Source organism: Mesorhizobium sp. M0848, assembly GCF_040319805.1.
Classification (GTDB): Bacteria; Pseudomonadota; Alphaproteobacteria; order Rhizobiales; family Rhizobiaceae; genus Mesorhizobium.
In genome coordinates this window covers 1-57,671 of sequence record NZ_JAMYOM010000020.1, presented here as the reverse complement: position 1 = coordinate 57,671, position 57,671 = coordinate 1, and the positions used below count along the sequence as shown (strand labels likewise).

47 protein-coding genes and 1 pseudogene (1 of these 48 running past the window's edge) are annotated in these 57,671 nt (G+C 60.3%); 14 read left to right on the top strand and 34 right to left on the bottom strand.

All coding sequences use genetic code 11. From position 1 onward, the window contains the following. The 13 genes from trbG to NKH95_RS22270 all read right to left on the bottom strand — a co-directional run. Positions 1–206 carry the beginning of a P-type conjugative transfer protein TrbG gene (trbG, locus tag NKH95_RS22330; RefSeq protein ID WP_352893202.1) on the bottom strand. The gene continues 823 nt to the left of window position 1, outside the view, so only the first 206 of its 1,029 coding nucleotides appear in the window; its start codon is at positions 204–206; its stop codon lies beyond the left edge, outside the window. After that, entirely contained in the window at positions 196–927 is a 732-nt protein-coding gene (gene trbF / locus NKH95_RS22325) for a conjugal transfer protein TrbF (protein WP_023724108.1), read from the bottom strand. The genes trbG and trbF overlap by 11 nt, the downstream gene beginning before the upstream one ends. Beyond that, the gene (trbL, locus tag NKH95_RS22320; protein ID WP_352893200.1) at positions 928–2,250 is read right to left on the bottom strand and encodes a P-type conjugative transfer protein TrbL; all 1,323 of its coding nucleotides are present in this window, start codon (positions 2,248–2,250) and stop codon (positions 928–930) included. Between the two features lie 36 nt (positions 2,251–2,286). Then, on the bottom strand, positions 2,287–3,012 hold the full coding sequence (gene trbJ, locus NKH95_RS22315) for a P-type conjugative transfer protein TrbJ (protein ID WP_023669263.1): 726 nt from the start codon (positions 3,010–3,012) through the stop codon (positions 2,287–2,289). Continuing rightward, entirely contained in the window at positions 3,009–5,459 is a 2,451-nt protein-coding gene (trbE, locus tag NKH95_RS22310; RefSeq protein WP_352893197.1) for a conjugal transfer protein TrbE, read from the bottom strand. Before trbE ends, trbJ begins: the two co-directional genes overlap by 4 nt. Next, on the bottom strand, positions 5,453–5,725 hold the full coding sequence (locus NKH95_RS22305) for a VirB3 family type IV secretion system protein (protein WP_352688643.1): 273 nt from the start codon (positions 5,723–5,725) through the stop codon (positions 5,453–5,455). The genes trbE and NKH95_RS22305 overlap by 7 nt, the downstream gene beginning before the upstream one ends. Continuing rightward, entirely contained in the window at positions 5,725–6,033 is a 309-nt protein-coding gene (locus NKH95_RS22300) for a TrbC/VirB2 family type IV secretion system protein (protein WP_023711818.1), read from the bottom strand. Before NKH95_RS22300 ends, NKH95_RS22305 begins: the two co-directional genes overlap by 1 nt. Positions 6,034–6,044: 11 nt before the next feature. After that, a complete protein-coding gene (gene trbB, locus NKH95_RS22295; RefSeq protein ID WP_023809283.1) occupies positions 6,045–7,013 on the bottom strand; it encodes a P-type conjugative transfer ATPase TrbB in 969 nt (322 codons plus the stop codon). Continuing rightward, on the bottom strand, positions 7,010–7,423 hold the full coding sequence (locus tag NKH95_RS22290) for a hypothetical protein (RefSeq protein WP_023711820.1): 414 nt from the start codon (positions 7,421–7,423) through the stop codon (positions 7,010–7,012). The genes trbB and NKH95_RS22290 overlap by 4 nt, the downstream gene beginning before the upstream one ends. Before the next feature lie 119 nt (positions 7,424–7,542). Further along, positions 7,543–9,573 carry a conjugal transfer protein TraG gene (locus NKH95_RS22285; RefSeq protein WP_352893192.1) on the bottom strand — a complete coding sequence of 677 codons (2,031 nt, stop codon included), beginning with the start codon at positions 9,571–9,573 and terminating at the stop codon, positions 7,543–7,545. A gap of 438 nt (positions 9,574–10,011) precedes the next feature. Beyond that, positions 10,012–11,034, bottom strand: coding sequence for an IS110 family RNA-guided transposase (locus NKH95_RS22280; RefSeq protein WP_352893281.1), 1,023 nt, complete (start codon positions 11,032–11,034; stop codon positions 10,012–10,014). Positions 11,035–11,371: 337 nt separating this feature from the next. Next, positions 11,372–12,373, bottom strand: coding sequence for a ParA family protein (locus NKH95_RS22275; protein WP_023711822.1), 1,002 nt, complete (start codon positions 12,371–12,373; stop codon positions 11,372–11,374). A gap of 257 nt (positions 12,374–12,630) precedes the next feature. Further along, positions 12,631–12,900: a site-specific integrase gene (locus NKH95_RS22270; protein WP_023806689.1), complete on the bottom strand. Its 270-nt coding sequence runs from the start codon at positions 12,898–12,900 to the stop codon at positions 12,631–12,633. 245 nt (positions 12,901–13,145) lie between these two features. On the opposite strand from NKH95_RS22270, the gene NKH95_RS22265 reads away from it, so the two are divergent. Genes NKH95_RS22265 through NKH95_RS22255 form a run of 3 tightly spaced genes read left to right on the top strand, consistent with a single transcriptional unit; the run spans position 13,146 to position 15,198 of the window. Next, positions 13,146–13,667: a KwaA family protein gene (locus NKH95_RS22265; protein ID WP_023711823.1), complete on the top strand. Its 522-nt coding sequence runs from the start codon at positions 13,146–13,148 to the stop codon at positions 13,665–13,667. Continuing rightward, a complete protein-coding gene (locus NKH95_RS22260; protein ID WP_023711824.1) occupies positions 13,668–14,537 on the top strand; it encodes a hypothetical protein in 870 nt (289 codons plus the stop codon). It abuts the gene before it with no gap. Positions 14,538–14,541: 4 nt separating this feature from the next. Further along, on the top strand, positions 14,542–15,198 hold the full coding sequence (locus NKH95_RS22255; protein WP_023711825.1) for a hypothetical protein: 657 nt from the start codon (positions 14,542–14,544) through the stop codon (positions 15,196–15,198). Between the two features lie 103 nt (positions 15,199–15,301). Here NKH95_RS22255 and NKH95_RS22250 read toward each other — a convergent pair whose 3' ends face one another. From NKH95_RS22250 to NKH95_RS22235, 4 genes are all read right to left on the bottom strand, one after another. Further along, positions 15,302–17,191 carry a hypothetical protein gene (locus NKH95_RS22250; protein WP_352893184.1) on the bottom strand — a complete coding sequence of 630 codons (1,890 nt, stop codon included), beginning with the start codon at positions 17,189–17,191 and terminating at the stop codon, positions 15,302–15,304. 10 nt (positions 17,192–17,201) lie between these two features. Continuing rightward, on the bottom strand, positions 17,202–19,193 hold the full coding sequence (locus tag NKH95_RS22245) for a hypothetical protein (RefSeq protein WP_023711827.1): 1,992 nt from the start codon (positions 19,191–19,193) through the stop codon (positions 17,202–17,204). Then, positions 19,190–19,702, bottom strand: a complete 513-nt coding sequence (locus NKH95_RS22240) for a hypothetical protein (RefSeq protein ID WP_245260670.1) — start codon at positions 19,700–19,702, stop codon at positions 19,190–19,192. The genes NKH95_RS22245 and NKH95_RS22240 overlap by 4 nt, the downstream gene beginning before the upstream one ends. 313 nt (positions 19,703–20,015) lie before the next feature. Continuing rightward, positions 20,016–20,498, bottom strand: coding sequence for a hypothetical protein (locus tag NKH95_RS22235; RefSeq protein ID WP_352893180.1), 483 nt, complete (start codon positions 20,496–20,498; stop codon positions 20,016–20,018). A gap of 372 nt (positions 20,499–20,870) precedes the next feature. On the opposite strand from NKH95_RS22235, the gene NKH95_RS22230 reads away from it, so the two are divergent. After that, the gene (locus NKH95_RS22230; RefSeq protein WP_352893176.1) at positions 20,871–21,587 is read left to right on the top strand and encodes a hypothetical protein; all 717 of its coding nucleotides are present in this window, start codon (positions 20,871–20,873) and stop codon (positions 21,585–21,587) included. A gap of 201 nt (positions 21,588–21,788) precedes the next feature. On the opposite strand, the gene NKH95_RS22225 is transcribed toward NKH95_RS22230, so the two are convergent. Together NKH95_RS22225 and NKH95_RS22220 are read right to left on the bottom strand one after the other, a co-directional pair. After that, the gene (locus NKH95_RS22225) at positions 21,789–23,204 is read right to left on the bottom strand and encodes a mannose-1-phosphate guanylyltransferase/mannose-6-phosphate isomerase (protein ID WP_352893279.1); all 1,416 of its coding nucleotides are present in this window, start codon (positions 23,202–23,204) and stop codon (positions 21,789–21,791) included. A gap of 240 nt (positions 23,205–23,444) precedes the next feature. Next, positions 23,445–24,431, bottom strand: a complete 987-nt coding sequence (locus tag NKH95_RS22220; RefSeq protein WP_023711832.1) for a nodulation protein NodZ — start codon at positions 24,429–24,431, stop codon at positions 23,445–23,447. A gap of 976 nt (positions 24,432–25,407) precedes the next feature. On the opposite strand from NKH95_RS22220, the gene gmd reads away from it, so the two are divergent. The 3 genes from gmd to NKH95_RS22205 all read left to right on the top strand — a co-directional run bounded on the left by gmd (position 25,408) and on the right by NKH95_RS22205 (position 29,194). After that, positions 25,408–26,478: a GDP-mannose 4,6-dehydratase gene (gmd, locus tag NKH95_RS22215; protein WP_023692482.1), complete on the top strand. Its 1,071-nt coding sequence runs from the start codon at positions 25,408–25,410 to the stop codon at positions 26,476–26,478. After that, positions 26,478–27,422 (top strand): GDP-L-fucose synthase, encoded by a 945-nt coding sequence (gene fcl / locus NKH95_RS22210; RefSeq protein WP_023689384.1) that lies wholly within the window; start codon positions 26,478–26,480, stop codon positions 27,420–27,422. The genes gmd and fcl overlap by 1 nt, the downstream gene beginning before the upstream one ends. Before the next feature lie 350 nt (positions 27,423–27,772). Continuing rightward, positions 27,773–29,194, top strand: a complete 1,422-nt coding sequence (locus tag NKH95_RS22205) for a phosphomannomutase (RefSeq protein WP_352893172.1) — start codon at positions 27,773–27,775, stop codon at positions 29,192–29,194. Between the two features lie 169 nt (positions 29,195–29,363). On the opposite strand, the gene NKH95_RS22200 is transcribed toward NKH95_RS22205, so the two are convergent. The 4 genes from NKH95_RS22200 to pdxR form a co-directional block, all read right to left on the bottom strand. Next, positions 29,364–31,760 (bottom strand): transketolase, encoded by a 2,397-nt coding sequence (locus tag NKH95_RS22200; RefSeq protein ID WP_352893168.1) that lies wholly within the window; start codon positions 31,758–31,760, stop codon positions 29,364–29,366. Positions 31,761–31,811: 51 nt separating this feature from the next. Next, positions 31,812–32,762, bottom strand: a complete 951-nt coding sequence (locus NKH95_RS22195) for a PDR/VanB family oxidoreductase (protein WP_352893165.1) — start codon at positions 32,760–32,762, stop codon at positions 31,812–31,814. A 6-nt stretch (positions 32,763–32,768) separates the two neighbouring features. Further along, a complete protein-coding gene (locus NKH95_RS22190; RefSeq protein WP_023704114.1) occupies positions 32,769–33,260 on the bottom strand; it encodes an MOSC domain-containing protein in 492 nt (163 codons plus the stop codon). Between the two features lie 159 nt (positions 33,261–33,419). Beyond that, entirely contained in the window at positions 33,420–34,916 is a 1,497-nt protein-coding gene (pdxR, locus tag NKH95_RS22185; RefSeq protein ID WP_502895306.1) for a MocR-like pyridoxine biosynthesis transcription factor PdxR, read from the bottom strand. An 83-nt stretch (positions 34,917–34,999) separates the two neighbouring features. Here pdxR and NKH95_RS22180 point away from each other — a divergent pair, with 83 nt between their 5' ends. After that, positions 35,000–36,232 (top strand): trans-sulfuration enzyme family protein, encoded by a 1,233-nt coding sequence (locus NKH95_RS22180; protein WP_352893159.1) that lies wholly within the window; start codon positions 35,000–35,002, stop codon positions 36,230–36,232. Positions 36,233–36,284: 52 nt separating this feature from the next. Next, positions 36,285–37,187: a dihydrodipicolinate synthase family protein gene (locus NKH95_RS22175; protein WP_352893155.1), complete on the top strand. Its 903-nt coding sequence runs from the start codon at positions 36,285–36,287 to the stop codon at positions 37,185–37,187. A 527-nt stretch (positions 37,188–37,714) separates the two neighbouring features. On the opposite strand, the gene NKH95_RS22170 is transcribed toward NKH95_RS22175, so the two are convergent. Next, entirely contained in the window at positions 37,715–37,957 is a 243-nt protein-coding gene (locus NKH95_RS22170; RefSeq protein WP_023796262.1) for an ATP-dependent DNA ligase, read from the bottom strand. Between the two features lie 392 nt (positions 37,958–38,349). On the opposite strand from NKH95_RS22170, the gene NKH95_RS22165 reads away from it, so the two are divergent. The 3 genes from NKH95_RS22165 to NKH95_RS22155 all read left to right on the top strand — a co-directional run bounded on the left by NKH95_RS22165 (position 38,350) and on the right by NKH95_RS22155 (position 44,225). After that, complete coding sequence (locus tag NKH95_RS22165) at positions 38,350–38,808, top strand: (2Fe-2S)-binding protein (protein WP_023689394.1); 459 nt, start codon at positions 38,350–38,352, stop codon at positions 38,806–38,808. A 3-nt stretch (positions 38,809–38,811) separates the two neighbouring features. Next, a complete protein-coding gene (locus NKH95_RS22160; protein WP_352553823.1) occupies positions 38,812–41,022 on the top strand; it encodes a xanthine dehydrogenase family protein molybdopterin-binding subunit in 2,211 nt (736 codons plus the stop codon). 1,139 nt (positions 41,023–42,161) lie between these two features. Beyond that, positions 42,162–44,225 (top strand): carbamoyltransferase family protein, encoded by a 2,064-nt coding sequence (locus tag NKH95_RS22155; protein ID WP_352893277.1) that lies wholly within the window; start codon positions 42,162–42,164, stop codon positions 44,223–44,225. Positions 44,226–44,340: 115 nt separating this feature from the next. Here NKH95_RS22155 and NKH95_RS22150 read toward each other — a convergent pair. The 3 genes and pseudogenes from NKH95_RS22150 to NKH95_RS22140 all read right to left on the bottom strand — a co-directional run. Then, positions 44,341–45,002: pseudogene (locus tag NKH95_RS22150) on the bottom strand (transposase); the annotation flags it as partial. Between the two features lie 818 nt (positions 45,003–45,820). Continuing rightward, on the bottom strand, positions 45,821–46,459 hold the full coding sequence (locus NKH95_RS22145) for an FMN-binding negative transcriptional regulator (protein WP_352893149.1): 639 nt from the start codon (positions 46,457–46,459) through the stop codon (positions 45,821–45,823). Between the two features lie 49 nt (positions 46,460–46,508). Beyond that, a complete protein-coding gene (locus tag NKH95_RS22140) occupies positions 46,509–47,153 on the bottom strand; it encodes a helix-turn-helix domain-containing protein (protein WP_352893148.1) in 645 nt (214 codons plus the stop codon). 89 nt (positions 47,154–47,242) lie between these two features. Here NKH95_RS22140 and NKH95_RS22135 point away from each other — a divergent pair, with 89 nt between their 5' ends. Continuing rightward, positions 47,243–48,388 (top strand): trans-sulfuration enzyme family protein, encoded by a 1,146-nt coding sequence (locus NKH95_RS22135; RefSeq protein ID WP_023740430.1) that lies wholly within the window; start codon positions 47,243–47,245, stop codon positions 48,386–48,388. Between the two features lie 545 nt (positions 48,389–48,933). Continuing rightward, positions 48,934–50,580 carry an MFS transporter gene (locus tag NKH95_RS22130; RefSeq protein WP_031203413.1) on the top strand — a complete coding sequence of 549 codons (1,647 nt, stop codon included), beginning with the start codon at positions 48,934–48,936 and terminating at the stop codon, positions 50,578–50,580. Between the two features lie 751 nt (positions 50,581–51,331). Here NKH95_RS22130 and rlxS read toward each other — a convergent pair. The 7 genes from rlxS to NKH95_RS22095 all read right to left on the bottom strand — a co-directional run bounded on the left by rlxS (position 51,332) and on the right by NKH95_RS22095 (position 57,597). Then, positions 51,332–53,302, bottom strand: a complete 1,971-nt coding sequence (gene rlxS, locus NKH95_RS22125; RefSeq protein WP_352893144.1) for a relaxase/mobilization nuclease RlxS — start codon at positions 53,300–53,302, stop codon at positions 51,332–51,334. A 185-nt stretch (positions 53,303–53,487) separates the two neighbouring features. Continuing rightward, a complete protein-coding gene (locus tag NKH95_RS22120; RefSeq protein WP_502895304.1) occupies positions 53,488–54,144 on the bottom strand; it encodes a lytic transglycosylase domain-containing protein in 657 nt (218 codons plus the stop codon). A 17-nt stretch (positions 54,145–54,161) separates the two neighbouring features. Next, the gene (locus NKH95_RS22115) at positions 54,162–54,710 is read right to left on the bottom strand and encodes a S26 family signal peptidase (RefSeq protein WP_352609710.1); all 549 of its coding nucleotides are present in this window, start codon (positions 54,708–54,710) and stop codon (positions 54,162–54,164) included. Further along, the gene (locus tag NKH95_RS22110; protein ID WP_352441132.1) at positions 54,707–54,976 is read right to left on the bottom strand and encodes a helix-turn-helix transcriptional regulator; all 270 of its coding nucleotides are present in this window, start codon (positions 54,974–54,976) and stop codon (positions 54,707–54,709) included. Before NKH95_RS22110 ends, NKH95_RS22115 begins: the two co-directional genes overlap by 4 nt. A gap of 170 nt (positions 54,977–55,146) precedes the next feature. Continuing rightward, positions 55,147–55,470: a DUF736 domain-containing protein gene (locus NKH95_RS22105; RefSeq protein ID WP_023762782.1), complete on the bottom strand. Its 324-nt coding sequence runs from the start codon at positions 55,468–55,470 to the stop codon at positions 55,147–55,149. A 656-nt stretch (positions 55,471–56,126) separates the two neighbouring features. After that, a complete protein-coding gene (locus tag NKH95_RS22100; RefSeq protein ID WP_155923851.1) occupies positions 56,127–56,351 on the bottom strand; it encodes a hypothetical protein in 225 nt (74 codons plus the stop codon). A gap of 283 nt (positions 56,352–56,634) precedes the next feature. Further along, complete coding sequence (locus tag NKH95_RS22095) at positions 56,635–57,597, bottom strand: ArdC family protein (RefSeq protein WP_352893141.1); 963 nt, start codon at positions 57,595–57,597, stop codon at positions 56,635–56,637. Between the last annotated feature and the right edge of the window lie 74 nt (positions 57,598–57,671).

The window sequence follows — 57,671 nt, the reverse complement described above, 5'->3', positions numbered from 1 at the left end:
AACTGACCAGGCAACGGTAACGGTTTCGGCACTTCCACGACCTTGACCGGCTTCTCCGGCGCCTTCTCGATCGCGGCTGGTTTGAAGTCCTCGTGGTCATAGGAAATCTGAGGCGGCGGCACTGGCTTCGAGGCACAGGCCGAAAGAACCGCAGCAGACGCCGACAGGATCAAGGCAGCACGAAGCAATTGGGCTCTATTTGTCATTGGCGGGCTCCTTAGGGGAAACGGGGGTTGGCGCGGCGCTGTCGAGCTCGCGCGACCAGTCGATGGCGTTGATGAAGACGCCGAGCGGGTTCTTGCGCAGCTGCTCGGTTGTCCTAGGCGGGCGGATGAGGATGGTGAGGATCCCGATCCAGCGCGTCGTGCTGGCGAGGCTGCCGCGCTCGAACACCTGCTCGGTCCATTTGACCTGGAACGAGCTGTCGGAAGCCCTGACCACGCTGGTCACCTGCACTGACACGCTGCGCGTGCCGATTTGGCCGAAAGGGTCGTTCGCCTTGGCATATTCGTTGAGGAAGAGCGCCGCTCGGTCGGTGGCAAAGTCGTAGGCCGACAGCCAATTCTGCCGCACCAGAACCGCATCGGTGGAAACCGAACGAACATTCTGGATGAAGCGGCTGAGATGCCAGGCGATCTGGGCATCGTCGGGCTGGTAGTTTTGGACTGCCGGCGCGACCGCGTGCGCCTCGCCAAAGCGGTCGACCTCGACGACATAAGGCACGACGCGGCCCTGCATCGACTGCCACAGAAGCCCACCGGAAAGCCCCGTCGTCAGAGCCAGGCAGCCAAAGGCCATGAAGCGCCAGTTCTTGGCCTGGACGCGCGCCGTGCCGATGCGCTCATCCCAGAGTTGGCTGGCCTTCTGGTAGGGTGTTACGGGTTCGGGCGTCTTTCCATAACGCTGAACGGGTCGCTTGAAGAGCATCTAGTCTTCCTTGTCATTGAGGGAGGGATTGGCGCCGCTTCCGCCCCGATCTCCATCGCGCAACGCCTGCGTGGCAGCATTGCGATGGGCGCGTGCGGTCTGTTCGGAACGCAGACGCCTTGCCCAGACCGGCGCGGGGTCAGAGGCTGCAGCGGGCGAGGTTCCTGTCTTTGACGCGGTCGGCATGCCGCCGGTCGCGGTCCAGCCGGCATCGCGACCGGCGTCGGCACTACGGCGGAATGGTTCTGCTGCGGATCGCATTCCCCGCATCGCGGCGCCGCTAGCGGCACTCGCAACCCCCTGCAGCCCAGCAGCTACCCCGGACAGCCCGGACTCGGGCGATGTCGCGCGCCCCGTCTGCCAAGCGACGGTGGCAGCGGACCCCATGGCGGTGCCGGCACGGACTGCGGCGAGGCCGCCGCCTGTTGCCATGCGCGCGCCGGCAAACGCAGCGCCTCCGGCAACGAGCGTTGATCCAGCTGCGGCCGCCGTTGTTCCAAGTGCCGCGCCGGCGCCAAGCTGCGGCGCGCCGGAAACAAGACCCGAGGCAATCCCGGGGCCGAAAATGCCGAGCCCAAGCAGCGCCAGCGCACCCAGCACCTGAGACATGGCCGCCGCCAGGTCCGGCTCCTGGCCCTGCAGGGCGGAAGCGAACTCGCCAAAGAGCGTGGAGCCGATGCCGACGATGACGGCAAGCACCATCACCTTGATGCCCGACGAAATCACATTGCCGAGCACGCGCTCGGCCAGAAACGCCGAGCGGTTCCAGAGCGCGAAGGGCACCAGGACGAAGCCGGCCAGCGTGGTGAGCTTGAACTCGAGGATGGTGATGAAGAGCTGGATGGAAAGAATGAAGAATGCGATGAGGACCAGGAACCAGGCCAGAAGCAGCACGAAGATGGTGAGCGCGTTACCGAAGATCTCGGGGAAGCCTACTAGCTGGCTCGCTTGATTGAGGAGCGGCCAGGCGCCCTCGAAGCCGGCCGCGGCAATGCGGCCTGGCCGTAGGAGACTGTCGGCGGGCAGGTTGCCGGCCGATGCGTTTATGCCGAGACCGGCAAAGGAGCGGTAAATTATGTCGGCGAGGTTCTTGAAATTGTTCAGGACGAAGGCGAAGGCGCCGACATAGAGCACTTTGCGAACAAGCCGGCCAAGTATGTTGGGCTCGCCGCCGAACGCCCAGACCAAGCCCGCGAGCGTGATGTCAATGCCCATCAGAATGGTGGTGAGAAAGGCGACGTCGCCCGAAAGCAGACCGAACCCACTGTCAATGTAGCGGGTAAAGGTCTCCATGAAGCGATCGATGACTCCGAGGTCGTTCATGTCGCCGCCTTCATCGTTGTCTTGAAGAACTGCCGCTCAGTTGCCGGGATAAGCCGTGCCGGTGCCCAGGAAACGCTTCGTCGTCTCGCGAGCGGCTTCCTCAGACTGCGCCTTGCGCGCCGCATCCTCGGCCTCGGCCCGGAACTGGGTCGCAAGCAGCGTCTGGATCTGCATCTGCTGCTTGGTCGAAAGCGCGATCAGCTGATTGGTGGCCTGGCTTGCCTCGAGGGCACCTGCCGCGCCCTGACTGCGATTGACGAGATCGGTAAGCAGGTCGCCATCGGCCTGCACGTTCTCGACGATCTGCGACTGCGCGCTCATGGTCTGGCGGAACGCCTGCATGGCGCTCTGCCAGCGCTCGCGCGCGGCGCTCGCCACATCGCTGACCTTGATGGTGGCGTCGTAGCTTTCCGGATATTGCTGGCGCCACTGGTCCTGCAGCTTGTCGAGATCGAAGCTCAGGCCGCTCGCCTGGGTCATCAGACCGTCAATCCGTTGGAGCGAGCCGGTAAGCTGGCCCACGGAAGAGAAATCCAGGCGCTGAAGGTTGCGCGCCATGTTCTGCAGCATGGTCGCCTGGTTCTGAAGCGACTGGATTTGGTTGTTGATCTGCTCCAATGCGCGTGCTGCCGACAGCACATTCTGCGTATAGTTGGACGGGTCAAACACGATGAGCGCATAGGCCGGCTGGACGTAGTCAGCCATCGGTTTGGCGATCAGGGAAACGGTGACCAGGCTAGTAAAAAGGCGGCGTCCGATCATGACGATTGCTCCTTGTTAGGTTGAGGAAATTGCTGGAGAAGCTCGGCAGCCCAATCCAGGCCGCGCGCGCTGAAGAAACGGGCGGCAAAGCTGCCCTGCCCTTCTTCGGAAAGAATATTGTCGATCAGGTTCTGGGCGGCCGGGTCGGAGGCGCCGCAAAGCGCAAGAGCGATCGGGCCTAGCCCGAGCTCGAAGAGGCGATTGCCGCGGCGCGACTGCAGATAGTAGTGGCGCTTCGGCGTGGCGCGGGCGACCAATTCGATCTGTCGCTCATTAAGACCGAAGCGCTCATAGGCTGCCCGTGCCTGCGGCTCCACCGCACGATCATTGGGGAGAAAAATGCGCTGCGGGCAACTCTCGATGATTGCCGGTGCGATAGAAGAGCCGGCGATGTCGGCAAGCGACTGCGTCGCGAAGATGACGGAGACGTTTTTCTTACGCAGTACCTTAAGCCATTCGCGGATGCGGGCGGCAAAGAGCGGGTTGTCGAGATAGACCCAGGCCTCGTCGAGCATGAGCAGCGTCGGCCGCCCGTCAAACCGGTCCTCAAGACGATGGAACAGATAGGTGAGCACAGGCAGCACAGCGCCTTGGCTGTGCATCAGCTCCTGGGTCTCGAAACACTGCACATCCGAGATGGCCAGCCGGTCGTCATCGGCATCGAGCAGCCGGCCGAATGGACCGTCGAGCGTGTAGGGCATCAACGCCGATTTGAGCGCATTGGACTGAAGCAGGACCGACAGGCCAGTCAGCGTGCGTTCCTGCGCCGGCGCGGTGGCGAGGCTGGTGAGCGCCGACCAGATTGCCTCCTTCACCTCCGGGGTGACGGTGACATTCTCGTGGGCAATGAGGCCGGCGATCCATTCGGCCGCCCAGCTCTGTGTGGCCGGGTCGTCGATGTGGCGCAGCGGCTGGAAAGCAAGCGCACCATTCGCACCCAACGCATGGTGGTCGCCGCCCATGGCAAGCGCGGCGGCGCGGGCCGAATTGCCTTTGTCGAAGACATAGATTTGCGCGCCAGCGTAGCGCCGGAACTGCAAAGCGATCAGGGCAAGCAGAACCGACTTGCCGGCACCGGTCGGCCCGACAATCAGCATGTGGCCGACATCGCCGATATGGGTCGAAAGCCGAAACGGCGTCGAGCCGCTGGTTTCGGCGAAAAGAAGCGGCGGAGCGTAATCGCCGGTGACCTCGGCAAGATGCTCGTTCTCCGCTGGACCTGCCCACACGGACGACAGCGGCATGAGATGGGCAAGGTTAAGCGTGTGAACGAGCGGCTGGCGAACGTTGGCGTAGACATGACCCGGCAATGAACCAAGCCACGCTTCGACGGCATTGATGCTTTCGCGAATGGTGGTGAAGCCGAGCCCGTTGACGATCCGCTCGACGGCGCGAAGCTTTTCCGCGGCGGCTTTACGGTTCTGATCCCACACCGTCACCGTTGTGGTGAGATAGCCGAAGCCGACATGATCGCCGCCCAATGCCTGCAGTGCTGCATCGGCATCGAGCGCCTTGTTGTCGGCGTCGCTGTCGACGAGAGGCACCGGTTCGTTGGTCACCACCTCGCGCAGAATAGCCGCGATCGATTTGCGCTTGGCAAACCACTGCCGGCGGAGCCGAGTCAGCGTCTTCGTGGCTTCCGCCTTGTCGAGTGGAATGAAGCGCGTCACCCAGCGATAGGCGAAATCCTGGTTATTGAGCGCATCAAGGATTCCTGGCCGGGTGACGTTCGGAAAGCCGAGAACTGTGAGCGTGCGCAGATGCTGCTCGCCCAGCATCGGCTCTAGGCCGCCGGTCAGCGGCGCGTCAACCAGGACGCCGTCGAGATACATTGGCGTTTCCGGCACGGCGACCGGATGACGGCGTGTCGAGATCGTGCCGTGCAGGTACGTCAGGGTCTCGGCATCGTCGAGCGCGCGCACCTCGGGCACGAAGCCCGAAAGAAGATCGAGAACGCGGTCAGTCTCGTCTCGGAACCGGGCAAGCTCCTGGCGCCAGTCTCTTTCCCCTCCCAAGTCATGCGAGTCGACGAGAGCACTTTCCGCGCGCGCTTGGCCATCGGGCCCAGGCATGAAGACCAAGGTCAGATGATAGATGCTCTCGAAATGCGCGACCTTGCCCTCGAAGGCCGCGCGCCGTTCCTCATCGATCAGCCATGAGGCAGCATCGGGAAGCGCCGAGCTCGGATAGCCCAGCGCTTCGCTGCGCTCGGCCTCGAAGAATAATGCCCAACCGGAGCCGAGCCTTTTCAGCGCATTGTTTGCCCGCGCGCATATGCCGATAAGTTCGGCCTCCGTCGCGCTTTCAAGGTCGGGGCCACGAAACCGCAATGTCCGCTGGGAGCTGCCATCCTTGTTGAGCACGATGCCGGGCGCGACGAGTGCTGCCCACGGCAGATGGTCGGCAAGCCGGTCGGCTTTGCCGCGGTATTCGGAAAGCTTCAGCATGCAAGCCAGCCCTTTTGACGAAGATGACGGACAAGCACGTTGGCAAAATCCGGATCACGCCGTGCGGCAAAGACCGCGAGCGTGTGGCCGGCGATCCAGAGGATCAGACCGGCAATCCACTGCTGCAGGCCTAGGCCGATGGCGGCGGCCACCGTGCCATTGAGGATCGCCACCGCCCGCGGCGCGCCGCCGAGCAGGATCGGCTCGGTGAGCGCCCGATGGACCAGAACCTCGAAGCCTTCGATATGCTGCTCTCCGGTGCTCATCAGACGACTGCCCCGCCGCCAAAGGAGAAGAAGGAAAGAAAGAAGCTCGAGGCCGCGAAGGCGATCGACAGGCCGAAGACGATCTGGATCAGCCGGCGGAAACCGCCCGCCGTGTCGCCGAACGCAAGGGTAAGGCCAGTGGTTATGATGATGATCACGGCAACGATCTTGGCCACCGGCCCCTGCACCGATTCCAGGATCTGCTGAAGCGGCTGTTCCCAGGGCATGCCGGAGCCGGCAGCGTGAGCCTGGGCCGTGAGAAGAAGCGCGACGGCGGCGGACGAAAGAAAGCAAATTTTCTTGCGCATGAGATGACCTTTCAAAGCTGCTGGAGTTGCGGAAGAGTGAGCTGGCCAACGGCGTAGTCGCCACTGCCGTCGAGGCCTGTGACCTCGGCAATCGCGTCTATGCGGCGCGACGACCCGCGTCCGGCGATGAAGACAATCAGGTGGACAGCATCGGCGATCAGCCGGCGGGGAACGGTGACGACCGCTTCCTGGGCGAGCTGCTCGATCCGGTAGAGGGCCGAGCGCGCCGAACTGGCGTGGACCGTGGTGATGCCGCCGGGGTGACCGGTGTTCCACGCCTTCAGCATGTCGAGCGCTTCCGCGCCTCTGACTTCGCCGACGATGATGCGGTCGGGCCTCAGCCGTAGGGTCGAGCGTACGAGATCGGCAAGTGTGACGGAGCCCCGCCTCGTCCTCAGCGCAACACAGTCCTTGGCCGCGCATTGCAGCTCGCGGGTGTCCTCAATGAGGATCACCCGCTCATCGCATTCGGCGACTTCTGCCAGAAGAGCATTGGCAAGGGTCGTTTTGCCCGATGATGTGCCGCCGGCGACCAGGATGTTGCGCCGCTCGCGTACCGCCTTCCTCAGGGCATCAGCCTGCAGCGGGAGCATGATGCGATCGGCGACATAGTTGGCCAGCGTGTAGAGTTTTGCTGCCGGCTTGCGGATGGCAAAGCATGGCGCCAAGACGATTGGCGGTAACAGGCCCTCGAAACGCTCGCCTGAGGGTAGTTCGGCACTGACGATTGGGTTGTCCGCATGCGCCTCGGCGCGCACGTGAGAGGCAACGAGGCGGACGATGCGTTCGGCCTCGGAAGGATGCATATGCACGCCGGTATCGACCCGGCCTTCTCCCAACCGGTCGAGCCGCAGCGCGCCGTCGGGGTTGACCATCACCTCGATGACGGTCGGATCGGCAAGGGCCTCGGTGATCGCGTGGCCCATGGCTGTGCGCAGCATGGCGCGGCGGCGGTGGTCGGCTGCGGGATGAGAGCTCATCCTTCGCCTCCATTGCCATTGCCGTTGCCAAGCGAGCGCTTCCCGGAGGCGATCTGGCGACCGACCTGCTCGACGAATTTGTCAAAGCGCTCTTGGGCAATCGCCTGTGTCGCCCGATCCGGGACCGGCGTGTGGGAATGAAGCGTAATCGAAAAGCGTATGAAGAGTGCGAGGCTCTCCAGGATCACCTCGACATCGGTTCGGATATGGTCGAGGTCGCGAGAAAGACGGTCGAGACGCCTGCCATAACGATTGTCGAGTTCGTTCTCGCCACGCCGCTCGATGAAGGCCTCGACCGCTTTCGCAACGATCGCCGATTTTGTGGTCGACGGGTTGCGGCTCAGCGTTTCCAGCTTCTCGCTTAACGCGGGTTCGAGCAGAAACTGGTGGCGAATGCGATGGGGCTTCATGGGGCTCGTTCCGACTGGCCGGCGCTGATGCGCCGGCGGCGGGAACGAACATCGCCGATATCTGAAAAATCGCTTATGGGCGTTATCTACGCTGAGATACGCCTGAGCTGCGAAAGCGCTTAGAAGCCGGGGATGATGTCCTTGTCGTCGCCCCTTCCCTCGTTGATACCGTAGGCGCTGGCTGCGGTGGAAACCCGGTCCATGACGCGCTTGTCTGCGAGTGCCTCGGCGTCATCGTCCGCCAGATTGAAGAGGTCGTCTTGATCAGGCTCCTGAGAGACGACGACGTGGTCTTCAGGCAGGCCGGGATGACGCTGCTGTTGCACGCCGCCGTCTTCTTCGATTGCCGCGCCGGCGTTTTCGTCATCTGCAGCGAGACGGCGGTCAACACTGCGGACTAGTCCGCTCCAATCGTCGGGGCGCGACGCAGGACAGTCCGCGTACAGACCGTCGCGCAACACCGGCGCCGGCAGCACCCGTTCGGTGAAATTCTGGTCCTCGTAGTAGCGGAGCTTGTTCGCACGGATCGGCGGCAATCCTGATATCAGCACCAGCTCGTCCGAAGGCGGCAATTGCATCACCTCGCCTGGTGTCAACAGCGGTCGCGCAGTTTCCTGGCGGCTCACCATGACGTGCGAAAGCCAGGGTGCCAGCCGATGGCCGGCATAGTTGCGCATGGATCTGAGTTCCGTCGCTGTACCGAGCGCGTCCGAGATGCGTTTGGCCGTGCGCTCGTCATTGGAAGAAAAGGAAATCCGCACATGGCAATTGTCAAGAATGGCGTTGTTCTCGCCATAGGCCTTGGAGATCTGGTTCAAGGATTGAGCGATCAGATAGGCGCGGATGCCGTAGCCTGCCATGAAGGCAAGCGCGGTCTCGAAGAAATCGAGGCGTCCGAGCGCCGGGAATTCGTCGAGCATCATGAGGAGTTGATGCCTGCGGCTCTTCTTCGGGTCACCCTCCAGGCGCTCAGTCAGCCTGCGGCCGATTTGATTGAGCACCAGTCTCACCAGCGGCTTGGTGCGCGAGATGTCCGACGGCGGCACGACCAGATAGAGCGACATCGGCCGCTCGGCATCCATCAGGTCCGCAATGCGCCAGTCGCAGGTCGATGTTGCCGCGGCCACTGTCGGATCACGATAGAGCCCGAGAAACGACATCGCGGTCGAGAGCACGCCAGAACGCTCATTTTCCGACTTGTTCAGCACCTCGCGCGCTGCGGAGGCCACGACCGGATGGACCTGGGGCTTGTCCGCCGTGCCGAGGTGATTGGTCGTCATCATCCGCTGCAGCGTCGCGACAAAGGAGCGTTGCGGATCCGACAGGAAGGTGGCGACGCGGGCGAGCGTCTTTTCCTCTTCGGCATAGAGCACGTGCAAGATGGCGCCGACCAAGAGTGAGTGACTGGTCTTCTCCCAATGATTGCGCCGCTCGAGCGCACCTTCCGGATCCACCAAGACATCAGCGATGTTCTGGACATCGCGGACCTCGTTCACTTCTTTGCGCACCTCAAGTAGCGGATTGTAGCGTGCTGACCTCGGATCGGTCGGATTGAACAAAAAACAGTACGAGAACTTCGACCGCCAGCCGGCGGTCAGCTGCCAGTTCTCGCCTTTGATGTCGTGAATGACGGCCGAGCCGGTCCAGGAAAGAAGCGTCGGAACAACCAGTCCAACACCCTTGCCCGAGCGCGTGGGAGCAAAGGCCATTACGTGCTCCGGCCCGTCATGGCGAAGATAGCGGTCCTTCAGCTTGCCAAGGAAAACACCGGCTGGTCGAAACAGCCCTGCCTTCTCGATCTCCCAAGAAACGGCCCATCGCGACGAGCCATAAGTGGTGACTAGGCCGCGCTGCCGCGCACGCCAGAGGGAGCCAGCGATGGCGGCCGCGCAGCCCATGAAGCCTGTGGTGGCCGCAAGCATCCCGGCCGTGTCGAAGACCTCGGGCGCGTATGCGTCGAAATGGAACCACCACTCGAACAGTTGCCACGGCTTGTAGATCGGCCATCCGGCTGCGACAAACCATGGGGATCCGAGTTGCGGCTGATAATCTAAAGTTTGGGCGCACCATTGAGTCGCTGTCCATACGCCGAGAATGACGATGGCGAACACAATGACTATCTGACCGACAAGGAGCTTCGTCGGTGTCATGGGCGCAGCCTCCGAGTTTTGTTAAACGGAAGCAGGATGGCGTGACGTTTCAGAATATTGAAGATACCCAATATACGCGCCCGTGCGATGCAGTGAACGTTGCAGGCTTGGAAGATTGGGGGCGCCAAGAAATGTCATCGCGAAGGCACGAGCGAATGACTTGTATGGGGCCGTGTATGGACGGCTCTCCGTTGGCAAGGGATTCTTTGAGCGTTGCCGTTGCTGGTTGGTGCGGCCATGTATCCGACCTGTAGGTGCGGCCTATCATGTGCCGCTGGCCATAATGCCATTCGCGCGTCTCAGGTCCCGATCGTAAGCTCGCACTCGAGGTGCACGGCCCCAGTGGGTTTTCCTGATCCGGCGGTATCAACCGGCTTTGTGCATTAGCTCCTGTCCGCCCTTTCCAACCTCGTCAGCGATCGCTCGCCTTATCTTGTTCTATGCGATGACCGGCTCCCTGTAGCGCTCGCCGTTCGTCATCAGTGCCCAGACCATCCGGGCGGTCTTGTTGGCCAACGCAACCGCCGCAACCTTGGCTGTTCGCCGCGCCATCAACTGCACGAGCCATGGCCTCCTGGTACCGTTGCGCTCGGCATAGCGGATGACCGCCATCGCACCCACCACGAGCAACTGCCGCAAGTAGCGATTGCCGGTCTTGGAGATACTGCCGAGCCTCTCCTTCCCCCCGCTCGAGTTCTGCTTCGGCACGAGTCCGATCCATGCCGATAGACAGCGCCCCGACTTGAACGCATGCGCATCGGCGACCGTAGCCACGAATGCACTTGCCAGCAGCGGGCCGACGCCTGGGATTTCCATCAACCTGCGACCAAGCTCGGTCTCACGCGCATTCGCCCGAACCCTACGATCGTTTTCGAGGATCTGTTTCTTCACGACCCTGAGCTGCGCCTCAAGCATGCGAAGGCATAGCCGCGCGTCAGCTGGTATCCTGGTCTCGTTCTCGTCGTTGACGACCACGAGCAGTTGCTCAATCCCATTCCGCCCGATCGGCGCTACGATCCCGAACTCGGATAGGTGTGCCCGCAACGCGTTCGATATCTGCGTGCGCTGGCGGTTGAGCATCAACCGGACCCGGTGCAGCATCATCACACTTTGCTGCTCGGGTGATTTCACAGGCACGAAGCGCATGGTCGGCCGAGTGACCGCCTCGCAGATCGCCTCTGCATCTGCGGCATCATTCTTCTGCCGCTTCAGATAAGGCTTCACATATTGTGCCGGCAGTAACCTCACATCGTGACCACGTGCGATTAGCTCGCGAGCCCAATAATGCGACGAGCTGCAGGCTTCGATACCGACCAGGCAACGTGGCAGGCTCTCGAAGAATGCCATCACGCGCCCACGCGTCAGCTTCCTGCGAACGACAACCTCACTCGCCGCATCCACCCCGTGGATTTGAAACACTGACTTCGCAATATCCAGACCAATCGTCGTAACGTTGCCCATCATAGATCTCCTCCAGCTTCTGGCCCCACGATCATACCGCAGGGCGGGAGGAGAGCCGTCCACCGCATCATCTGCCGACTGTCCGGTTATGTCCGAAGACCTGAGAAAGCCGACCTTCAGCACACGACCCCAAGTCAGCCCTTCGGTTTGATCATGTCGTCGCCCGAAACTTGCCGTTCGTTCGATTCCAATAGTGGACTGAGTTAGGAGCACTTCGAGACCGATCTCGGCCGAGAATCGTATCGGCTGTTGGGAGTATATTTCGACTCTTGCAGCGGCCCAAAGCAATACCCATCCCCCAATTCAATGCAGAAGTATGAGGTCAATCAAGCAATCTCTAAGGCCAAGCGGAAACTGAGTTGAGGGTGTCAACTATCTCTGCAAAATGATCGGCCGAATCCCTAGCCTTCGCAAGATGAGCACCGCGAACGCCATCGCTAGAATTACAGTAGAAGATCGGCTTCTTGGCGTCCATAGAATATGGAACAAGGCTGTGAAGATTTGGGATCAAACCCAGTTTATAATCATCATCGTGCCAAACCTGTACTTGATTCAGAGGAGTAAGCTTTTCGATAATGTTTGCGCGAATCGCAGGCTCGAGTTCGTTCCCGTAAATTTGCCAACCTTCCGTCATCCCAACAGCATTTGAACGTACGTTATGCTGTTGAACGACGTAGCCAAGGTAGCTCGGTCTCCCCTTGGGGATAGAGAGAGTGGGGTCCTTCCATGCGGTATTAGTTTGATCCCACTCTTTCCGCCATCCGACCAGCTTGTTGCCGAGGTTTTCCGTTCCTTGAATGGAAAACAGGTCGGGAGCCAGAGGCGTGATGAAGTAGTCCGCCGAGGCTAGAACAGCTCGGTTCAGCGCGCCCAGGTTGGGACCGAGATCCAACAGCACCAAGTCTGCGCGGACTTTCTCGCTAGCCCATTGAATGTAGCGATGGATTGCAGATTGAGCTCGCACCGCAGGCTCGTTGCCACCTCGTGCAGCACTCCAGGTGTCGCCCAATGTGTCTTCAAAATCGCTGAGTCGAAGATCCCCCGGCACGAGATACAGCTTGCCCTGAGCGTGTGGAACCGGACTAGGCTGTCTCTGGCGAATGTCGCCGATGCCTCGTGCGACACGCTCAATGGCTCGGTAGATACTGTTTCCCTCCGTGCCCCACGATTGTCGAATAGCAGTGTCGCTCAAGCAATATGCACTCAGGTTACATTGACTGTCGCAATCGACCATCAGGACGGTGAGCCCGCGCGCGGCGAGAAGATGCCCAACATGATACATGTAGGTCGTTTTTCCGACACCGCCTTTGTTATTGAAAATCGCAATGCTCTTGGTCATTTGAAATTCCTTTTGTTCGTGATGACCATAAGCGGCCCACGGTCGGTTCGCCACAGATATGAAATTGATCTTCCTCGAATTGCGGTACAAATGTGGAATGTCTTCAGGCCTCCGCATAAGAGCAGTCAAGGTCGTGCATTGGGAATGCCAGCAATTCGTTGAATTTTACGGTTCTCCTCGATGTGCTTAAACGGCTGAAACGTCGCATGCCCAGCTCAAGAGCTGTCCGTCCGCTTCCCACCCCACAATTGTCGAAGCTACCCGGTATTCCACGTGTCGGCGCGAGTCCCTATCTCCGGTCGGGCGACCACATCGCGAATCCTGATCTTGACCAGGTCACAACCGCGAAGCTTGCTGTCGATTGCTAGATCGAATAGCGCACGGTCCCGAACGCGTCTCTTGCGATCGAGGAAAAAGCGAATTGCCCAGATCTGCTTCTGGTTGAACGGACGCTTGGTGACGACCCTCTTTCCGGCATTCCAAGCTGCGCGCTCGCGACTGGCATCATCGAATTGAGAATGGCCCATGTGAGTTCTCCTCGGCCTTGATTGGCCGAGAGAGAACGTCGCACGACACTACCGCTCAGGGGGCCGTAACCTGAATGGCAGCTTCGAGAGCAGATGCCGATAAAAGCTGCCATGGGACCTAAGATCGGAACAGGGCGGGCCCGATAGAGGGCCTTATCAGGACGAAGCGATCTCTTCGCCTAAAAACGCTGTGGACTTCTGTAGTCGTATCGCCGCCGAATGCTGCAACGTGATAGAAGAGCCAAATGTTCAATGTTTTTGCCAGACTAGTCTTCACAAGCACGGCCCTCGCCCCGGTCGGATTGACCTATGCTTGGGTTGCGTGGGTTGAATGTGCGCCCCAGACGGCAAAATTCATCCTGACAGGCTGCCTAATCCTTTGTGTCCTATGCGTCGGGATTCTCTGGAGCGCTAAACGCTCACTGCCCGCGTCTAAATTCAAAGCAGCGTCAATCGAGGCTGCGGACCATGAGAACACCGCGTTTCTCCTCCTCTATGTAATGCCGCTATTCACGTCGCAATTCAACACACTAGATTGGAAATTCTGGGTGCCAACTGTTGCAATCTTTGGCGTGATAACCGCCACTGGGTACAACTACCATTTCAACCCCTTGCTTGGCTTGCTTGGGTGGCACTTCTACAAAGTCCAATCTGCTGAAGGGGTGACTTTCGTGCTGATAACGAAGAAACATCTTCGCACTGCCGCCACGGAATTGCAGGTAGGCCAGCTCACAGAATACATTCTGCTCGATCTGGGGGGAAAATAAATGACTCAACTCTACGCCGTATGCCGTCCGGCCGAGATAGCCGAAGTCAGACACATTCAATTGGCCAATCCGCTGCAGGCCCAACTAAACGGGGTGTTCGAAAACCAAGAAGCTCAATTCATGGCCGGCATCGCCAACGAAATTGCATTCACGGGCGATTGGATTCCAGACAGCGAGGATGTGCTCTTCATCCAAAGCCTGCCAGAGGCACAAGCGCTGCTAGCTGCAGCGGACCAGAACGCGGTCGCACTTCCCGTACTCGATGTCGCCAATTTTCAAGATCAATCCGTCAAGGGCCTATTCGCCGTCCTCGGCAATGGCCCAAATCGGCGCCTCTTGATCCAGAACTTTGGCCCGCAACAGGTGCTATCTAATCGTTTCGCGTTTTTATATGAGGGCGATGTTTTTCGACGGCTCGTCGAACCGGCATTCTCACTGGATAACAAATTGGTAGCAACCGTCGACGCGATAGGACTGGTCCGGTTCAAGAGTTACTCCATGTTACGGCGCGTCCTCGATATGTCCCCTGTCTTCCGAGACGCAACCGATCCTGAGCTAGCTGCATTTTGCGGCCACGCTAGCCTCGCCATCGGGGATGCTGCGGCGTTCGTAGCCGGAGCTGATGAAGGTATCCGAAAGCACGTTCTTGCAATCACGAAGACCAACGTTCTTGGAAATCACCCGGTCGCAAATATTCAGGCGCAGGCAGTGGCTATAGGATTTCCAATCGCCGTAAATGCAGGCCGTATCGAGATACCAGCCGATCGAAAAGGCGCAAAGGCTCTATTCAGTTTCCTACTGAATAAGGTCTATCTCGGGCCTATCGACCAACAGCTCTTCATAACCAATTCAAACCGACCTCTGGCCTAGCCCAATGAGTTGGGAAACGAGGGCTGCGAATAACCTGCTCCCGCTCAGTTGGGACAAGGGCAGCCTTTCGCAAGCTCTTCGCGAGTGGCGCTACACTGGTGACTATCATGACCTCGAAGCGCCCTCCGCTAACTGTGAACTCTGTGATCATCCCGACATCCGCTACCAATTCGAAATCCGCAATTTGCATACGGCCGCAAGGCTGCTGATCGGATCTGAATGCATTCATCGCTTTGGTATAGCTGCGACCGACGAAGAAGGCCGCACCTTAGACGCGCTCGCCACTCGTAAGAAGGTCGATCGAGATCGGCGACAACTTGTCGAGGACGCGCGCCGCAGGCGATTAGTAAGCGCGCTTGTGGCGCTGGCGAACGTTGAACCCAATTTCGATGTTCATTCCTTTATAGACTATTTGCAGACGCGGGGTGCATTCACCCCCAAACAACTGGCGACCGTTCTCTGGAGGTTAAGAAAGAAAGGCGTCGTGCACAGCCCTCAAGACTTCAAGCTCACGATCCGCCGAGGCCGGGAAAAAGCGCAACTTTTGTCCCTGAAGGACTGGGAAATGGCGCTCGTTAAGCCGTGCCTCACGACCGAACAGTCAGCCTACCTCGAGAAAGTTGCTCATCGAAGGAGTGGCCTCGACCATCTGCTTGACTAAGCCAAATTGCCGCTCCGGAAGCGTATAGATTCGATCTCGCAAACACCGATCTCTGAGTTGTGCGCCTTCACTGGTATCGGTATGCGTCAAAGGAAAGCTAACATTACCGCAGTTCATGCGGCGTCTTGCGATTGGCTTGAATTCTGGCCACCACAATATGGTATTTTACCTTAGATCCATCCGGCACCTTTTGCTCCACACTGATCTGTTCGGAAATGTGCGGTTGATGGCCTTTCCGATCCGTGAGATCTAGCACCAGGAGGAAACCGAAACAGACACCGGTCGTCAGATAGCCCGTCGCCTGGCCGGCATACCGCTCCGCAAGTTCCGCATTGTTGAGCACGTTGTCGTCCCTCTTCACCTCCACGATCGACTTGACGCCACGATATTCGAGAGCGATGTCAGCGCGACCGCCACCGGAGTCACGGGCTTCGGCTCGGAACGACGGTGCGTCCGACATCGTGAGGAACTTCAGGAAATCTAGTTGAAGGTCGTGTTCGACCGGCAGATCGGCGCCGCGCCCAAACACGTACTCAGCAGACGGGTCGGTACTCCTGCCAACGTTGGCGCGAAAATCGAGAAAACGCACAATGAGCGTACACATGTGTTCCAGCAGCGCTCGGGGATGGTCGCGCTGGTAATCGGGATTGTCCGAGAGCTTCTCAATAACGGCGGCCCACAGCTCTGCCACTTGCCGATTGCGATCCATCCCCACGTCGAACTGCGCTGCGGTCATGGCGGCTGTAGCTGCGTCGAGGCCGGCTTTCTTGAGGACATCGACCAGCCAGCCTTCAGTCGATTCGCAAAAAGGGCTGCGATGGATAGCTCCGGCCAGTGAATGTTGCACCGTGTCGCGTAATTGTCCGACATTCGGAGCGAGATCGCTATCAACGTTCTCGGCGAGCCATTGATTTAAGGTCTGCAAATAGTATCGCCGCTTCTGCAGCGATTGGACGAGTGCCTTTCGTCCGAGAATATCGGCGCCGTGGCCATCGGATCGAGAGAACACGCTCTCACTCGCAAAAAAGATCGATAGCAACTCGTCCTCGATCACAATGGCCGCTTGCAGCCAGGTGTCCTTTGTGAACGTGTGAGCAGCCATGGCTAACTTCGTGGCCATCGACAGCCAGTGAAAACGCTCGCGCGATGGCGCCCCGAGCCATGACTGGGCGGAGTGGCGATCGACGGCAAAGGCTGAGTACTCGATGGCTGCCCTACGAAGTTTAGGCAAATCCAACGCAAGATCGGAGTGCAGTCCTCTGTTCTGCACATCGATCAGAACAGACGTACAGATATCATACAGCGCAGCATCCGAACGTCCTTCGCTCGCCGCCAGGGAACGGCGAAACCAACCCTGCGCCGCCGTCAAGGCTGACATGAGCGCGTCCTGCGTTCTGGCCAGCAACCCGTCTTGCAAGCGATCAAGTCCGAGCTCAAGGGTAGCTTCGTCTGCTGCCTCGCCCACATGCGCCAGGTTGGAGAGAAGGTCTCGGAAGTCGTCATCGGGGTATCGACGCAGAATGGTGCCCGTGACCTTGGCGACGTGACGCAGATAGGCCCCGTCGTCGTCTGTCGTGACGTCCAGAAGATACGACTGCAGGCGCCTGACCAAACTGTGGTCGCCCTGCACTACGACAAGCGCGCCGCGCAACGCCTGCGATCGCATCCAGCTATGTTCAGACCGGGGCTCGAAACGGCGGCGGAAGATTTCCCACGCACTGCGCCCGAGAGCCTGCGGTATTGTGGGCAGTTCGTCGAGGCAGTCGACCATTTCCGCAACAGAGGTGGCGTCATCCTCTCGCTCGAGTATCCGCAGCAGCGCGCGCTGAACGGCGGCCGCGGTCACCCAGCGCGTCATCCAGCAGAACGCGTCTGCGCGCGCGGTTTCGGAAGACAGGGCCTCAATCGCGGCCAGCAATTCGTTCTCTTGAGCCGTTCCCGGGTCTCGGATGGGCGTGCCTTCCGTCGTCAGGAGCTCGAATCTGTCTTCCATCGCCGACCACTCAGAAGAGGTACTTATCCCCCTTAGCGTGTAGCCGATGATCAATAGACACAACCGCCTCCACCGCGCTGCGAGCAATGGTGCCGAGAATGATCTGAACGCCTCCGATGTCCTTCGCAGCAGAGGCAACGCTGTCCAGCATCTGCTCGAAGTCCTCGTTCACGACCTCTTCCGACGCAGGCGAGTCGATAATCAGCAAGCCTGGATGCCGGCCATGCCCGCGACGCTTGGCCACCTCCACAGCCGCCAGCGAGGTCGCGATCTTAATGCGCAATTTCTCGCCCATCGTAAGGTTGCTGAAATAGATATCGGCGCCGCCTTGGTGGACCTTCAGCCTCCCACCGCCGTCGAGGTGCATGCTGGTGATGTGGGAAACACCGAACTTCTTCGTGAGGGACATCACCGAATCAGCGATCTCTGTCAGAACGTCCGACTGCATAGAGGTCATCAGCGTCTTACTGGCGTCAGTAGCGGCACGAAGGATCTTGAGTTCGCTCTGCGTCTCGGTGTCGTCGTTGGCAGGCGATTGCAGTGAGGCGACCAGTTCCCGAAGCTGCTCGGCCCGGGCCTCCAACTGCACAACGATGAGTTCGGGGTCGGTCGGCAACGTTGAGATGGCGTCCTGAAGGTTTCGCATCCTGTTCATTCCGGTGCGGAGGCGTTCGGTCGCCTCCCTTGCTGTCTTCTCGCTGGCTTTGAACTTGGCTTTGGCGATCTGGAGCGACGAAGCCAGTTCCTCAACCAGGATCTGCGCGTACTGGATGCGATCGCTATCCAGATCGTTTTCGTGGACCGGCAAGTCGTTCTTGCACAAGGCGCAGGTGTTGTGGTCTGCGTGCTGAACCGCAGGCGCGGCCTCCTCGAACGCTGCCTCGCAGGCAGGGCAGCAAGTCGGGTTGAGCTGACGGAACGAGTATCCTGCCGACCGCTCGTCCTCGAGCTGCTTGAGCCTTCGCCGCGCGTCGTCGTAGCTGACTGTGACGGCCGCGACGGTCGCCGTGTCCGTCTCTAAGGCTATTCGAGCGGTCTCGACCACCTTCCTATCGGTCACGGTCTCCTCATCGAGGCGCGCCAGTTCCAGCCTTTTTGCGCTGCGGTCATCGGTGCCACGAGCCTCCTTCGCTTTGGCGAGTTGGCCCTCAACCTCGATAAGCCTGCTATCGAGCACTACGCTCACGCCAGAATGGTTCGGCCTATCGGCCAGTGCCTGCTCGAGCTGCTTCTGCGCGGTTAACGCAGCACTATAGGTAGAGACCCACGGCAACCCTATGAACAGTTGGAGCAGGCGAAGCGGGAGCCCGTCTATGGGCAGATCGCCGAACAGTGCCTTCGGCTCAGTAGAACTCGACAGGAAGAACGTCGAAGCTATCAGAGGCCAGCCATGGGGATGACCGCCGGTATTCTTGTTGTGGGCATAAATCACCGGGAAATCTAGTTCTTCCATCATCAGGTGCTCGGTCTGAGACTTCAGCCCGTCTCCAGCGTCACCTTCATAGAGCGTGATCCACTGACCGTCGCTGACACTCCGGCTCAGCGTGGCCTTGCCCTCCGCCGCCTTCTCCTCGCCGGCAGGCTTGCGCAGCTCCATGCGATGCAGGACTTCATCGACACAATACCGGACTTCGATGGTTTCCAGCCACTTCCAAACGTCGGGCTTCACCCGACCGGGAAAGTCGCCGCGGATAGCTGCGTTGAGTAGGTGCAGGATGGATGACTTTCCTCGCAGATTGCGCTCGGACATCACGGCCCAGATGCCGATCCCTAGGTCTGACCAGGACAGATGAAACGGTCCGTCGCGCTCGGATTCGGCTCGAACACCCGTCAACTTGATGCCGTCGAAGCGAAGGCTCTTGGCGCGCGGCGGAGTAGTCTGCGCGCGAATGCCATACTTGAGCAACGCGCTTCGAACATCCGACTCCGGACTGGTGCTATCCTCGGCTATGGCTCTTATCCAGCCGTACTCGGTCGACTCGATGATCCGTTCCTTGCTCATGGTTCCAATCCGGCGAATTTGGTCAGACGCTGTTCGACCTGCTCTTGGATAGTCGGTATCACGTCGCCCTGGATGGTGCTTCCATATTGCGGGTGCTCATACTGCCATTCCTTTAGGGCGGAGCCGCTCTTGCCGCTGGCGACTCGCATTACCAGCGCTAATCGGTCGCGATACCACGCCAACTCCGGGTAATCCTGAACGCACTTTTCCAGAAACGAGATCGCCTTTGGTAATATAAGGTACTCGTACCGACGAATTTTGCCGTCGTCACCGGCGAGTTGCATCGGTCTCGCTAAGCCGTAGTAGCTCAGCATTGCAAGGGCGTCCTCGACGTTCTGATAGGCGCCGTGCCGCCAGCGGACCATCCGCACCAGTCTGATGGAAGGCTCGTCGTTGATGAAGATGCGCTGAACTGCCTCTAGCAGTTCGGGTTCGCGGGTCTCCTCATAGAGATCCAGCAGGGCGTCACCCAAATAGTCAGGATAACGGACGAGGAAGTCCATTGCCATCAAGCGCTTCTCAGCTCGAAAAACGCTCACGACCTCCTCTGTAGGCCTGTCGACATCTTCACTTCCCGCAACCAAGATGAAAAGCAGCCTGAGCGCGTCGCGATGTCTATAGCTCGGCTCAAGCGATATTCGGAAAGGCGTCCCAGCTTCACCCTTTGGCCCCTTTCCTTCGACGTAAACATCCATATCAGAAGTGCCCCACAACGCAGGGACCACAATATCTCAAACGGTTTAATTCCGCTAATCTGGTCAGGCACTACTTCGGCGTATTCTGAAGTAGGTGAGGAAATGGTGGAAATAGCGACATCGGCTATCATGCCGGTTCGGCTACGGTTCTTTCAGACCTCTCGATTTGCGCTTCAATTTTCGCCCGGGTGGTTTTGGTGGCAAGGTACTCAACCAATTCTGCAGCGTGGTTTTCGCAGCCCTTTGCCTGCTTTCGAAGAATCGAGACGTGGTCAGAAAGTTCTTCCGTTGTGCAGAGGCCTATTGGAACCAGAGACCGTTCGCCGTTCCGAAGCACAGGATACGATTTGACTAAGCGAGTATGGCCAGGAAGGACCATCTGAGGGGACGCAGGATCGTCGCTCATGCCCACGCGCTTCAACATACGTGTAACGACACCCACAAGTTCTTTCTTGGCAAATGCTCTGTAGAAGTCGGCATGCGGGCCTGTCAGAGGTTTACTTTTGAATATCTCCTCAACGATTTCGCTTGGCTGCGCGATCTGGCCAGCCTCCATCCGTTGCCCGATGAGTTTATGCAGCTCAGACAGAAGCGCAGAGTCTTTGGCCATGACTTCTATCCCATCAATTGTTGAATGGTGAAGCTGGTAAAGCCTAAACGGCCGTCAATCCGTTCGTAGGGCCACAGCATCCAAACTAGACGTGAATCACTGGTAAAGTTGAGTGGGCATCATCCGCCGATTCTAAGATTTGTCAAAGTCGTTGTCCTGACTTTGTTCGAATTTGCAGGTGACACGACACAGGCGAACCTCAGGCGGCTGCCGGGACAATGCCGCAACTGATAGATCGCCGGCCACGAAGCTACCGAACTCTCAAACCTGCAGCGCTACGTGTTGGCAGGTCAGGCGGAGGTCGGCCTCTCTAAGGCGGCCCTTGCAGCCAACGCCCTTCGGTCCACCGCCCTTGAAGTCGAGGCGCACCCTATGAAGTGGGCAGAACATGTTGCGCGCCGGGGCGACTGGGTATTCGACCGAGTGGGTGTGGCGCTTGACACCGCCGCCGACCGTCTAGCTGTCCAAGGTGCTCTGCCCCGATGGATCGCGAACGCCTGGACTCAGGAGCAAGATCTAGGCATCTCGCGGCATGGTTTCGATGACGGCCAGGCTTGCCTTTGCTGCATGTACATGCCGACCGGGAAATCCAAGGACGAACACCAACTGGTCGCGGAGGAACTCGGAATGCCGGAAGCACACGATGAGGTAAAAACGCTCCTGCAGACCAATACCGGAGTCCCCAATGAGTTCGTAGCTCGGGTGGCTACGGCGATGGCTGTGCCGTTTGGGCCGCTCGCCGCGTTTGTTGGCCAGCCCCTCCGTTCCTTTTGTCAGCAGGCTATCTGCGGCGGGTTCCAGCTTAGCGATGGAAGTCGTCTCGTTCGAACCGTGGTTCCGATGGCCTTTCAATCAGCGCTTGCCGGGATCATGCTTGCCGCAGACCTGGTCAAGCATAGTGCGGGTTTTCCGATGAGTCCGACGACCAGCACTCGCGTGAATCTACTGCGCCCCCTTGGTTCTTACCTCCATGATCCGAAAGCCAAAGATTCCAGCGGCCGCTGCATCTGCAGCGATGAGGATTTCGTTGCCGCCTACAGGCTGAAATACGGCTGTGCCGTTGAACAGCTGAGCAACGGGTCCGCCTAAAAAGATCTGAAGTCTTCGTTACCGCGGACGGCGCGCTGTCAAGCGCTCACGGATGTTTTCGACCAGGATCGAGTGCCTGATGAGAGTGCGGGGCGGATACTATGACACGCTCGGCCCGCTGCTTTGTCAATGTTAGGCCCAGAACCCACGACAGAGATCCTTGAGCGACGGCTCGCCGTTTAACGTTTTTTGTACTGTTATCTACGTTCGACCATATTCGTCGTCGAAGCGAACGATATCATCCTCGGCGAGATAATCGCCGCTCTGCACTTCAATGATAACCAGGTCAATTCTGCCTGGGTTCTCGAGCCGATGCTTATGGCCGCAGGGGATGTAAGTAGATTCGTTTGTCCCCAGGAACAACTCCTGCTCGCCATTGACGATTTTGGCGGAGCCGCTGACCACGACCCAGTGCTCCGAACGATGATAGTGCATCTGCAGGCTCAACTGGCGACCGGGCTTCACCTCGATGCGTTTGATCTTGAAGCGCTCGCCTTCCTCCAGAACCGTATAGGTACCCCAGGGCCGGTGTACCGTGCTATGGACCAGATGAGCTTCATGTCCCGAAGCCTTGAGGCCCTCGAAGAGCTTCTTAACGTCCTGAACGCGGTCGCGGGATGTGACAAGCAAAGCGTCCGGGGAATCCACGATCACCAGATCGCTTACGCCCACCGTGCCGATGACGCGCTTGTCGGAGCTCACATAGGTGCCGGTCGTGTCGACCATGTGCACATCGCCGCGTATCCTGTTCCCGCTTTCGTCGGGGGCGATCAAATCGGCCATTGCGTTCCAAGATCCGATGTCGTTCCAATCCATGTCGCAGGGAATCACGGCAAGTCTGTTAGTCTTCTCCATGACAGCGTGGTCGAGCGAGATTCGCGGCGCGGAACCGAAATGCTCAGGCGCGAGTTCGATTTTGGCAAAGCCTTGGCATTGACTGGCGCGGCCGTTCTCATAGCTGTCGGCGACGGCCTGGAGCACCTCGGGACAATGCAAAACCATCTCGTCGAGCATGGTTTGCGCACTGAAGCAGAAGATGCCGGCGTTCCAGAAGAAGCGTTGAGACGCGACATAGGCTTTGGCTGTCTCCAGATCCGGTTTTTCAACGAAACGGACGACGTTCTCACCATCTGCTTCGATGTAGCCGAATGCGGTGTCCGGTCTGGTTGGGGTGATGCCCAATGTGGCGATCCGCCCGAGCTTCGCATGTTCCATGGCCAGGCCCATGACGTCTAAAAACGCAGGCAGGTTGCTAATCAGGTGATCGGCCGGGAAGACGCACAGGATCGCGTCAGGGCCTTGCGTTGCCCTCGCATGGATCGCGGCTGCAGCCACGGCGGCGGCCGTATCCCGAGCTTCGGGCTCGAGCAGAAAGGTGCGTGGCAGGACCACGGAATCCAGTTCGTCAAATTCGTCCTTGGTCAGGAAGAGGTGGTCCCCGGATGTCACAGCGACGAGTTCCACGACACCTTCTATCGAAGCGGCGCGCAGCACAGTCTGCTGAATGAGAGAATATCCATCCGCCACTTTGAGGAAAGGTTTGGGGTGCGATTGCCTTGAGGCGGGCCATAGCCGCGATCCGGCTCCGCCGCTGATGATCACGGGAATGACTTTCATAACCAACCTCAATTTCGTCTCTGGAGTGATCGCCCGCGTTCTTTCGAGCGTCAGCGTCACGATCGCCGTCGCTCTGGCTTGTCTGCGGCCCCCGCGTAACAGCGAAGTTCTGGCGCGTTGCAGGCGGCGTCAGATGACGACGGTATCGGTAATGTACGACGCCTCCACTGGCGTCGGTGAGAAATGCGCATTCAACTATGCCTGTTGGTTGCGTCTGCCGAATTGCGCAGGTGGCGGGTCTTAACTGAGATCAGAGACTTGGCTGCCTTCTATCAAAGTCAAACGACTTGGCTCTTTCAGATCGAATTCAATTACCCGTGGTGCGAAAAGGCGTGCATATCGTGTAAAGGCGCTCGTCGGGGGAAACCGAATTACGGTATCGCAGCGCCCGAGAAGATACATCTCAACGAGGGCGGAAATTCCGCCGTCAATCCCGAGTGCTGCAGTGTGTAAGGGGCCACCTTGATTGGATCCGAAGTGCTTCGGGACAGTGAGCAGATCGGGAAACCTGGCCGACAGAAGATCCAGTATCCGCGCGCTGTCCGTGCATAAGAACAGCCGCACAGGCCTGGGGTGCGGTAACGCCTTAGCCTTGTCAATTGCAGCGCACACTTGCCGAACGGCGAGCTCCGGATCGGCCCAGTAGGGCGCATGCTCCATGATGTCTTCACCGTTACCGTGCCGAACATGAATCCCGATGATGCTGTGCCCCTCGAAACATTCCTGATAAATGGCATCTATGCGGGCTTGAATTTCTGGCCGAGGCTGGACACTCTGGAACACCTGCCGCTCTGCATCCTCATCGCACCGCCACATCAGACAAGCGTCACACACTACTGTGTTCGCTTCGACATCGTGTTCGGCCTGAAAGAGCTCGCCCAACTCATCGCGCTCTTGGAAAATCTGCTCATCTGGCCGGTAAAGGCACTCGATCGCCGGCCTGTTCCACCACTCCGGGAAGAATGGACCAGGGAAGGAAACGTCGTTGATCCGGTCGTCGGAAATAGCCGGCACGCCAGCGATGTCATTGATCGGCTGGAAGAACACCGGAAACGCATTTGTGAAGGGTTGGTCGAGGTAGCAGGCCCCCCGCCAGTCGATGACTAGAGTTCGTCCCGACCGCTGCGCGTAGCGCCAAGCGGCCGCCAATGACCACAGACAATCACCGAACCCCGTACGCCTCCGAGAGACGACGAACCGGCGCTTTTCCAATCCACTAACATGCATTTTCGGAAATCTCGTTCAGAGAGGAGGTTGCATCCGGCTTGGTATCCTTAGTTGGCACGTAGACCCTGACGCCGGGCGCTTGGCAGAGGCCGGGCCATAGGGCAGAAGAGCTCACTCAGCACTGCCCACTAATCCCGTGACGCTCGCACAGCTTGAAGCCGATGCCCTCGCTTCCGGTTCCGCCTTCTCTACTGGGCCTCCGCGGCATATGTAAAATCTATTGAGTGGATGCCGGCCATCCATGTGTTGGATGCCATGACGAAGGGGCTCGGCTGACGCGGGCCCGGCCAATAGAGCCGAAACAGCCGGGAAACGCTGCGACACTGCCTGCCGAAGCAAATCATTCCGTCGACGCCAGACGCCAAGGGTGCAAGGCTGCATACAGCAACCGGTACCGGGCGAGATGAGGTCGACAGCTCGACGTGCCTGGAACCAGCTGATCGACAGAATCTGCAGTCTGCTCCCAAAGTTCTGCACGACCTGTGCCGGATGCTGTGGTGAGGGCTCGCGGCCACGAACTTTGTCCTCGCCCCGAACGGAAGCTCGGGACCTACGACTCCGGGCCGGCGATGCGCCCCGGCTGCTCGGTCAGACCATCCATTCTGTGGATGCACTTTATCCAAACAATCGATTTCACTGATCCAAACAATTCCCATTAGAAGACGCTGAAGCAAGAAAGAAGGGCGTCCTCACTCGCTGATAGATGAGCAAATCAGCTGCAAGGTGCTTGGAGTACAGTCGCTCGCGGCGTGAGCTGAGCGGCACTCTGACCGCATGTACGAATCCCAGTTAGCGGCGCAACTCTATTTTGCTGTGACTCCAAGCAAGAGCAGGTGTGCTCGGCTGGCAGACTGCCAATGACGAGCTTCGCGCCGCATCTGTCGAAGTGCTCCATAGGGCACGGGGCGGGCCGCACATTGTGTCGGCGTGGCGAGCCGGAGCCGAAACTTTAAACTTTAGATAGAGCAGGAATAGAATGGGCGATAGCAGAAAAGTTGCTCTTATTACAGGCATAACTGGACAGGATGGTGCCTATCTTGCCCGTCTTCTTCTCAAAAAAGGCTACATCGTTCATGGGATTAAGCGACGTTCCTCTTCCTTCAACACGGGTCGTATCGAAGACCTCTACCAAGACCCGCACGAATCCGATCCGCGCCTGATCTTGCATTACGGTGACCTCACTGATTCGACTAACCTCATCCGCGTGGTTCAGGAATCTCAGCCAGACGAAATTTACAACTTGGCTGCTCAGAGCCATGTGCAGGTGTCGTTCGAAACACCTGAATACACAGCAAACGCGGACGGTATCGGTACATTGCGACTTCTTGAGGCGATTCGCCTCCTCGGTCTGACGGACAAGACCCGCTTCTATCAAGCCTCGACTTCGGAGCTATACGGCCTCGTGCAGTCCGTACCGCAGAACGAAACGACGCCCTTTTATCCGCGCAGCCCTTACGCCGCCGCCAAGCTCTACGCCTACTGGATGGTCGTCAATTATCGCGAGGGCTATGGTATGCACGCTTCCAACGGCATTCTTTTCAATCACGAAAGCCCCCTTCGTGGCGAAACTTTTGTGACGCGCAAGATCAGCCGCGCTGCCGCTGCTATCTACCTGGGCAAGCAGGACAAGCTTTATCTCGGCAATCTCGATGCTCAACGCGATTGGGGCCATGCGCGTGAGTACGTGCGAGGTATGTGGATGATGATACAGCAGGATCAACCGGATGATTACGTGCTGGCTACGGGCAAAACGACTCCTGTCCGCCAATTCGTCGAGTGGGCTTTCGAAGATATCGGCGTCGAGATCGAATGGCGTGGCAAGGGTGTCGGCGAAAAGGGCTATGATGTAGCGAGCGGCAGATGCCTAGTCCAAGTGGACCCACGCTACTTCCGCCCCACGGAAGTCGATCTTCTCCTGGGTGACGCTACCAAGGCGAAGGAGAAGCTCGGCTGGGTGCATGAGACATCCGTGCGCGAGCTTGCTGCGGAAATGGTGCGCGAAGACCTGAAGGTCATGCAGACATCTGTAGTCATGAAGGAAGCGTAATGTATGATCTGAACGGAAAAACCGTGTGGGTCGCTGGCCACAAAGGTATGGTGGGCAGCGCTGTTGTACGCCGACTCGCGTCTGAAGACTGCAAAGTTGTGGCCGCCCCTCGGGGAGAGCTAGACCTCAAGCGACAGACCGAGGTTGAAAACTTCGTGGCAGTGATGAAACCGGACGCTATCATTATGGCGGCGGCAAAGGTAGGTGGTATTCTCGCGAACGCCACCTATCCGGTCGACTTTCTTTACGACAATCTGATGATCGAGGCCAATATCTTCGCGGCAGCCCACGAAAACAATGTCGACCGCGTCCTCTTCCTCGGCTCGTCTTGCATCTATCCGAAGATGGCACCACAGCCCATTCCTGAAAGCGCGCTTTTGACCGGGCCACTAGAGCGCACCAACGAATGCTACGCCGTCGCCAAGATCACCGGCATCAAAATGGCTCAAGCCTATCGCCAGCAATACGGCCGCGACTACATCTCCGCTATGCCGACGAATCTCTACGGGCCAGGCGACAATTATGACTTGCAGTCAAGCCACGTCATCCCAGCGCTGATCCGGAAAGCGCATGAAGCTAAGCTCATAAGTGATAAGCAAATCACCATCTGGGGCACGGGCACACCACGTCGGGAATTCATGCACGTCGACGACTGCGCCGACGCATTAGTCTTCCTTCTGAAGAACTACTCTGACCATGATCACGTCAATCTCGGCTGCGGACAGGACATCACGATCCTAGAGCTGACTAGAATGATCTGCCGTGTAGTCGGATTTACTGGGGAGATCGCGCATGATCACTCTAGACCTGACGGTACACCGCGAAAGCTCATGAGCGTCGACAAGCTGCGCACTTTGGGGTGGGCAGCAAAGATCACTCTCATGGAAGGCATCGAGAGTGTCTATCATGCATTTCTAAACGGGAGCTACACCGAACGGCGATAGATAAGAGGATTTGCTGCGTCTCAGGCCTGTACGCGCTTTCGGAACCCAGAGCTAATGTAGACTGAGACAATCACTCGATGGCGATAGCGCTCATGTGAGCCAGCCGCGAGGAGCCCCGCCGGACCCGGACCCCATCCGCTCCAACCTCGTCCTTGAAGGTCACGGTGCGCTGCCCACGCCGACGCCGACTGCGTCAATCCTCACAAGGGTAACCGTCGATAACCGAACGCGTCTACGGTAACCGAATGTACTTCTTGTTCTCGTCCGAGGGATCTGTCGATGGGCATTCCGGACGAGCCAAAGTTTGAGCATGTTACCTTCAAAACCCGGTTAGCAACGTCGGATTTGGTATGAAATTCGGAACAAGTGGATTACGGGGCCTGGCGACAGAATTGGCAGGAGCCGCCTCTGCCCTATATGCAACGGCATTCGCGACATTCCTGCTGGAATCCGGCCTGGCCAGAATTGGCGACGAGATACTCATAGGGCGCGACTTTCGCGCCTCGAGTCCGGCCATCGCCGCCGTCTGTGCGGCGGCACTGTCCGCGCTCGGCTTCATCGTAGTCGATTGCGGCGCAGTCCCCACCCCTGCCCTGGCACTGTATGCTCAGGCGCGTAAGAGTGGTTGTTTGATGATCACAGGCTCGCACATTCCGGCCGACCGTAATGGAATAAAATTCTATCGACCCGACGGTGAGATCGACAAGGGTGATGAGCGGGAGATAACGCGCATCGCCTTGCAGCTGGAGAAGCGCGGATACGTCCTTGAAGGTGCTGTTGCACGTCGGCAGCACCGGGAGGCCGAATGCAAGGCCTTTTTCATGGCGCGCAATCGAAAGCTTATGGAGATTAATGCTCTAAAGGGCTTAACGGTGGGCGTATATCAGCACAGCACAGTCGCGCGCGATCTCTTGGTTGACATTCTCTCATATCACTGTGCGACGGTCGTAACCCTGGGACGTTCGGAAGGTTTCATTCCTGTCGACACTGAAGCGGTCTCTGACGAGACTGCTCAACAGTTCAAGCTCTGGGCCAAAGAGCATCGGCTTGATGCGGTCGTCTCGGCAGATGGCGATGGTGACCGCCCACTGGTAGCTGACGACCACGGAGACCCCCTTCGCGGTGATTTGTTAGGCCTGATTACGGCGAACTTCCTGCAAGCGAAGGCAGTCGTCACGCCGGTCACATCAAACTCTGGTATCGAGACCGCAGGTTCTTTTAAAGTCGTGCGTACCAAGGTTGGATCGCCATTTGTTATTGCTGCCATGCTCGATTTGGTTGCGTCGGGTCACGAGCGCGTGGTTGGTTTCGAAGCAAACGGTGGTTTGTTGACCGGCACGGACTTTGACCCGAACGGAACTAAACTGCCAGCGCTACCTACACGCGACAGTTTTCTCCCCATCCTCGCGGCACTTTCCCTTGTTAATACAAGTGGGCAGCCACTGTCGGAGATTAGCAGTTCCTTTCAATTGCCGGCGGCGGCGGCGGATCGCTTGGAAAATTTTTCCGTCGAAAGCAGCACTCGCCTCATGACATACCTTCGTACAGCGGAAACTAACATCGCCGCCTTCGTCGGGTCGATTGGAGTGGTAAGCAAGGTTAGCGATGTTGACGGACTTCGTATCACTCTCGCGGATAAGCGTGTCTTGCATTTGCGTCCATCCGGAAATGCCCCGGAAATGCGGTGCTACGTCGAAGCCGAAAATCGGGAGGACGCGGAGCTTTTGCTCCGGACTGGATTGGATCGAATTCGTAATTGGGCGCAAGGCTAAATAAAAGCCGCCTCCCTGCGTATTCCCAGGTGACCCTGGGGGTCGCACAAGCTACTCAAGCGCGATCAGAACGTCCACAGTGTCCCGGCCCTGTCCGCTTTGAAGCGAACCGGAACGCCCGTGGAAACAGCCGATCCGTACCAGCCACGGAGCATCCGGTCGCTCATGGTCAAGGCAGCGCCTTCCGGTAGCGAACAGCCGGTCCCGCACTGACCGCCTGCGCCGCATGTACGATGGCGTTGGTGTCCAGGCCGTGGTGACGGTATAGGTCCGCAATAGTCCCCGTCTGGCCGAACTGCTCGACCCCTAGCGCCTTCACGCGATGCCCGTTAACCCCACCGAGCCACGCGAGCGTCGCCGGGTGGCCGTCGATCACGGTGACGATGCCGCAGTCACGCGATAGCGGCGCGAGCAGCCGCTCGATATGACTCAGGGCGCCAATCGCGCCACGCTGCCGGGCACGTTCCGCCGCCTGCCAGCCCGCATTAAGCCGGTCCGCGGAGGTGATCGCGAGCAGCCCGACATCGCGCCGGTCCTCCGCCAGAAGACCCGTCGCGGCAATCGCCTCCGGCGCGACGACGCCTTGATAAGCAATGACGACACTCGCGTTGGGCCCAGGCGGACGCAGCCAATAGGCGCCATTGACGATGTCCCGCGCGAGCGCCGGGTTCATGTCGCGCAGCGGCTGCTCGAGCGGCCGGGTTGACAGGCGAAGATAGACCGATCCTCCGGTCTGATCACGCAGCCACGTCGTCTCATCCGGATCCCCCTCGCCATTACGTTGCATGTAATCGAAGGCAAAGCGCATGATCACGGACAGTTCGTCGACGAAGGCCGGTTCGAAGGCGCAAAGCCCATCCTGCGCCATGCCGATCAATGGGGTGCCGATCGACTGGTGTGCTCCGCCCTCGGGCGCTAGCGTCACGCCCGAGGGCGTTGCGACCAGCATGAAGCGCGCATCCTGATAGCAGGCGTAGTTTAGCTGGTCGGCCGATCGGTAGATGAAGGGATCATAGACTGTCCCGATCGGCAGCAGGCGCACGCCATTGATCGAGTGCGAGAGACCGAGTGCCCCGAGCATGATCATCAGGTTCGACTCGGCGATCCCGAGCTCGAGGTGCTGCCCCTTCGGCCCAAATTCCCAGGTAAAGGTCGACGGAATGCGTTCGGCCTTGAAGGTGTCCGCCATGGTCTCCCGGGCGAAAAGGCCGCGCCGGTTGACCCAGCCACCGAGATTGGTCGAGACCGTCACATCGGGCGAGGTGGTGACAATGCGGTCGGCAAGCAGACTGCGCTCGCGTGCGATGTCGTTCAGGATCTGGCCGAACCCCATCTGGGTCGAGAGCGGCTTGCCGGGCTGCCCCGGTGACGGAAGGGTTTCAGGCACCGGCACCGACGGCGCAGACAGCCTCCTATGCCCCTCACTGAAGAACGGCGCCTTTGCGAAGAAGGCGTCAAGTTCCGCTTCCGGCAAGGTGGCGGCCGCCCATTTGTCCCACTCCTCACCCCGCTTTACGCCCATTTGCAGGCGGTAGTCTTCCATCTGCGTGGGCGTCATCTGCCCCGCGTGGTTGTCCTTGTGTCCGGCAAGCGGCAGACCGTAGCCCTTGATGGTGTAACAGATGAAGCAGACGGGACGGTCATGCCTGGACGCCGCCTCGAAGGCTTCGAGGAGGCTCGGCATGTCATGCCCGCCAAGGTTCGTCATCAACGCCTGCAACTCGTCGTCGGAGCGGCGTTCGATCAGAGTGGTGACCGGCCCTTGGTCTCCGATCTCGTCGAGCAGCCGCTTGCGCCAGGCAGCACCCCCTTGGAAGGTCAGCGCCGAATAGAGCTGGTTCGGACAGCGCTCTATCCACTCGAGCAGCTTCTCGCCCCCCGGCTCGGCAAAGGCAGCCTCTTGCAGAGCGCCGTGGCGCAGGACCATCACGTCCCAGCCGAAGTTGCGAAAAATCTGCTCGAAACGCTGCCAGAGGCCCTCCCGGATCACGGCGTCGAGCGACTGGCGATTGTAGTCGACCACCCACCAGCAGTTCCTGAGCCCGTGCTTCCAGCCTTCGATCAGGGCCTCGTAGATGTTGCCCTCATCCATCTCGGCGTCGCCGATCAGGCTGACCATTCGGCCCTCGGCACGCTCCTTCATCCAGCCGTGACCCGAGACGTAGTCCTGCACCAGCGACGAGAACAGCGTCTGAGCAACGCCGAGACCCACCGACCCGGTCGAGAAGTCGACATCGTCGACATCCTTCGTCCGCGAAGGGTAGCTCTGCGCGCCCTTGTAGCCGCGGAAGTTCATGAGCTTTTCGTGGGTCTGGTTGCCCGCCAGATACTGAAGTGCATGGAAGATCGGCGCCGCATGGGGTTTGACCGCCACCCGATCCTGCGGGCGCAGGACCGAACCGTAGAGCGCGGTCATGATGGTACTCAGCGACGCGGACGAGGCCTGATGCCCCCCGACCTTGATCTCATCGCCCTCGCGGACGTGGTTGGCGTGGTGGATCGTCCAGGCTGCGAGCCAGGAGACGCAGCGCTCGATCTCGTTCAGATATTTCAGTTTCCTCGTCATTCAGTTTCCCGCAAATCAGCTGCCGGTCTCACAGGACCCCCGCCCAAATGGTCAAAGATCGAGTTTCAACACACCTGTCGCGCGCGACACACAGGGGATGAAGCGGTGGCCGCGTGCCTCCTTGGACAGGACGGCATCCCGATGGATCGGCTGTCCCGCCAGCATTGCGCATTCGCAGGTCCCGCACACCCCGTTCTCACACGAGGCCATCAACGGCACACCGGCCGCACGCAAGGCGGCCAGTGCCGTGGTCTCAGCCGAAACCTCAACCACCCTGCCCTCAGCCAGTTCTATGACGAACGGTTCCGGTGGCGCGCCATCAAACTCGGGAGGCTGGAAAGTTTCGAAATGAACAATACCCTCGGGCCAGTGTTGAGCCGCGCGCCCCACAACCGCCATGAAGCCAGGCGGTCCGCAGTAGTATGTCTGCGCGTCGTCCGAACGGTTCGCCAGCAGCGCGGCGATGTTCTGCCGGGTCTGAGGCTCGTCGTCGAAATGGATCCGCACATTGCCGCCAGGAAGATCGCTCCCGATCGCCGCCAAGAGTGGCGTGAGCGCCCGGCTGCGGGTGAAATAGTGCAACTCGAAGGGCTTGGCCTGCCGGGTGAGCGCGCGCGCCATGGCCAGAATCGGGGTGATCCCGATTCCCCCTGCCAGCAGCAAAGTCGGCCCCTCGCCTGGCTTGAGCGCAAAATGGTTGCGTGGCGCGGAGACAGGCAGTGTGGAGCCGACGGCAATGGTTTCGTGGATCCACGCCGAGCCGCCACGGCCGTCATTCTCGCGCTTCACCGCGATGGTGTAGCGGCCAAGCTCGGTCGGGTCGCCGCAAAGTGAATACTGACGCACCTTCCCTTCAGGCAGATGGACGTCGACGTGAGAACCCGCTTCGAACGCCGGCAGCACAGGTTTGCGTGGGTGTTTCAGGTCGATGACCAGCACGTCGCCCGGCTCCTTGCGGGCGGCGGTCACGGTCAGCTTCATGATGATGCGCGGCGAGGCCATGGCGTTTCACTCGTCGATGGGCAAGATCAGATCACCGGGGCGGATCACGCCCCCGACCTCGATTGTGCAGTTCAGGCCGGAGCGGTTCAGAAGCCCCTCGTAGAGACCCGGAAGCCCGAGCAACTCCTCGATATACTTGCACGGCACATTCATCCGGGCGGCCCTGAGAATCGTTTCCCCGACCCGGAAGCGTTTGCCGACAAGATGGCTAAGCGGAACGCCTCGTGTCGTCAGATTGCGCCGGTGATCTTCGGGTGCGAGCTTGGCCTTGAAGCCCGGAATTCTGGGTTCGCCCTGCGCGATGGCGTCCAAGACTTCAGCTTCGATCAGCGTCACTTCGCGAACGTCAGGACGCGCGGAATAGGTCCCCGTCCCCAGGTAGTAGCGGTCTCCGACAACGCCTTGGCCGGCAATAAGCTGCGCCTGCGCCAGCTCCTCCATTTCATAGGAGGCGGCAGGCGCGATATGGACGTGAAGCAGCTTTCCTCGCCAGGTCATCATCGCTCTCGGAAATTCGTCTCGTGGAAACCTGCTGCAAAACTGGCCTGATCAACAGCGCCAGTTGCATGGCATTTTCCCGGTCCAGTTGGCTGTTTGGAAAGAAACACGGGGGGCCCTCGGACCGTTTTCAGCGCCAGCTTTCGGCGTCGCCCCGGCTCAGTTGTTCCGCGCCGGCATCGCGTCTTGCACCTGCTTGACAACCTCTCGCAGGACCTCAACGCCCTTCCCGATCTGCCGAATGCTCAAGGCGGCATAGCCCATGACAAGTCCGACGCGATCGGTGCGGCCTTCGTCCGATGGCCGTTCGTAGAGCGGCGAGATCAGGTGTAGCCCCAGGCCAGCGTCGCGGGCGGATTCGACCAAGGCCGTTTCCCGCGATCGTGGCAGGTCATTGAACCAAACCGCGACGTGCAGTCCCGCATCTGCTCCCTGGACAGTGATGCGATCCCCGAAGCTATGCTGCAAGGCACCCAACAACGTTTCCCGACGCTCGCCGTTCAGCCTGCGCACACGGCGCACATGGCTTTCGTAGCCGCCGCTCTCGATCAACGATGCCAGCGCTTCCTGTTCAGCGACCGGCGAATGCCGGTCTGCGAATTGTTTGGCGGTTGCGAAGACCTCCTGCAATTCGGGCGGGACGACGAGGTAGCCGATGCGCAGCATCGGCGAGAGCGTTTTGGAGATCGTGCCGAGGTAGATGACAGCCCCGTGGTCCTCGAGACTGTGCAGCGGAGGGACCGGATTGATGTCGTAGCGATATTCGCTGTCGTAGTCGTCCTCGATCACATAGGCGTTGTTGTGCCGCGCCCATTTCAGAAGCTGATGGCGGCGCGCGATCGGCATGACGCCGCCCAGCGGAAACTGATGCGATGGCGTCACATAAGCCAGTCGTGCTCCGATCCCCGCCAGCAACTCGGTCCTCATCCCGTCTTCGTCGACGATGACCGGGATGGGTGAGGCACCCGTACTGGCAAAGACCTGACGCGCCATCCTGTAGCACGGATCCTCGATGACGAAACGGTCGGCGGGATCGAGAAGCAGGCGCGCGCACAGATCAAGGCCCTGCTGCGAACCGTTCACAACTATGATCTGGTCGAGGTCGCAGCTCAGGGTCCGGGCGCGCCAGAGATAGCCCTGAAGCGCCTGGCGAAGCCGGCGCGAGCCGCGAGGATCGTCATAGGCAAGACGCAGCGGGCGCTGCCCCATCGCCTCGTTCATCGCGCGTTTCCAGACCAATGAAGGGAAATCCGACGGCGCGAGGTCGCCATAGCGGAACTCGACCTTCAGCCCAGTCGGCAGATAATCTGGCCAGGGTGACGTCGCGCGCAGCCGCTCGCCAAATGCGGACAGGTGGATTGGGCCGACCCGTTGCGCGTGAGTGCGCCCCGTCCCATGGCCCATCAACGAAGACGCAACGCGAGGTCGTGCGCCTTGACGGACTTCGATGAAACCCTCCGCAGCCAGTTGTTCATAGGCGACCGTCACCGTGGTTCGCGAAACGCCGAGGTCATTTGCCAGGGCCCGGGAGGATGGCAACTGACTGCCGGTTTCGTAGACGCCGCCGAGGATTTGCTCGCGAAGGGCTTCGTATATCTGGCGTGCACCCATCGCGTGCGAGCGCGCTGCAGACCCGGCACTTGAAGACTGGACCATCTCTTTCATCGCCAACTGGATATTTCACATTGGCCAGGTTGCCGTCAATCTTTCGGAACCCCAAGAGAAATCGCAGAGGCCGAATGACCAGCTCCCATCAATCCGAAACCGATGCTCCCACGGGGTCGCTCAACCGCACCAGCCCCGGATTTGCCACCCGGGCGATCCATCATGGCTACGATCCGGCCGGCTTTTCCAATGCCGTCCAGCCGCCAGTGTTCCTGACGTCAACCTATGGGTTCGAAAGCGTGGCAGCAAACGATGCCGCCGCCGCCCTTGGTGGAAGGCTCTATGCGCGCGAATACAATCCCACGACCGAGATCCTCGAGCAGCGGCTCGCGAATCTGGAAGGAGCCGAGGCGGGGCTGGTTGTTGCCTCGGGGATGGCGGCCTTCGGCACTCTGATCCTGTCGCTCCTGTCCCAGGGCGATGAACTCATCGTCCACAACACGCTTTATGCGAACACGCTTGCCATGGTCGAACAGGCGGTCCCCCGCTTCGGCATCAAGGTCGTCGCGGTCGATCTGTCAAATCCCCACAATCTCGATGCTGCGATCACCGAGCGGACGCGGCTGGTTTTCTTCGAGACGCCGGTGAATCCGCTGAGCCGCATCCTCGACATAGCGGCAATTGCCGAGCGCGCTCACGCGCGCGGTGTAAGGGTTGCAGTCGACAGCACCTTCGCCTCGCCCGCGCTCCAGCGACCGCTTGAGCACGGGGCGGACATCGTGCTCCATTCGATGACCAAGTACATCAATGGTCATGGCGATGCCCTTGGCGGGGCGCTTCTCGGCGACGCCCAAACGCTCCGTACGCTGCATGAAACGGGCCTGCGCTACATCACCGGCGCAGCGCTCTCGCCCATGTCAGCTTTCCTAATCCTGCGCGGTCTCAAGACGCTGACGCTGCGTATGGAACGGCACAGCGCCACAGCCCTTGCGGTGGCTCGGGCGCTGGAAGCGCACCCGGCGGTGGCATTTGTGAGTTATCCGTTCCTCGACTCGCACCCTGATCAGGTGACGGCGCGAAAACAGATGTCCAACGGATCGGGCATGTTGGCCTTTGGCCTCCACGCTGGATACGAAGGAGCGCGCCGGATGATGGACCGGCTCAACCTGATCATTCGCGCCGTTAGCCTCGGCGATGCCGACAGCCTCATCTATCATCCAGCAAGCCTCACCCGTGCTCGGCAGCCGATCCGCAAGGATGCCCATTTGGCCGATGGAGTCGGCGAGGATCTCATGCGTCTCTCGGTGGGGCTTGAAGACGCTGATGACCTGATCGCCGATCTGCGGCGGGCTTTGGACGTCTTGTAATGACCTGGCGTGCGGCCACCTCTGCGCTCACACATAGATCTGGAGCCTTGCCATGGCATTCCTGAGCGGTCTTTCCGCGTTCCCCATCACCCCGACCAATCGTGACGGCCGCGTCGATAGCGTTGCCCTGCGCAGGCTGATTGCTCGGCTTGGCATTGCTCAGGTCGATTCCATCGGTCTTCTCGGCAGCACCGGCACATACATCTATCTGTCGCGCGAGCAACGGCGGCGGGCGCTCTCCGAGACCTTGGACCAAACGGCGGGGCAAATGCCGGTCGTGGTGGGTGTGGGCGCGCTGCGCACCGATGAAGCCGTGGGGCTCGCGCAAGACGCCAAGGCCCTTGGAGCAGCTGCGGGTTTGCTTGCCGCCGCCTCCTACACCCCGCTTACTGATGACGAGGTGTTCGATCATTTCTCCACCGTGGCGCGCGAAAGTGGCCTGCCGATCGTCGTCTACGACAATCCAGGAACGACGCATTTCCATTTCAGTCCACCCCTTGTCAGCCGCCTGGCAAAGGTGGCTGGGATTGTCGCCATCAAGAATCCGACAGACAAAAGCGATGCGATCAACAACCACCTGACCGCCCAGAGGCGCACACTGCCGGAAGGGTTCTCGATTGGTTACAGCGGCGACTGGAACGCCGCCGAGGCCATGATCGCCGGCGCCGACACATGGTACAGCGTCCTCGCGGGCATCCTGCCCGAGGTCTGCATGACGATCGTCACAGCGGCGCAACAGGGCGATGCGGCCGAAGCGCGACGGATCAATGCCGCGCTGGTCCCGATCTGGAGCCTCTTCAAGGAGTTCTCGAGCCTTCGCGTCGTCTATGCACTCGCTGAATTGCTCGACGTTTGCAGTGCCGAACCCCCGCGTCCCATCCTGCCTCTGCCCCCAGCAGCCAAGCGCCAGATCGCCGCCGCGTTGAAAGGTTTGCCATCGGATGCCAGCCGGTGAACAGCAAACCCCGTGCGGCAAGTGAAAGGTATTTAGCCGCTCATTTCGAGAACTGATCGAAAACAACGCACTCGGCGTGCTGATAGCCATGGCTGGAGCGGTCTCGACGCCAATCACACCCCCTTCGAACTCGACAATCGACTGCGGAGGTACAGACTGCGCAGGGCACTCCGCCCATGCCGCACCGTTCGCCTTCAAACTAGGAATCGGTGGTTTATCCATTGGAATGGCATCGAGCCGGCGCTTTACTTCCGGCCCGGTGCGCGCATTGAAGCCGGTGCCAATGCCGCCGGCGAACACCAGATTTCCGTCCTCGACATTCGCCAGAGCACGCTTCCCGACCCCCGTAACTGTTGCCGGGTTCGCAGCCGATGACGATGAACTCATCACTCAGCACGCATTTTGTCTCACCCATTCTTGGCGCCGGCCGGATCGATATGGACTGACACGCAGCTTGGAGACGATGCCCTCGAGGCCGAACTGGGAGACTTGCGCGAGAATGTCGCTGCCGCCGCTGATCTCGTCGCTCAGAACGATGCCGTTTGGCGGCGTCTCAGCAGGTTAACTAGCGCTTTGCGCCGATCGACGAGTGGCCGATCGCGAAGACCCTCGCCGTCGATCTCGAGCAGGTCGAAGCCGGCAAGCATGGTCCTGACGTCTCCCGCCGCGGCCAAGAGCCCGCTGAAGACTGGGAATGCGCGACAAGCCTTCTGGTCAACGACGAACGCCTCACCGTCTATTATCGCGTCCGAGGCGCCGAGCTCGGCCACCGCCCGGGACGATAGCCGGAAACCTGAGGGTCCAGTCGTGGAGGTTGCGGGTCGAGGTAGGCCCCCATCGATAGTAGTCCCATTTCATTTCGTGTAGCCAATCAGGGCCCTGCCGGACGCGGCCGACCAGCGGTCGATGTTCGCGACGACCCGAATGTCCAGTCTCGTGTAACCCAGCCTAAAGCGGCCTGTCCGCCCAAAAAATGACATTCAGTTGCCTCCAGCCTTTCGACACGACCCACTTCACGATCTCGTAACTCGCCAACCTAGCGGCTTGTTGCTTGAGCTGCGCGTTCCTACGGTGTGGTCGCTAGGCCTCAGCAACAAGAGCTCGGTTGCCAGGCGGGCGGAGGCTCAACGAGATAGCCAGCTCAGGACAAGGAGAGCAAGCAATGGTCGCTTTTACCCTCAATGGCGAGGCGCGAACACTCGACGTCGATCCAGAGATGCCGCTGCTCTGGGCGGTCCGTGACGTCATCGGACTCACGGGAACGAAATTCGGTTGCGGGCTTGCCCAGTGCGGCGCTTGCACGGTTCACGTTAACGGCATGCCGACGCGCTCGTGCCAGACCGCAGTCGGCGACATCGAAGGAGCCTCGATCACCACCATTGAGGGTGTGTCGGGCAAGATAGGCGAAACGGTCCAGGCCGTGTGGGCCGAGTTCGACGTACCTCAATGCGGCTATTGCCAGTCTGGCCAGATCATGTCGGCCGTGGCCCTCCTTACAGAAACGCCTAAGCCGACGGACGATGATATTGATTCGGCGATGAGCGGCAACCTCTGCCGCTGCGCCACCTATCATCGCATCCGCGCGGCCATCCACGAGACCGCCAACCGGCTGGAGACTTGAGGCATGTCGCAGTTTCTCTCGAAGCATACTGCCGTGCGGCCCACGCGCCGCTGGTTCCTCGTCGGCGCGGGCGTCACCACCGGCGGCCTCGCAGTGGGCTACCGGCCAGTGCTGGCCGCGCCCGACATCGCACAAACGACCCCTGCAAAGGTTCAGGCGAACCCGTTCCAGACCTATGTCGAGATCACAAAGGAGAACCGAATCATCATCCACTCCTCGCAGTTCGAGATGGGACAAGGCTCCTATTTCGGCATCGCCACCCTGGTTATGGAAGAGCTCGACGGCGACTGGGCGCAGGTGGACGTGGTCGGCGGATATGGCAATACCGCGTTCTACGGCAATCTCGCCTGGGGCGGGGCCGCACAGGCAACTGGTGGCTCCACGTCGATGGGCTCGTCGTGGGAACGCTACCGCAAGGCGGGTGCTGCCGCACGGGCCTTGCTGGTGGCGGCCGCGGCGCAGCGGTGGGACGTGCCAGCCGGCGAGATCAAAGTCGCTTCCGGGGTCGTGTCGCACGCCTCAGGGATGCAGGCGCGCTACGGTGACCTGGCTGAAGCCGCAGCGGGAATGCCGGTTCCCGACGACGTGCCGCTAAAGCCGCGCGACAAGTGGGCCCAGATCGGATCGGACAGCCTCAAGCGCTACGATTCCGCCGGCAAGACCAACGGCGCGCAGACCTACACGATCGACCTCATGATGGAGGGACTCCAGACGGCCGTTATGATCCATCCGCCGAAGTTCGGCGCCGAGATCGAGAGCTTCGACGCAACCAAGGCCAAGGCACTCGACGGCATTGTCGATGTCGTCCAGACGCCGCGAGGCATTGCCGTGGTTGGCAGGGACACCTGGACGGCGCTGAAGGGCCGCGACCTCGTGGAGGTGACCTGGAACGAGGAGAAGGCCGAAGAGCGCGGCACGGCCGAGATCATGGCCGAATACAACAAGGCAGCAGACGATCTGGGCGCGGCCACCGCGCGCGACGACGGTAACACTCCCGCAGCGTTCGCCAGTGCTGAGAAAATCATCGAGGGGCACTACGAATTCCCCTATCTTGTCCATGCTTCGATCGAGCCACTCAACGCGGCCGCCCGAATCAACGAAGACGGCACCATCGACGTCTGGGGCGGACACCAGATGCCCGACCTCTATCAGGCGGCTGCCGCTCAGGTAGGCGGCACCACGCCGGACAAGGTGAGGCTGCACGTGATGAAGACCGGCGGCAGTTTCGGCCGCCGCGCGGTCTTGGATGCAGATGTCATTATCGAAGCTGTTTCCACAGCGCGTGCACTGGGACGCGGCAAGCCAGTGAAGGTGCAGTGGACCCGCGAGAATGACATGCGGGGTGGGCGGTACCGGCCGGCCTATGTGCACGCAGTCAAGGCGGGGCTCGACAAGAAAGGCAATGTCGTCGCTCTCCATGACCACATCGTGGGCCAATCGGTCTTGGGCGGTTCGACCTCTGCGGCGATGATCAAGAACGGCATCGATCCAACCTCCGTAGAGGGCGCCACCAACCTGCCCTATGCGATCCCGAACCTGAAGGTCGAGCTGACCACCACGGACGTGAACATCCCGGTGCTGTGGTGGCGTTCGGTAGGCTCCACCCACACCGCTTACGCGGTGGAAACCCTGATCGATGAGCTCGCCGCCGCTGCGAACCGTGATCCGGTCGACTTCCGCTTGTCAATGCTCGGTCACCATCCACGGCATGCCGCCGTGCTTAAAGTGGCTGCTGAGAAGGCAGGCTGGGACAAGCCTCTGCCGGAAGGCCGTTTCCGCGGCGTGGCCCTGCATGAAAGCCTCTCGACCTATGTCGCCGATGTGGTGGAGATCACCCTGAACGATGAAAATGGTTTCAAGGTCGACCGCGTCGTCTGCGCGGTAGATTGCGGCACCGCGATAAATCCTGACCAGATTCGCGCTCAGATGGAGGGCGGTATCGGATTCGGGCTAGGTGCGATCCTCCAGGAGGAGCTGACCCTGAAGGGCGGTGTCGTAGACCAAGAGAACTACGATACCTATACACCGCTCAGGATCGAGCAGATGCCGCGAGTCGAGGTGCACATTGTGCCGTCCGAGGAGCCGCCCACGGGAGTTGGTGAGCCAGGTGTGCCGCCGATCGGCCCGGCCGTCGCCAACGCGCTACGGGCGGCGACGGGCAAGACTATCCGCAAGCTGCCGATTATAAAGAACATGTCGGGAATGACACCATGAAACAGCCGCGATGAAGATCGCGCCGTTTTCGAACGCCTCCTGACAGGCGCTCATTTCCATTGGTCAAATTCCGGCGGCTGCCCGCTCCAATATCCGGTTTGGAGACGGCACCCCGTGTTCTGAACGACCACAGACGGGCCTTGGCGCCGGTTCCACTGAAGAACCGCTTTCGAGACGCAAACGCGTCCACTCCATGAAGAGCACAACCGTATAGCACCAGGAAGGCTAGCTACCTCCATCGCTTCGGAGACCCAGGAACCCTCAGAAAACCGAACCTCCCGAGCTCAGAGGCGCTCGTGATCACAATCGCGCTGGTGCGTGGATCATTGTTCAAGGGTTTGTCAATAGGCAGGCGAGATGGCCGATCGACATGATCTTCGCCCGATGCCCTACAAACACAATGCCAGCCGCTGTCACGGAGTCGCGAAGACGAAGGCAATGAGGGTCGACGCCGATACTCATCGTTTGGTTGACAGAGCGCTTGGAATGCCATGCGCTTCACATCGGAGTAGCCATCCGGGAAGCCTGAAGCGCTTTGAAAACGCATGTGCTGCGGCTGTTATTCATAGCGTGGATGACTTTGATCAAAACAATCGATTTCATCACTCTTCCGGAATCGTGCATGGACAAAAAAGAGCCTCACGCACCAATCACACGCTGCTCTATCGCGTGACGAAAGCTGCCTTAGGAATAATCCAAAGGAGAAAATCTTCGATGCGCCCTGACGTGCAGTGGAGGTCGTGCCGAGAAAGTGAGTTGCAACTGGCCGACAATGTCGGGCGGTGCGACCATGGTCGCTTCGGAGAATGAAATCGGGCCAGTTCACGGGGGCGGTACTGTTATTCGTCGACGGCCGCCCTTCCCAAGACAGGCGGCATCGCAAGTTGGTTCTGCCGATGAAAACACTATCGCCGGATACATGTCAGCAGCCGCTCAGGATTGGATGATCCAGCCAAGCTCTCGGCGTGATGGCACTGTAGGCGTCACAGTCGAAGCATCTCATTGATCGTTTATGGGGCTTTCTTCGATGCCGCTGATGCCTGACGGGCGGTCGCAGCTGCAGGCGACAACACGGCCTATTTAGTTGGAAACAGTCGAGGTAAGCCAATTTGGCTTCCCGTTACTATCTGGAGAAAGAAATGCTGTGCCTAGGAATCAGCGGCGGACTTGACCAAGTCCATGAAAACCGATTCGAGCGTCCGAACGCCTTTATGCACGATGGCGCCGCGGTGCTCGTCCGAGACGGAAAGGTGATAGCCGCCGTAGAAGAGGAACGCCTCAATCGAATCAAGCACTCGAACAAGCTGCCAAGTGGTTCGATTCAATACTGTCTCTCGACGGCCGGGGTTCAGCTCAGCGACATTGATCGTGTCGCGGTCTACGCCAGCGAGCCCTATGCCAACGCCATGCTTGAAGGTATGTCCGCTTCCCAACCGGACATTCTCTCCACTCCGTTGGATGCTAAAATGTTGGTGCAGAACCTGTTAGCGCGTGAGTTCGGCACTAAGTTGGACAGTTCGCGTATTTCATTCGTAGGTCATCATCAGGCGCACGCCGTGAGCGCCTTTGCAATGTCGGGCTTCGAACAAAGTCTCATTCTAGCGATTGATGGCTGTGGTGATTTCCTGTCGGGCCTTGTGGCGGTAGGGTCTGGCACAGAAATTACGCAAATCGAGGCTTTCCCGGAGGACAATTCTCTTGGGCTGTTTTATCTCGAGACGATCCGCTGTCTCGGCTACGGCATGTTCGACGAGTATAAGGTAATGGGACTCGCGCCCTATGGCGACCCCGCTCCCTATCGCGAGCTCTTCGAGCAGTTCTACGAGCTCTCCGCCAACGGTGGCTACCGTGTTCACCTCGACCGCATCGGTCCGGCGTTGCTCCGCAACATCGAGATCAGGCGAAAGGGAATGCCTTTCACCCAGCAGCATCGAGATGTGAGTGCGTCACTGCAGGAAGCGCTTGAGCGCATCGTGTTCCACATTCTCCGGCACCACCGTGAGGCCACCGGCATGAAGCGGTTGTGTCTGGCGGGAGGGGTAGCCCACAACTGCACGATGAACGGCAAGCTGCTGTATTCAGGGCTTTTCGAAGACATCTTCGTGCAACCCGCGTCTCACGACGCTGGCTGCGCATTGGGAGCTGCGCTGATAGTCTCTAACGAGATGGGCCGCCCCGCGCCGCGTGAGCGACTGCAGGAGGTCTATTGGGGTCCTGATCTCGGGAGCGACCGCGCCGTGGAACAGGAACTGAATGCATGGTCCGGACATCTCGAGGTTGAACGCTCTTATGACGTAGCGAGCAGTGCAGCCCACTGGATCACCAACGGCGCCGTGATCGGCTGGGTGCAGGGTCGTTCGGAGTTTGGGCCACGTGCGCTGGGCAACCGCAGCATTCTTGCCGACCCTCGGCCCGCTGCAAACAAGGACCGGATCAATGCCATGGTCAAGAAGCGCGAAGGCTATAGGCCTTTCGCACCATCTGTGCTGGAAGAGGATGCGAGCGAATTTTTCGACCTCCCGGACGGTAAACACGAATTTCCATTCATGAATTTCGTCGTTCGCGTGCGTGACTCAAAGCGCGCCTTGTTGGGTGCCATTACGCACGTCGACGGTACGGCTCGGCTGCAAACAGTATCGCGCGATGCCAACCCCGCTTACTGGGAGGTCATCAATGCGTTCAAGAAGCGGACAGGCACTCCAATTCTGCTCAATACGTCCTTTAACAACAATGCTGAACCGATCGTGGATACGGTTGCAGACGCGATTGCCACATTTTTGACGACAGAGCTGGATGGACTTGTGGTCGGGCCCTTCCTGGTAAAAAAACGGGCTGCAACGCTGCAGGATTGGACTGCGCTTTCGATTTCATTGCCTCCCTCAGTCTCCCTCCATCAAACCCGTGCTTACACAGCGCGAGATCATCAGGAGACTGTCTGCGAGATTATTCCGAACCACTCCAGCATTGACAGTGTGCGAATTTCAAACGACCTGTTTAATCTGCTGATGCGGATTGAGGGCGAAGCCGTGTTAAGCGATCACCTCAATATAATTGCGCCGGATCAAGCTGAGCATGAAGCTCTGATGAAGGACCTGCGAAGACTGTGGGAGCAGCGCCTGGTTCGGCTGCATCCCTCACAAGCCGCTCGGATGGATCATGGGTCCGATCAAACGCCGGACCAGCCTAATAGGCTATCAATGTGATAGAGATGCCGCTCAAGCTCGGCCAATCAATAGTGTTCATCGACCCCGCCTGCGAGCTCACCGCTGTGATTAGGGGGGTCGAGGTCGCCCTGGTCAGTATGCTTAGGAATGCTAGGGTCTGGCCTCGATATTGACCGGACTTCTGTGTCGAGAGGTCCAGCCCGCAGAACTTTAGAAACTGGCGATGATGACCTAAGCGGCGAAGATCGCCGGCTTCGGCAATGACGGTCAATGCCTCGATCGGTCCGATGCCCGGGATTTGTCGCAGGAGCTGATAATCCTGGCTGTGCCGCAGCAGATCGTCGGCCTGTGCTTCGATCTCATTGCGGTGCCGGATCAGGCTGCGTGCTTCGTCAATGACCATCTGGAACATGCGAATGGCAGGCGCATCAAGTGGCAGCGGCAATCCGATCGATGGGCGCGCCGTCTCGAAAATATCCATCAGAATCTGCGTCTTGCTGACCTTGCGGCCGACGACATCCCAAGCTGCTGCCACAAACTCCTCCTTCGTCAGCGCCGTGATGCTTGCTGGGGTCGAAAAGGCATCGAGGAAGGCAAAGAACCAATCGCTGCGCCTGTTCCCCCGGAAGCGATCGATCTCGGGAAAATACAGCGGCAGGTAGTTGTCAGGATGCGGTGCTGGATCTCGGTCTTGGCCCTGGCGATCGCTTCATGTGTCTTCGACAGTTCCTGCACGTCGTTGATGCCGGCTCGCAGCGGATCATGGTAGACCTGCGTCGCCTGGATCCTGAGCATGTGTAGGATCACCTGGGCATCGATCTTCTTGCCGAATATGACGCCGAAGGCCTTAAGAAGCCCAGGCATCTGTTCTCGATTTTGCCTACTAGGCTGACGAGAAGGTCGCGTGCCGACAGCAGCACCCGCACGACACAGGTGCCGTGGCTCTTGGTGCGAACCTACTTAAACCATCCGGTCCGTCCGATCTGGCAAGGCCCGCCGCTCGTCGGGGCCCGATTTGTTCGGCATCATCGAGAGGGCGGCGCTTGACACGATCGGAAGTCCGCGCTTCCTTAACTCGTTCCAGAGCCAGACCGCAAGCGGTCACGGCTCCATGCCGATCCGCTCCGTCTCCGCAGTTCACAGTCCCGCCCGCATCTCCCGGTCGGGCCCGGGTAGCCATTGCGCTGCAAGGCAGGTCTGATCGCTAGGGCGGCGCCCGCCACCATCTCCATCATCGGTTCCGCGACATAGCCAATCATCTCCCGTAAGAGAAGTGCTTTCAGGCAAGTTCCGCAGGTTCAAGGAGATCGTTGACGGCGCCGCCACTTGGGAGCTGCGTCGAGCGCACGGTCGAGCTTGCCGCCCAAGGTACGTGGCTTCGAAACGCGCGCGATTGCGCCTCATTCAAAACCGGTAGCGGGTGGTCGCCGACATACAACGGGGCGCAGGCGACTGAAACGAACCCGTCGGCCACTACGGAGCAATCCTGCCGCCTGACCAGGCGCGTGGAAAAGTATCACAACGGTGACCACAGCGTCGCTTCAGGCCGTCAAAAGCTATTGCCGTGCGTCAAGGCGGGCTAGGTGACCCGTCGGGAAGCCGGCACCAGCGGCTTTGTCGGGACAAGACACATGCTATTGGGATTTGGCCGCCGCAGCCGCGAGCATCGCTTCTCCCATCGCAATGGCCCCTTGGGCACGCAGCATTTCACCAGGGTTCTGAATGTCGCGCACCTCTTTGTTCTGGCTGAGTTTTGATTTCCCAACCAGGCCGGTGATCTCGATCTCCAGAGCGACGATCGCCTTGACCATCGCGTCGATGAAGTCCTTCGGCGCGTCGCCCATCTTCCATGGGACCGGCTGCGAGGTTTCTTGCATATGAGTGAGCTTCGCCACGTTACGGCGTACATATCGCTCATCATCCCGGACAGTGATGCGTCCGTGGGCGTGGACGACGAGATAGTTCCACGTCGGCACCTGCTTGTGGAGTTCGTGCTTGCTTGGATACCAGTTCGGCGAGATGTAAGCGTCGGCCGCACGGAAGATAACGAGGACTTCATCTCCATTGGCGACTTCCTGCCAGACTGGATTCTTGCGGGCAACATGACAATTGAGGACGCCCTTGTCTCCCTTCGAGCGGTCAAGCTCAAAGGGGACGTGGTTCGCGTCGAGGATGCCTTTGCTTTGGGTGACGAGGATACCGAGCGGGTGTCTCTCGATAAGCTCGAACAGGGCGTTCTGATCAGGGACGGCAAAATGAGGCGGAACGTACAACGGTTTATCTCCTGTCGCGAATGTGCGGTTGTTAGTAATCGGCGGAGCCTTACGGAGCGGGCCCGGGCATCTTCGTTGCGGTTGACGAGCGCCCCGCATCTCGCTGTCCACCACGCTCAAGGACGGCCATCGAGAAGTGGGCGGGCACATCAGTTGCCGCCGCGTATGTGTGCGGTTGATCAGTGACAAGCCGCGCACTCTCGCCCTGGCTCAAAATTACTGCATGGGTACCAACCACGACACTCAGGGACCCCTGAGTCACCGAGATCAGCTCGCGCGTATCCGGACTGTGAGCGTCCGCGGAAAACACGTCGCCCGGCATCATGACCCAGCTCCACAGTTCGAACATCGTGCGTCCCGAGGTCGACGAATGCAGTTGCGCAGAGCTTCCCTTGGCGCTCGTCCAAAGCCTCCTGGTCTCTGTCCGCTCGATGGGAAGGCGCACCGTTGAAGGGTGCTCGTTCAACAAATCGGCCACCGAGAGCGAAAACGCCGCCGCCAGCCGACACAGTATGCCGATACTGGGGTTCGCCCTACCCTGCTCCAGCGCGACCACGGTTCCCTTTGACAGGCCACTTAGTTTAGCCAGGCGATCTAGGGTCAGGTTTTGTTCACGCCTCAAGTCTCGGATCCGGGCCGCTATCGCTTGCCCAAGGACCTGCTCGGCATCAAAGGCTGTCGTAACATCGGTCATTATGTTGACTTAGGACCTCGGCTCACCTATTGCGGTCAGTATAATGACCGGGGCGAAATTGCAACTGCCCGTTAGGAAGGAAATAACCGATGCGTTTTGAGACGAAGGCGATCCACTGCGGCCGAGGGGTCGACGCGTCCACGGGGGCCGTATCCATGCCGCTGCACACCAGCACGACGTTCGAACGCGGTGTCAACGGGTCATTTCCGTCCGGCTTCGAATACACAAGGGATGGAAATCCTACACGCAATGCGTTCGAGGCGGCCATGGCGACGCTTGAGGGAGGGGAAGACGGCATCGCCTTCGCTTCGGGCATGGCCGCAATCGCTGCAGTTTTCGAGAGCCATCCGTCGGCGGGTCGGATCGTTCTGCCGGATGACATGTATTTCGGCATTCGTTCGCTGATCGAAGAGACCGACATTGGGTCTCGCTTCGACTTTGCCCCAGTCGACATGCGCGATTTGGACGCTTTGCGCGCCGCGGTGACATCGAAGCGGACTGGCCTCGTCTGGATCGAGACGCCGTCAAACCCGATGATCCGCGTTGTCGACATTGCGGCCATCTGCGCAATCGCGCACGAGGCAAACGCCTTGGCGGTGGTGGACAATACGTGGGCCACCCCAGTGCTTCAACTGCCACTCGAAATCGGGGCAGACGCAGTGATGCACTCGGCGACAAAGTACATTGGCGGCCACTCGGATTTGATGGCCGGTGTCGTCATTGTCCCAAACGCGTCACCCCTCGGTCGCCCATTGCGGATGGTCCAGAAACACAAGGGCAGCGTCGCAGCGCCCTTCGACTGTTGGCTGGCGTTGCGGGGCCTGCAGACATTGCCGGTCCGCATGCGCGCCCATTGCGAAGGCGCCCAGAAAGTGGCCGAGGCCCTGGCGTCTCATCCGCGCGTCGAAAAAGTGCTCTTTCCTGGTCTGCAAACTGATCCGGGACACGATCTTGCTACGCGGCAAATGAGCCATTACGGAGCGATGCTATCCTTCATCGTCGAGGGCGGAGCCGATGCTGCAATGGCCGTGGCCGGCCGCCTGAAGATTGTTGTCCGGGCGACAAGCCTTGGCGGGACGCATTCTCTGATAGAGCATCGCGCATCCGTTGAAGGTGCGAAGTCCAAAGCGCCAGGCGGATTGCTGCGAATTTCTGTAGGGCTTGAACATCCTCAGGACATCATCGATGACCTGATGCAGGCCCTAGGCGAAACCTGCAAAGCGGGAGTCCAATGACGGGTGCAAGAACTCTGGCGCCGCTTTATTTGGCGGCTGGCGCAGCCGACGATCGGCAGAACAATGTTCCTGCTGAGTAGAACGCACGTCCTCTGGTGAACCGCTACCGCCGTGTCGCATCGTCTCGGGCGCGTGGTCGCATGGGTGATGAACGTCTTCGGGTTTCTGGACGATGGCCACGCGCCCGACCGGAAGCGGAAATACCCAGATTTGCCGTTGACCTCCTGCTGCTCGACCTCGTCGGAGATCGCGGTCAACAGATGGGATGGATGTGCTGGCACTACGGCAGTTTGACAAGCCGGCCATCGGGGCGCTAGCACCGTCCAAAGCCAAGAGTCGCAGGGCAGAACTGACCGCACCAAGCGGGCTGCGGGACCCATCAGCTAACGGCCAGGTTGGTACCTCAACGCGCATCAGCACCGTGGATGCCACATTGTCCTTGTTGCGAGCGCGATCTCGGAACTTCGTTGTGACGCAGTCAGTGCACAGAGCGCACCCTGTAAGCAAATGAGCGGAAGAACGACACCCAGTGGAGGTGAGAAGTGATGCGGCGTCAAGATCCTCCGCGCTTTGCGGCAAACACACTGATCCCTCTTCACAACCCGGTCTTTCGTTCTATCTGGACAGCCACGCAGATATCCAGCCTTGGCTGGCTGGTGCAGAGCGTGGCTATAAGCTGGCTCATGGCCACGATTTCAGCCTCCGATCTGATGGTTGCGCTCGTACAGGCTGCATCGACACTGCCCGCGTTCTTCTTGTCGATCCTTGCTGGAGCCATTGCAGACAGCTTCAGCCGCCGTGGCGTGATGCTTGCCGGACACTGCCTGATCGCACTGGCATCCACGGCGCTGGCACTCTCTGTGGGACTGGGCTTTGCTAGTCCATGGCTGATCCTGGGACTGAGTTTCTTGGCCGGATGCGGCTTTGCCTTGAACGATCCAGCCTGGCACGCCTCGGTCGGCGATATCCTGGAAAAGCGCGACATACCCGCTGCAGTGACGCTGATGTCGGTGGGGTACAACGTGGTTCGGAGCATAGGACCGGCGCTGGGGGGTGTAATCTTAGCTTTGCTGGGCCCCCTTACGGCTTTCGCCCTCGCCGCGCTAAGTGACCTGGTCCCGTTGAGCGCTGTTTTGCGCTCACAGTGGCAAGTTCGCTCTTCGCCTCTTCCGCGCGAGCGGATGACTACGGCCATTCATGATGGCATGCGATTCACGGCGATATCCTCAGAGATCAGAGTGGCGATCGTGCGTGCAACCCTGTTCGGGCTATCAAGCATCTCGATCCTTGCTTTGCTCCCCCTCCTGGTTCGCGACCAACTGGCGGGAGGGCCAATTGTGTACGGCGTGCTATTGGCCGGCTTCGGCACAGGCGCCTTCATCGCCGGCATTGGCAGCAGCTACTTGAGACGCATCACGTCCCAGAACCGATTGATCACGCTCGCATCCGTTGCTTGCGCAACGTGCTGCCTTTTGATGGCCCTCACATCGTCGGTGGCTGTGGCGGCGATCGCGCTTGCAATCGGTGGCGCTGGCTGGGTTGTCACCTGGACCGGAACCGACGTGTGTGTGCAGTTGGCAAGCCCAAGGTGGGTCGTTGGTCGCACCCTGTCCATTTATTACGCCCTGACCTACGGCGGCATGGCAGCGGGTAGCTGGATCTGGGGTGCTGTCGCGCAGTACTATTCGCTGACGTGGGCTTTGGAAGGTGCTGCAGCGGCACTGTTGCTGGTCGCGGCTGTGGGAAAGCTATTGCCGGTGCGGCTATGGGAGGAATCGGATCAAGCGGCCGTCGACTTCAGGCCACCAGAACTGGCCCTCCCTTTGAAGCCCAGGAGCGGTCCGATTGTGATCAAGGTGGAGTACTCGATACTCGAGGAGAGTATCGATGAATTTCTGAGCTGCATGCGCGAAAGGCGGCGCGTTCAGAGCCGCGCCGGTGCGCGGGACTGGACCCTCCAGCGAGACCTTCAGAAGTCGACGCTTTGGACCGAGACATTCCGCACGCCGACATGGACGGACTATCTTCGTCTAAACCATCGACTAACGGTGAATGACAGGGACATAGGCGAGCGCCTTGCCGCTCTGCACATGGGTGATTCTCCGCCTCGCATCTCACTTTCAATCGAGCGGTCGACAAGCCCCGCCCCCGGCAGCCAAGTCCAGCCTGTGCCTTTTGTATCGCGCCCGTGAGAAAACCAAGACTTGTCTGGGCTTGGACACGGAACGAGCTACTCCTTAATTTGTTGAGCCTGCCCGGATTGCAAATCGTTCCGGCCGGTTAGGCGAGCATGAGGATTCGCGTGGCAATTATGTCCATGCGGGTCCCATGTTCAGCCCGACACCCCCCTCTCTGCCGCCAGATCGGCTGAGCACGGATTCAGGTCGCCTGTCCTTTGCATAGCGGCGGGCAACGAATAGCAAGGGGGCGGAGGGTATCCCCGTCTGCGAAGCGGGCAGAGGAGGATCCGCAAGGCGGGTTGCTGGGGAGACGGGCCGCGCGCCTCTTTCCGCCTAGTTTTCTCCGTTACAAAGTCCCCCCGGGACGGACTGCCAGTTCACGACAGGGCCAACAGCATGCTCGGACGGGCGACCGCCGCGTCTGCCGGTCCTGCGAGTAGAACAAGATCGGGAAGTGCGGCTTCATCCTCGATGCCAGAACTCGCGTCGCCGTACCGCGGCCGCCAGAGCCCTTTGCGCTGTCGCGAGTCAGCCCACCTTTCTAGCTGGCAGCCCATCGGGAGCCGATCCGCAGCACCTGTCGGCGCGCCTTCCGTGTCAACGCAGAACATGATGCATATTCCCAGCGCTTTTTGACAGAGCGAACTACAAAATGCAGAACACTGACTCTCCGCCAAATGAATGCTGCGAGCAAGCAGCAGGCGGAGGAACTCCGTCTGGGCTGAGTATGTGTTTCAACGCGGACAAATAAATTATAGCCAGTTCACGAAACGCCGGGCCCGCTCCTCTGGCGACCGATCGTCCAGGAAATCCCCTCGGCGCGCACCACGCCAGACACCTCCTTGCCGATATGATGCTCAAGCACCGGCCGCCAAGGCACCAGCGTGAACTCGCGCGATTTCTCGATGACACCGTATTTTCCGCCGGCGAGCTCGACGCAGCAGCGCAGCGTTCCGTCTATTCGATTGCCATGCCGCGCTTCAGAATACGAGAGCCCGAGTTCGTCCGAGAGCTGACTGGCAACACGGTTCAGCTCTCGTTGGCGCAGCATTGAAAGCATGTTGGCGCGATAGATGACCCGATCCTGCGCATCATGGGCAAGACCTTGCGCGATCAGCCACTGCTGTCGGCGGGCCTGGACCTGACGTACTTCGCGACCGAAGCCAGAGTCGCGCAAGGACTCAGGGTGGGCTGATACCAGCTCCTGGTCGATCCAGGTGGCGCCGTCGAAGCCTACTTGGCTCTCCAGCGGCATTGATGAGAGCTTGTCGACGACAACAGGCTGGGCCCTCGCTCGCTGACGCTCGTAATCCGCGACGCGGTTGAGATGGTCGGGCGCGACTGTCCATGTACCGTCCGGCTCGCGCTCGACGCCACCGGTCGCACGGCGGATCGCCTCCAGTCGCCGCACGTGCGTTTCGGCAAAGCGTTCGGTGGCCGAGGGGTCATGCTTGAGATGGATATCGATGCTGTAGCGCCCGTCGTTGACCGTGGCGATGCCGGCAATTGTGCGGTCGACTTTTCTTGGCCCGGTGTCCCTCGGCCTGACCCGCACTATGCAGCCCTCTGGTGTCGGTTGGGTGGCCTCGCCTTTGCCGATATCAAAATAGTGGCTTTTGCCGTCCACGCCGTCGACGACGAGGTAATGGCGGTCAGTGATTTCGTCGGCCAGCCCGCGCCCGACGACACGTCCGACCACGGTTTGAGCCGACCCGTCGCATCGATCGTGGATAAGATGGTCGGCGGCACTGCGGACGAGCCCCTTGCCGGTCAGCTCGCGATGGATGGTCTTGACGATGTCCCCGCGCGCGCCGATGCGGCGTAGCGTGGCTTCGAGCTCATCCTCCAGGCGCCAGCGACCGGCAGGCATCTCCTCGGCGAGGCCCATCCGCTCGAGCTTGCGCAGGCGGCCCTGGTGCAGCGTCTGGCGAAAGGTGTCTCGGCTGGCCAGTGAGACACACCCCTCATCGTCGCGCATGCGCATCAGCTGCCGGTCGATGCTGGTGAAGCGTTCCTGCTCCATCTCCTGGCGCAAGCGCTGCTCGATCTCGCGGTCGGTGCGCGGGCCAAGGTCGAGGCTAACCAGTTCGGCTGCGCGCTCGCGCAAGCCAGAGGAGATGTAGTCCCGCGCTATGACGAGGTTTTCGCCGTGATTGTCCCTGCCGCGCACGATGATGTGGGTGTGGGGATGGCCGGTGTTGAAATGGTCGACGGCCACCCAGTCTAGCCTGGTGCCGAGGTCTTCTTCCATTTGCGCCATGAGGCGACGGGTGAGCGGCTTCAGGTCATCATACTCGATACCGTCTTCAGGGGCGACGATGAAGCGGAACTGATGACGGTCACCGTTCGCGCGATCGAGAAAGGCCCTGCCGTCCGCGCGGTCATTGTCGGCAGCGTAGAGCTCGCCACGCTCGCCTTCCAGGGTGACGCCGTCGCGCTGGAGGTAGCGGAGGTGCGCACGAGCCCCGTCGACTCCCTTGCCGGCCAGCTTGACGATGCGTGCCTTGAGGACTGCGCGCCGCTGCCGAAACGCCGCGTGGCGGTCGCGCGCTCTAAGAACGGCGGCAGCGGCCCCGCCGCGCCCCACCCGGCTTCCGATGAAGCGGCTGCCGCGTCCGCTCCTGCCGCCTGCTCGGTTGACCGCGGCCTGCACCTGGCCAGCGTAGCGTTTGCCCGCCTTCGAGCCGCGCGAGCCAATTTTGCCGAGCTTCGGCGTGAATTCGTTATCCTGCATGCGGCCTCCGATGAACCAGCAGCAAAATCAGAAGCTTGCCCGCCACACCCTCCTGGACTCGGAGGCAACCTCCGGGGAAAACGATGTGCAGACAGACACTTCGCCGCCTCCAGGAGGCGCTGCCTTTATCTTGCCTTCCGCCGACCTGCCCCTGGCCCCCGCCCGAACCACGGTAGCTGCTGCCGTCACCTGCGATCCGGCCGGCCTGACCTTGCTCGCTCCGATCCGAGCGGCACCAGGAGTTGGCCATTCGGGCCGGTCACGGAAACACCGTTTCGGAGAAAAAACAGCGACTGCCCGGACGGGATTCCCGGCGCGCTTTTGGAACGGGATTTGCCGGTGAACGCGTCCATATCGGCGGCCGAAATGCCCGCCGCCTTGATCTCTTCCAGATACGAAACCGTCTCGCTGGGCAGCGGTCGCCCGCGCTGCAAATGCTGCTCGTAGCGCTCCGGCCCGGCGTTATAGGCTGCAAACAGGCCTGGAAATCCGAAGCGGTCATACATGGCGCGCAGATAGGCAGTGCCTGCCAGAATGTTGTCGCGAGGGTCGTGCGGGACGGCTCCCAGGCCAAGCTGTGCGCGCAACTCCTCGTAGGTGCCTGGCATCACCTGCATGAGGCCAATGGCGCCGGCGCTCGACGTGACCGGCCGCCCATTGAGCGTCGTCTGCCCCCGGCTTTCGGCATCCATGACGGCATAAATCCAGGTCTGTGGAATGCTGAAACGCCGGCTTGCTTCGGCTACGAAGGGCTGCCATCTTGCAAGCTGCGGACTATGGGAGATGACGACCGGCTTCGTGTTGGTCGCGGCGGAACAGGAGCATGGTGCGAGACACGCCATGCTCAGCATAAGGAGGGTCACTCGGTCCATAGCGGCACGAGCCTCCCGATGATATTTTCGGTCGGCACCGGCCCGAAATAGCGGCTGTCGAACGAGCGATCTTTATCGCTGCCGAGCAGGAAAACCTCGTCGGCGGCGAGTTTTCGGCATGCATTCCACCAAGGCAGCGGACGGTGCTGCGTGTCGGTTGCAAGCCGGCGCGCGGCTATCTCGCCGCCGATGATGATGGCGTCGCCGAAGGTGCAGACATGCTCGCCGGGCAGCGCCGCAAGGCGCTTGACCAGCGGCACGTTGCTGGGCAGATAGAAGCGTTCGGCGGCGAGATCGGCGACCGGTCTTGGTGGGCGGACGAGTACGAGATCACCACGAGCGGGCGATCCGGATGCGGCGCGATAGAGGCCGACCGGCGCACTCGCCGAGGCGTTCCAGACCAGCCATGGCGATGGTTTGCCGAAGGCGGCGAAGCCGATCAGGCCAAGGCCGATTGTGACAACGACGATCGTCTTGCGGGCTCGAATGCGACGCAGATGGCTGCCGATCACACGGATGGTGGGACGCCGGCTCATGAGCGGCCTCCCTCACCGGCCGAGCCGGATTCGTGCCCGCCATCCTCGGGCGCGGTCTCCTGCGCGTGCCCCTTCGACCAGTCGTCGAGTTCGTCGATGTGATAGCGGACATAGCGGCCGTGCTTGCGGAATTGTGGGCCACCGCCTTTGAGGCGCATCTTCTCCAGCGTGCGCTGGGACAGCCCGATATAGAAGGCCGCCTGCGCGGTGTTGAGAAACGGACTGCCCTTCTTGGCGCGGGCTGCGCGTTCGTTTTCGTCGTCCATGATGATCCTCGGTTCGTTACGGGCAAGCGAGGCGAGGATCGGCGAGCGAGATCGTTTTGGGGACGGGCGAAGAGTGGGGGGCGAGTTTTCGCGGCCCCCTTCGGCGGCCTCACGGGTCCTGAGAGAGGCCCTGCGCCGGTTGGCGGCGCAGGGCTTTGCGGGTCGGCCGGTCAGTCGACCGGGTTCCAGATGATGGCGTAAGTGTCGTCGTCATCCTGGCCGGCGGCGCGGCCCAGATTGGCGTAGAGCTTGCGCGGGCCAAACTCGGGGGCCGCAATCGACAGGCTCACATAGTCCTTGCCGGAGGTCTCGCCGGTGCGGATCCAGGCCGCACCCACTTCGACCCCTTGCGTCAGCACCCGGAAGTCGGGATGGGTGTCGGCGCTCTTTGCCTGATTGGGCACGATGTCGATGTCGGCGCGGACGCTGAGCGTCTTGAGCTGGCCCTTGTAGCCGCCGTTTTCCTGTTTGGTGACGTATCCGATTGCGGTCATTTTCAGTCTCCTCTTGGTGCTCGCAGGGGACCATTCCCCTGCGATGGCGGACCGTGATGGGCGCGTCCGGACCGCCGGAACCGGCACGGCCGCAGCGATAGCGGAGGACCCGAGCGGGGAGTTTTTTTGAAGCGAAGCGGCGCGAGGAAGCCGCCGCAGGCGGCGGGGAAAAAAGCTGCCGGCGAGGGTTTCGGGCCGGCCGGATCCGCCCATAGGTCGTCAAGCCAGGCGCAGGGGAATGGTCCCTGAGACACAATGGAGACAGGTTGCGCGATCGGGGGCACAACGAGCAGGCGGCAATATGCGGGGGGCCGGCGGCGCGGGCTCTCTCGGCAATCGGATGTACAATTGGCGCCATGCGCCTGGCGCCTCAGCAAGCAATCCGGGGCGGTGCGGGGCTGCCGAAATGGGGGCGAATTGGCGTTGGAATTTATCGCACGCGGCACTGGCTCGGCAAGACGATCAATCGGAGCCGGCGCGGCCCGGAGCGGCGCGCGCGTCCTCAGCGGCAGTACTCGAGAAAACGCCGCTCGGGCCGTGATCGACTATTCGCGCACGAACAGCGACTGCTTCCTTGCGCACAGATCGGCGAATAGGAAGCCTCGCGGCTGGTGTAGCTTTCGGCCGGGAATTTCACCCAGCACGGCAGCCAGGTCTCAACCTGAAGCGGCCATTCTCGACGCCAGGGTAGTCTCGGTTTGGGACTCGACCTTCCAGGCGAAATTGCTGTCGGCGACATGCTTGAAGCCGATCTCGGTGAGCATCGAATCGGCGATTTCCTCGTCGCGCAAGCGATCGAAAAGCCATCGTCCGGTTGCCACCATATGCCCACGACGCGCACGAGATTGTCGTCGCAGAGCGCCCACCTTGCGCGCGAACATGCCGGCGGCAGCAAGGGGTCGCGATTGCCGCCGGCCACCACGCTATTCTCGGTCCGGTGATCCGAGCAGGGCCAACAGCTTGTGCCGCATTTGCCGAATGCGGCGTCAGCCTTGCAGCCGGCAAGGCTGGCAGTCACTGTCTCGTTGGCTGCGCGCTGCGGCTCGGGGCGCACCTTGGCGATGCAGATCGGCATAGTTCAGCATCGGGCCGGTGAGTTCCGGCGCCGTCAGAAATGGGCATCTGCTCGCTTTGCGGCGTCGGCCAGTTGAGCATGGTGCATCGTCATGCCGCAATCCCTTCTTGCGCCTCGCCTTCGGCATCGGCCTGAAGGCCAAGCAGGAAATCGGCGGCCTTCGAAGCGAGGCTGGCGGCACGGAATATAGCGCGGTTGTCCTCGCGCAGCACCTTCAGCCATGAGCCGATGTAATCGGCGTGACGCACGGTCGGCTCGATGCCGAGATTGCTGCAGACGAAGGCGGCAGTGATTTCGGCGACGAATTCTTCACGCGCGTAAGCCTTGGAGCCGAACGAGCCGGAGAGGTCGCGAGCAAGCCGCGTCGGGTGGCCGGTCCAGTGGCCAAGCTCGTGAAAGCAGGTCCGGTAATAGTCGATCTGCTGGTGGAACGCTCGCTGCGGCGGCACCTGAATGTGGTCGCTGCCCGGCATGTAGAAAGCGCGATCGCCGCCGATCCTGAAATCCGCACCGCTGGCGCGAATCAGGGTTTCGGCCTGCGGCACGATCTCGCACTGAGGCAGCGGCTCGGCGGGGGCATGGAGGGGTTCCGGAAGATTGTCGCACTGCGCGACATTGAAGACGGTGAAGCGCTTCAGAAAAGGCACGGCCTGTGGTGCATCGCCCTCGTGGCGTGCGCGCTCCTTCTCGTCCTTGGGGACAAAGCGGTCGGCATGCACGATGGTCGTGCCGCGCTCGCCTTTCCTGACATTGCCGCCCAGGGCAAGCGCCTGCCGGAAGGTCAGCCAATTCTGGCTGGGATAGCCGCGCTCGATGACGGCGCCCCACAGGATGAGGATATTGATGCCGGAATAGCTGCGCCCCGTGGACGCATTCCTCGGCAGGCCAAGGCCTGCTTTTGCGCTGCCCCATGGCTTGACCCATGGCACGGTACCGCGCTCCAGCTCGGCAATGATGCGGTCTGTGATCTCCTGATAGAGGCTGGCGCCCGGGCGCCTGCCCTTGCCTGCGCCAGCCTCTCCGCTGGTGGTACGCTTGCTGTTTGCATGCATCGTTTCATCCTCCGCTCACCAATCGCCGCGCCTTTCCCCGGAAGCGGGGTGGGCGGCGAGTCGCGACCGGAAAG

Coding starts and splice junctions, on each gene's coding strand:
- NKH95_RS22255 (WP_023711825.1), top strand. CDS start 14,542: ATGAGTTGGGAAACGAGGGCTGCGAATAACCTGCTCCCGCTCAGTTGG.
- NKH95_RS22290 (WP_023711820.1), bottom strand. CDS start 7,423: ATGAAGCCCCATCGCATTCGCCACCAGTTTCTGCTCGAACCCGCGTTA.
- NKH95_RS22225 (WP_352893279.1), bottom strand. CDS start 23,204: ATGAAAGTCATTCCCGTGATCATCAGCGGCGGAGCCGGATCGCGGCTA.
- fcl (WP_023689384.1), top strand. CDS start 26,478: ATGTATGATCTGAACGGAAAAACCGTGTGGGTCGCTGGCCACAAAGGT.
- NKH95_RS22165 (WP_023689394.1), top strand. CDS start 38,350: ATGGTCGCTTTTACCCTCAATGGCGAGGCGCGAACACTCGACGTCGAT.
- gmd (WP_023692482.1), top strand. CDS start 25,408: ATGGGCGATAGCAGAAAAGTTGCTCTTATTACAGGCATAACTGGACAG.
- pdxR (WP_502895306.1), bottom strand. CDS start 34,916: ATGGTCCAGTCTTCAAGTGCCGGGTCTGCAGCGCGCTCGCACGCGATG.
- NKH95_RS22130 (WP_031203413.1), top strand. CDS start 48,934: ATGCGGCGTCAAGATCCTCCGCGCTTTGCGGCAAACACACTGATCCCT.
- NKH95_RS22260 (WP_023711824.1), top strand. CDS start 13,668: ATGACTCAACTCTACGCCGTATGCCGTCCGGCCGAGATAGCCGAAGTC.
- trbE (WP_352893197.1), bottom strand. CDS start 5,459: ATGCTGAAGCTTTCCGAATACCGCGGCAAAGCCGACCGGCTTGCCGAC.
- rlxS (WP_352893144.1), bottom strand. CDS start 53,302: ATGCAGGATAACGAATTCACGCCGAAGCTCGGCAAAATTGGCTCGCGC.
- NKH95_RS22190 (WP_023704114.1), bottom strand. CDS start 33,260: ATGACCTGGCGAGGAAAGCTGCTTCACGTCCATATCGCGCCTGCCGCC.
- NKH95_RS22240 (WP_245260670.1), bottom strand. CDS start 19,702: ATGGCAATGGACTTCCTCGTCCGTTATCCTGACTATTTGGGTGACGCC.
- NKH95_RS22135 (WP_023740430.1), top strand. CDS start 47,243: ATGCGTTTTGAGACGAAGGCGATCCACTGCGGCCGAGGGGTCGACGCG.
- NKH95_RS22155 (WP_352893277.1), top strand. CDS start 42,162: ATGCTGTGCCTAGGAATCAGCGGCGGACTTGACCAAGTCCATGAAAAC.
- NKH95_RS22200 (WP_352893168.1), bottom strand. CDS start 31,760: ATGACGAGGAAACTGAAATATCTGAACGAGATCGAGCGCTGCGTCTCC.
- trbJ (WP_023669263.1), bottom strand. CDS start 3,012: ATGATCGGACGCCGCCTTTTTACTAGCCTGGTCACCGTTTCCCTGATC.
- NKH95_RS22095 (WP_352893141.1), bottom strand. CDS start 57,597: ATGCATGCAAACAGCAAGCGTACCACCAGCGGAGAGGCTGGCGCAGGC.
- NKH95_RS22300 (WP_023711818.1), bottom strand. CDS start 6,033: ATGCGCAAGAAAATTTGCTTTCTTTCGTCCGCCGCCGTCGCGCTTCTT.
- NKH95_RS22285 (WP_352893192.1), bottom strand. CDS start 9,573: ATGACACCGACGAAGCTCCTTGTCGGTCAGATAGTCATTGTGTTCGCC.
- NKH95_RS22180 (WP_352893159.1), top strand. CDS start 35,000: ATGACCAGCTCCCATCAATCCGAAACCGATGCTCCCACGGGGTCGCTC.
- NKH95_RS22140 (WP_352893148.1), bottom strand. CDS start 47,153: ATGACCGATGTTACGACAGCCTTTGATGCCGAGCAGGTCCTTGGGCAA.
- NKH95_RS22245 (WP_023711827.1), bottom strand. CDS start 19,193: ATGAGCAAGGAACGGATCATCGAGTCGACCGAGTACGGCTGGATAAGA.
- NKH95_RS22275 (WP_023711822.1), bottom strand. CDS start 12,373: ATGACCAAGAGCATTGCGATTTTCAATAACAAAGGCGGTGTCGGAAAA.
- trbB (WP_023809283.1), bottom strand. CDS start 7,013: ATGAGCTCTCATCCCGCAGCCGACCACCGCCGCCGCGCCATGCTGCGC.
- NKH95_RS22305 (WP_352688643.1), bottom strand. CDS start 5,725: ATGAGCACCGGAGAGCAGCATATCGAAGGCTTCGAGGTTCTGGTCCAT.
- NKH95_RS22220 (WP_023711832.1), bottom strand. CDS start 24,431: ATGCATGTTAGTGGATTGGAAAAGCGCCGGTTCGTCGTCTCTCGGAGG.
- NKH95_RS22230 (WP_352893176.1), top strand. CDS start 20,871: ATGAAGTGGGCAGAACATGTTGCGCGCCGGGGCGACTGGGTATTCGAC.
- NKH95_RS22100 (WP_155923851.1), bottom strand. CDS start 56,351: ATGTTCGCGCGCAAGGTGGGCGCTCTGCGACGACAATCTCGTGCGCGT.
- NKH95_RS22265 (WP_023711823.1), top strand. CDS start 13,146: ATGTTCAATGTTTTTGCCAGACTAGTCTTCACAAGCACGGCCCTCGCC.
- NKH95_RS22105 (WP_023762782.1), bottom strand. CDS start 55,470: ATGACCGCAATCGGATACGTCACCAAACAGGAAAACGGCGGCTACAAG.
- NKH95_RS22160 (WP_352553823.1), top strand. CDS start 38,812: ATGTCGCAGTTTCTCTCGAAGCATACTGCCGTGCGGCCCACGCGCCGC.
- NKH95_RS22270 (WP_023806689.1), bottom strand. CDS start 12,900: ATGGGCCATTCTCAATTCGATGATGCCAGTCGCGAGCGCGCAGCTTGG.
- NKH95_RS22205 (WP_352893172.1), top strand. CDS start 27,773: ATGAAATTCGGAACAAGTGGATTACGGGGCCTGGCGACAGAATTGGCA.
- NKH95_RS22110 (WP_352441132.1), bottom strand. CDS start 54,976: ATGGACGACGAAAACGAACGCGCAGCCCGCGCCAAGAAGGGCAGTCCG.
- NKH95_RS22235 (WP_352893180.1), bottom strand. CDS start 20,498: ATGGCCAAAGACTCTGCGCTTCTGTCTGAGCTGCATAAACTCATCGGG.
- NKH95_RS22250 (WP_352893184.1), bottom strand. CDS start 17,191: ATGGAAGACAGATTCGAGCTCCTGACGACGGAAGGCACGCCCATCCGA.
- NKH95_RS22280 (WP_352893281.1), bottom strand. CDS start 11,034: ATGGGCAACGTTACGACGATTGGTCTGGATATTGCGAAGTCAGTGTTT.
- NKH95_RS22120 (WP_502895304.1), bottom strand. CDS start 54,144: ATGGCGTGTCTCGCACCATGCTCCTGTTCCGCCGCGACCAACACGAAG.
- NKH95_RS22195 (WP_352893165.1), bottom strand. CDS start 32,762: ATGGCCTCGCCGCGCATCATCATGAAGCTGACCGTGACCGCCGCCCGC.
- NKH95_RS22115 (WP_352609710.1), bottom strand. CDS start 54,710: ATGAGCCGGCGTCCCACCATCCGTGTGATCGGCAGCCATCTGCGTCGC.
- trbL (WP_352893200.1), bottom strand. CDS start 2,250: ATGAACGACCTCGGAGTCATCGATCGCTTCATGGAGACCTTTACCCGC.
- NKH95_RS22175 (WP_352893155.1), top strand. CDS start 36,285: ATGGCATTCCTGAGCGGTCTTTCCGCGTTCCCCATCACCCCGACCAAT.
- trbF (WP_023724108.1), bottom strand. CDS start 927: ATGCTCTTCAAGCGACCCGTTCAGCGTTATGGAAAGACGCCCGAACCC.